The sequence below is a fragment of the Brevibacillus sp. B_LB10_24 genome (assembly GCF_046036945.1).
Lineage (GTDB): Bacteria > Bacillota > Bacilli > Brevibacillales > Brevibacillaceae > Brevibacillus_C.
Map to the genome: position 1 here is coordinate 1 of NZ_JBJQOQ010000037.1, position 49,962 is coordinate 49,962.

56 protein-coding genes are annotated in these 49,962 nt (G+C 50.6%); 49 read left to right on the top strand and 7 right to left on the bottom strand.

Going from position 1 to position 49,962, the window contains the following annotated elements:
- Positions 1 to 258: 258 nt before the first annotated feature.
- From spoIIE to ACI7RC_RS23440, 9 genes are all read left to right on the top strand, one after another.
- Positions 259 to 2,658: a stage II sporulation protein E gene (spoIIE, locus tag ACI7RC_RS23400; RefSeq protein ID WP_408110650.1), complete on the top strand. Its 2,400-nt coding sequence runs from the start codon at positions 259 to 261 to the stop codon at positions 2,656 to 2,658.
- A 124-nt stretch (positions 2,659 to 2,782) separates the two neighbouring features.
- Positions 2,783 to 3,526 carry a VWA domain-containing protein gene (locus tag ACI7RC_RS23405; RefSeq protein WP_408110651.1) on the top strand — a complete coding sequence of 248 codons (744 nt, stop codon included), beginning with the start codon at positions 2,783 to 2,785 and terminating at the stop codon, positions 3,524 to 3,526.
- A complete protein-coding gene (locus ACI7RC_RS23410; protein ID WP_408110652.1) occupies positions 3,516 to 4,433 on the top strand; it encodes a protein kinase domain-containing protein in 918 nt (305 codons plus the stop codon). The genes ACI7RC_RS23405 and ACI7RC_RS23410 overlap by 11 nt, the downstream gene beginning before the upstream one ends.
- Positions 4,434 to 4,445: 12 nt before the next feature.
- Positions 4,446 to 5,198, top strand: a complete 753-nt coding sequence (locus ACI7RC_RS23415; RefSeq protein WP_408110653.1) for a threonine/serine exporter family protein — start codon at positions 4,446 to 4,448, stop codon at positions 5,196 to 5,198.
- A 4-nt stretch (positions 5,199 to 5,202) separates the two neighbouring features.
- Entirely contained in the window at positions 5,203 to 5,667 is a 465-nt protein-coding gene (locus ACI7RC_RS23420; RefSeq protein ID WP_408110600.1) for a threonine/serine exporter family protein, read from the top strand.
- Positions 5,639 to 7,078 (top strand): tRNA lysidine(34) synthetase TilS, encoded by a 1,440-nt coding sequence (tilS, locus tag ACI7RC_RS23425; RefSeq protein WP_408110601.1) that lies wholly within the window; start codon positions 5,639 to 5,641, stop codon positions 7,076 to 7,078. Before ACI7RC_RS23420 ends, tilS begins: the two co-directional genes overlap by 29 nt.
- Positions 7,068 to 7,607 (top strand): hypoxanthine phosphoribosyltransferase, encoded by a 540-nt coding sequence (gene hpt / locus ACI7RC_RS23430; RefSeq protein WP_408110602.1) that lies wholly within the window; start codon positions 7,068 to 7,070, stop codon positions 7,605 to 7,607. The genes tilS and hpt overlap by 11 nt, the downstream gene beginning before the upstream one ends.
- Before the next feature lie 71 nt (positions 7,608 to 7,678).
- Positions 7,679 to 9,637, top strand: a complete 1,959-nt coding sequence (ftsH, locus tag ACI7RC_RS23435) for an ATP-dependent zinc metalloprotease FtsH (RefSeq protein WP_408110603.1) — start codon at positions 7,679 to 7,681, stop codon at positions 9,635 to 9,637.
- Between the two features lie 49 nt (positions 9,638 to 9,686).
- Entirely contained in the window at positions 9,687 to 10,547 is an 861-nt protein-coding gene (locus tag ACI7RC_RS23440) for a Cof-type HAD-IIB family hydrolase (RefSeq protein ID WP_408110604.1), read from the top strand.
- Positions 10,548 to 10,614: 67 nt separating this feature from the next.
- Here the strand turns inward: ACI7RC_RS23440 and ACI7RC_RS23445 are convergent, their stop codons facing one another.
- Complete coding sequence (locus ACI7RC_RS23445) at positions 10,615 to 11,106, bottom strand: PCYCGC motif-containing (lipo)protein (protein WP_408110605.1); 492 nt, start codon at positions 11,104 to 11,106, stop codon at positions 10,615 to 10,617.
- A 232-nt stretch (positions 11,107 to 11,338) separates the two neighbouring features.
- Between ACI7RC_RS23445 and ACI7RC_RS23450 the strand changes: the two genes are divergently transcribed.
- The 4 genes from ACI7RC_RS23450 (at position 11,339) to ACI7RC_RS23465 (ending at position 14,371) form a co-directional block, all read left to right on the top strand.
- Positions 11,339 to 12,115 carry a metal ABC transporter ATP-binding protein gene (locus ACI7RC_RS23450; RefSeq protein ID WP_408110606.1) on the top strand — a complete coding sequence of 259 codons (777 nt, stop codon included), beginning with the start codon at positions 11,339 to 11,341 and terminating at the stop codon, positions 12,113 to 12,115.
- Positions 12,116 to 12,159: 44 nt separating this feature from the next.
- The gene (locus ACI7RC_RS23455; RefSeq protein ID WP_408110607.1) at positions 12,160 to 12,999 is read left to right on the top strand and encodes a metal ABC transporter permease; all 840 of its coding nucleotides are present in this window, start codon (positions 12,160 to 12,162) and stop codon (positions 12,997 to 12,999) included.
- 9 nt (positions 13,000 to 13,008) lie between these two features.
- Entirely contained in the window at positions 13,009 to 13,428 is a 420-nt protein-coding gene (locus ACI7RC_RS23460) for a Fur family transcriptional regulator (RefSeq protein ID WP_408110608.1), read from the top strand.
- Positions 13,429 to 13,600: 172 nt separating this feature from the next.
- Positions 13,601 to 14,371, top strand: a complete 771-nt coding sequence (locus ACI7RC_RS23465; protein ID WP_408110609.1) for a type III pantothenate kinase — start codon at positions 13,601 to 13,603, stop codon at positions 14,369 to 14,371.
- A gap of 58 nt (positions 14,372 to 14,429) precedes the next feature.
- Here ACI7RC_RS23465 and ACI7RC_RS23470 read toward each other — a convergent pair whose 3' ends face one another.
- Both ACI7RC_RS23470 and ACI7RC_RS23475 read right to left on the bottom strand, forming a co-directional pair.
- Complete coding sequence (locus ACI7RC_RS23470) at positions 14,430 to 14,654, bottom strand: hypothetical protein (protein ID WP_408110610.1); 225 nt, start codon at positions 14,652 to 14,654, stop codon at positions 14,430 to 14,432.
- A complete protein-coding gene (locus ACI7RC_RS23475; protein WP_408110611.1) occupies positions 14,651 to 15,433 on the bottom strand; it encodes a GAF domain-containing protein in 783 nt (260 codons plus the stop codon). Before ACI7RC_RS23475 ends, ACI7RC_RS23470 begins: the two co-directional genes overlap by 4 nt.
- A 180-nt stretch (positions 15,434 to 15,613) precedes the next feature.
- On the opposite strand from ACI7RC_RS23475, the gene ACI7RC_RS23480 reads away from it, so the two are divergent.
- The 25 genes from ACI7RC_RS23480 (at position 15,614) to ACI7RC_RS23600 (ending at position 34,097) form a co-directional block, all read left to right on the top strand.
- On the top strand, positions 15,614 to 16,357 hold the full coding sequence (locus ACI7RC_RS23480; RefSeq protein WP_408110612.1) for a CpaB family protein: 744 nt from the start codon (positions 15,614 to 15,616) through the stop codon (positions 16,355 to 16,357).
- Positions 16,354 to 17,730 (top strand): CpaE/TadZ family protein, encoded by a 1,377-nt coding sequence (locus ACI7RC_RS23485; protein WP_408110613.1) that lies wholly within the window; start codon positions 16,354 to 16,356, stop codon positions 17,728 to 17,730. The genes ACI7RC_RS23480 and ACI7RC_RS23485 overlap by 4 nt, the downstream gene beginning before the upstream one ends.
- A complete protein-coding gene (locus ACI7RC_RS23490; protein WP_408110614.1) occupies positions 17,727 to 19,214 on the top strand; it encodes a TadA family conjugal transfer-associated ATPase in 1,488 nt (495 codons plus the stop codon). Before ACI7RC_RS23485 ends, ACI7RC_RS23490 begins: the two co-directional genes overlap by 4 nt.
- Before the next feature lie 11 nt (positions 19,215 to 19,225).
- A complete protein-coding gene (locus ACI7RC_RS23495; protein WP_408110615.1) occupies positions 19,226 to 20,134 on the top strand; it encodes a type II secretion system F family protein in 909 nt (302 codons plus the stop codon).
- On the top strand, positions 20,131 to 21,042 hold the full coding sequence (locus ACI7RC_RS23500) for a type II secretion system F family protein (protein WP_408110616.1): 912 nt from the start codon (positions 20,131 to 20,133) through the stop codon (positions 21,040 to 21,042). The genes ACI7RC_RS23495 and ACI7RC_RS23500 overlap by 4 nt, the downstream gene beginning before the upstream one ends.
- 92 nt (positions 21,043 to 21,134) lie before the next feature.
- Positions 21,135 to 21,311 (top strand): pilus assembly protein, encoded by a 177-nt coding sequence (locus tag ACI7RC_RS23505; RefSeq protein ID WP_408110617.1) that lies wholly within the window; start codon positions 21,135 to 21,137, stop codon positions 21,309 to 21,311.
- Positions 21,308 to 21,817 (top strand): A24 family peptidase, encoded by a 510-nt coding sequence (locus tag ACI7RC_RS23510; RefSeq protein ID WP_408110618.1) that lies wholly within the window; start codon positions 21,308 to 21,310, stop codon positions 21,815 to 21,817. Before ACI7RC_RS23505 ends, ACI7RC_RS23510 begins: the two co-directional genes overlap by 4 nt.
- The gene (locus ACI7RC_RS23515) at positions 21,798 to 22,214 is read left to right on the top strand and encodes a TadE/TadG family type IV pilus assembly protein (RefSeq protein WP_408110619.1); all 417 of its coding nucleotides are present in this window, start codon (positions 21,798 to 21,800) and stop codon (positions 22,212 to 22,214) included. Before ACI7RC_RS23510 ends, ACI7RC_RS23515 begins: the two co-directional genes overlap by 20 nt.
- Before the next feature lies 1 nt (position 22,215).
- The gene (locus ACI7RC_RS23520) at positions 22,216 to 22,716 is read left to right on the top strand and encodes a hypothetical protein (protein ID WP_408110620.1); all 501 of its coding nucleotides are present in this window, start codon (positions 22,216 to 22,218) and stop codon (positions 22,714 to 22,716) included.
- A gap of 179 nt (positions 22,717 to 22,895) precedes the next feature.
- Entirely contained in the window at positions 22,896 to 23,543 is a 648-nt protein-coding gene (locus tag ACI7RC_RS23525) for a DUF4046 domain-containing protein (protein WP_408110621.1), read from the top strand.
- Positions 23,544 to 23,654: 111 nt separating this feature from the next.
- On the top strand, positions 23,655 to 23,933 hold the full coding sequence (locus tag ACI7RC_RS23530) for a hypothetical protein (protein WP_408110622.1): 279 nt from the start codon (positions 23,655 to 23,657) through the stop codon (positions 23,931 to 23,933).
- A gap of 188 nt (positions 23,934 to 24,121) precedes the next feature.
- Positions 24,122 to 24,883 (top strand): hypothetical protein, encoded by a 762-nt coding sequence (locus ACI7RC_RS23535; protein WP_408110623.1) that lies wholly within the window; start codon positions 24,122 to 24,124, stop codon positions 24,881 to 24,883.
- Between the two features lie 3 nt (positions 24,884 to 24,886).
- Complete coding sequence (locus tag ACI7RC_RS23540) at positions 24,887 to 25,762, top strand: P-loop NTPase family protein (protein ID WP_408110624.1); 876 nt, start codon at positions 24,887 to 24,889, stop codon at positions 25,760 to 25,762.
- Between the two features lie 11 nt (positions 25,763 to 25,773).
- Entirely contained in the window at positions 25,774 to 26,559 is a 786-nt protein-coding gene (locus tag ACI7RC_RS23545) for an SAF domain-containing protein (protein WP_408110625.1), read from the top strand.
- Between the two features lie 2 nt (positions 26,560 to 26,561).
- Positions 26,562 to 27,707 (top strand): CpaE/TadZ family protein, encoded by a 1,146-nt coding sequence (locus tag ACI7RC_RS23550; protein WP_408110626.1) that lies wholly within the window; start codon positions 26,562 to 26,564, stop codon positions 27,705 to 27,707.
- Entirely contained in the window at positions 27,704 to 29,053 is a 1,350-nt protein-coding gene (locus ACI7RC_RS23555; protein WP_408110627.1) for an ATPase, T2SS/T4P/T4SS family, read from the top strand. Before ACI7RC_RS23550 ends, ACI7RC_RS23555 begins: the two co-directional genes overlap by 4 nt.
- Positions 29,050 to 29,955: a type II secretion system F family protein gene (locus tag ACI7RC_RS23560; RefSeq protein WP_408110628.1), complete on the top strand. Its 906-nt coding sequence runs from the start codon at positions 29,050 to 29,052 to the stop codon at positions 29,953 to 29,955. Before ACI7RC_RS23555 ends, ACI7RC_RS23560 begins: the two co-directional genes overlap by 4 nt.
- Positions 29,956 to 30,801, top strand: a complete 846-nt coding sequence (locus ACI7RC_RS23565; protein WP_408110629.1) for a hypothetical protein — start codon at positions 29,956 to 29,958, stop codon at positions 30,799 to 30,801.
- Between the two features lie 15 nt (positions 30,802 to 30,816).
- A complete protein-coding gene (locus tag ACI7RC_RS23570) occupies positions 30,817 to 30,978 on the top strand; it encodes a hypothetical protein (protein WP_408110630.1) in 162 nt (53 codons plus the stop codon).
- A gap of 14 nt (positions 30,979 to 30,992) precedes the next feature.
- Positions 30,993 to 31,193, top strand: coding sequence for a hypothetical protein (locus tag ACI7RC_RS23575; RefSeq protein WP_408110631.1), 201 nt, complete (start codon positions 30,993 to 30,995; stop codon positions 31,191 to 31,193).
- A 153-nt stretch (positions 31,194 to 31,346) separates the two neighbouring features.
- Positions 31,347 to 31,757 carry a hypothetical protein gene (locus ACI7RC_RS23580; RefSeq protein ID WP_408110632.1) on the top strand — a complete coding sequence of 137 codons (411 nt, stop codon included), beginning with the start codon at positions 31,347 to 31,349 and terminating at the stop codon, positions 31,755 to 31,757.
- 3 nt (positions 31,758 to 31,760) lie between these two features.
- Positions 31,761 to 31,913 carry a hypothetical protein gene (locus ACI7RC_RS23585; RefSeq protein ID WP_408110633.1) on the top strand — a complete coding sequence of 51 codons (153 nt, stop codon included), beginning with the start codon at positions 31,761 to 31,763 and terminating at the stop codon, positions 31,911 to 31,913.
- Positions 31,913 to 32,353, top strand: coding sequence for a hypothetical protein (locus ACI7RC_RS23590; RefSeq protein WP_408110634.1), 441 nt, complete (start codon positions 31,913 to 31,915; stop codon positions 32,351 to 32,353). Before ACI7RC_RS23585 ends, ACI7RC_RS23590 begins: the two co-directional genes overlap by 1 nt.
- A 7-nt stretch (positions 32,354 to 32,360) precedes the next feature.
- Positions 32,361 to 32,939 (top strand): hypothetical protein, encoded by a 579-nt coding sequence (locus ACI7RC_RS23595; RefSeq protein WP_408110635.1) that lies wholly within the window; start codon positions 32,361 to 32,363, stop codon positions 32,937 to 32,939.
- A gap of 213 nt (positions 32,940 to 33,152) precedes the next feature.
- On the top strand, positions 33,153 to 34,097 hold the full coding sequence (locus ACI7RC_RS23600) for a sigma-70 family RNA polymerase sigma factor (RefSeq protein ID WP_408110636.1): 945 nt from the start codon (positions 33,153 to 33,155) through the stop codon (positions 34,095 to 34,097).
- A gap of 40 nt (positions 34,098 to 34,137) precedes the next feature.
- On the opposite strand, the gene ACI7RC_RS23605 is transcribed toward ACI7RC_RS23600, so the two are convergent.
- The 4 genes from ACI7RC_RS23605 to panD form a co-directional block, all read right to left on the bottom strand.
- Positions 34,138 to 35,256 carry an FUSC family protein gene (locus ACI7RC_RS23605; RefSeq protein WP_408110637.1) on the bottom strand — a complete coding sequence of 373 codons (1,119 nt, stop codon included), beginning with the start codon at positions 35,254 to 35,256 and terminating at the stop codon, positions 34,138 to 34,140.
- 172 nt (positions 35,257 to 35,428) lie between these two features.
- Positions 35,429 to 38,326: a D-alanyl-D-alanine carboxypeptidase/D-alanyl-D-alanine endopeptidase gene (dacB, locus tag ACI7RC_RS23610; RefSeq protein ID WP_408110638.1), complete on the bottom strand. Its 2,898-nt coding sequence runs from the start codon at positions 38,324 to 38,326 to the stop codon at positions 35,429 to 35,431.
- 146 nt (positions 38,327 to 38,472) lie between these two features.
- On the bottom strand, positions 38,473 to 39,246 hold the full coding sequence (locus tag ACI7RC_RS23615) for a YheC/YheD family protein (RefSeq protein ID WP_408110654.1): 774 nt from the start codon (positions 39,244 to 39,246) through the stop codon (positions 38,473 to 38,475).
- Complete coding sequence (panD, locus tag ACI7RC_RS23620; RefSeq protein ID WP_408110639.1) at positions 39,210 to 39,611, bottom strand: aspartate 1-decarboxylase; 402 nt, start codon at positions 39,609 to 39,611, stop codon at positions 39,210 to 39,212. Before panD ends, ACI7RC_RS23615 begins: the two co-directional genes overlap by 37 nt.
- Before the next feature lie 231 nt (positions 39,612 to 39,842).
- On the opposite strand from panD, the gene ACI7RC_RS23625 reads away from it, so the two are divergent.
- The 11 genes from ACI7RC_RS23625 (at position 39,843) to lysS (ending at position 49,734) form a co-directional block, all read left to right on the top strand.
- Positions 39,843 to 41,072: a threonine synthase gene (locus ACI7RC_RS23625; protein WP_408110640.1), complete on the top strand. Its 1,230-nt coding sequence runs from the start codon at positions 39,843 to 39,845 to the stop codon at positions 41,070 to 41,072.
- An 81-nt stretch (positions 41,073 to 41,153) separates the two neighbouring features.
- Positions 41,154 to 41,714: an NADPH-dependent FMN reductase gene (locus ACI7RC_RS23630; protein ID WP_408110641.1), complete on the top strand. Its 561-nt coding sequence runs from the start codon at positions 41,154 to 41,156 to the stop codon at positions 41,712 to 41,714.
- A 92-nt stretch (positions 41,715 to 41,806) separates the two neighbouring features.
- Positions 41,807 to 42,682, top strand: coding sequence for an Hsp33 family molecular chaperone HslO (hslO, locus tag ACI7RC_RS23635; RefSeq protein WP_408110642.1), 876 nt, complete (start codon positions 41,807 to 41,809; stop codon positions 42,680 to 42,682).
- Between the two features lie 88 nt (positions 42,683 to 42,770).
- Entirely contained in the window at positions 42,771 to 43,703 is a 933-nt protein-coding gene (cysK, locus tag ACI7RC_RS23640) for a cysteine synthase A (RefSeq protein WP_408110643.1), read from the top strand.
- 386 nt (positions 43,704 to 44,089) lie between these two features.
- Complete coding sequence (folP, locus tag ACI7RC_RS23645) at positions 44,090 to 45,292, top strand: dihydropteroate synthase (RefSeq protein ID WP_408110655.1); 1,203 nt, start codon at positions 44,090 to 44,092, stop codon at positions 45,290 to 45,292.
- Entirely contained in the window at positions 45,285 to 45,659 is a 375-nt protein-coding gene (gene folB, locus ACI7RC_RS23650; protein ID WP_408110644.1) for a dihydroneopterin aldolase, read from the top strand. The genes folP and folB overlap by 8 nt, the downstream gene beginning before the upstream one ends.
- Positions 45,656 to 46,183 (top strand): 2-amino-4-hydroxy-6-hydroxymethyldihydropteridine diphosphokinase, encoded by a 528-nt coding sequence (gene folK, locus ACI7RC_RS23655; protein WP_408110645.1) that lies wholly within the window; start codon positions 45,656 to 45,658, stop codon positions 46,181 to 46,183. The genes folB and folK overlap by 4 nt, the downstream gene beginning before the upstream one ends.
- Positions 46,135 to 46,347 (top strand): helix-turn-helix domain-containing protein, encoded by a 213-nt coding sequence (locus ACI7RC_RS23660; protein ID WP_408110646.1) that lies wholly within the window; start codon positions 46,135 to 46,137, stop codon positions 46,345 to 46,347. The genes folK and ACI7RC_RS23660 overlap by 49 nt, the downstream gene beginning before the upstream one ends.
- Before the next feature lie 97 nt (positions 46,348 to 46,444).
- Positions 46,445 to 47,458: a tRNA dihydrouridine synthase DusB gene (gene dusB, locus ACI7RC_RS23665; protein ID WP_408110647.1), complete on the top strand. Its 1,014-nt coding sequence runs from the start codon at positions 46,445 to 46,447 to the stop codon at positions 47,456 to 47,458.
- 178 nt (positions 47,459 to 47,636) lie between these two features.
- Entirely contained in the window at positions 47,637 to 48,113 is a 477-nt protein-coding gene (greA, locus tag ACI7RC_RS23670) for a transcription elongation factor GreA (RefSeq protein ID WP_408110648.1), read from the top strand.
- Between the two features lie 94 nt (positions 48,114 to 48,207).
- The gene (gene lysS / locus ACI7RC_RS23675; protein ID WP_408110649.1) at positions 48,208 to 49,734 is read left to right on the top strand and encodes a lysine--tRNA ligase; all 1,527 of its coding nucleotides are present in this window, start codon (positions 48,208 to 48,210) and stop codon (positions 49,732 to 49,734) included.
- The last annotated feature ends 228 nt before the right edge of the window (positions 49,735 to 49,962 follow it).

Here is a 49,962-nt window from a genome sequence, read left to right on the forward strand (position 1 = left end):
TTGGAAATCCTTGTTAGATAATTGGTCAGTCGTAGTTTTTTTTTGCCAAAAACGGCTGTTTTTTTTTCAGGATAATTTGTCGTACGATTCTTGGAATACTGATCTAAGGTTTGACAAATTTTATAAAGCCGCCTCCGTATAATGAAGGTCACAAGATCACAGAACGGGTGGTGCAAAGATATGATGAACAAAGGTCAAGTTATTTCACAGTTGAATCATTCCTGGTCGCAAAGAGTAATGAATCACTGGACAGAGGCAATGTCATCATTAGGGGAACGGGTTGCCGAGTTTGTACGCAGGTGGAACCTGCTGCCGATCGCCATGGCGTTTCTGTTGGGACGAGCCTCTATCCTTGATGAACTCTCCCCGTTTATAGTGCCTTATTTTATGGTGATGTACTACATTAGAAGAGATTGCCTGACGGTAAGCGGATTGGCGCTGCTTGCCGGGGCGTTTACCTTATCTGTCCCGATCGGGATTGAAGCAGCCATCAGCCTGGCAGTGGCATTTGCCGCTTGCAAGCTGTCGGAGCGGTTTCGCCGGAAGGACTTTTCCTTTACGCCGCTGATCGTGCTGGTCACGGTCTTTGTCAGTCACCTGCTGTTTGAAGTGATGACCAATCAGATTACGACGTACGGCGTCGTCATGGTAGGCGTGGAATCGGTTCTCAGCTTCGTGCTCACCTTGATCTTTATCCAATCGCTCTCCATTATCCACCTGGCCAAGCCCTACGAACCGTTGAAAAACGAGGAAATCGTCTGTCTGGTCATCCTGCTTGCCTCGCTGATGACGGGGACCGTCGGCTGGATGATTCAGGGGATCTCGATGGAGCATGTTCTCTCACGTTATCTGCTGGTGCTGTTCGCCTTTGTCGGGGGCGGTACGGTAGGGGCAGCGGTAGGAGTCGTCACCGGACTCATCCTGAGCTTGGCTGACGTCAGCGCTTTGCAGCAAATTAACTTGCTGGCCTTTTCCGGGCTGCTCGCCGGTTTGTTGAAAGAAGGCGGAAAACTTGGGGTTTCTGCCGGCCTCCTAATCGGCACTTCCATTATTGCGATTTACGCCGGTGCGGATAACACGCTTTATCCCTCGTTGATTGAAACATCATTGGCAGTCGCTCTCTTCATCGCTACACCCGCCTCTTTATGGAAAAAGGTTTCCCGTTTTATTCCAGGGACCCATGAGAATCTTCAATCTCATCAAGAGTACATGCGGCGGGTACGCGATGTAACAGCGAGCAAGATACAAAAATTTTCCGAGTTGTTTACCCAGCTCTCCCGCAGTTTTGCCCAGACGGCTGAAACGCCGGGCGGGGAGGAACAAGTGGAGGCGTTCCTTGGCGGGGTGACGGAATCAACCTGCCAGCGCTGCTGGAAAAGAGCGCAGTGCTGGGAACGGGACGCTCCGCTTACCTATGAGGCGATGCGGTCAATGATGGAGACTGTACATGAGCAGGGCAGTTTGAAGGGGACACCGCTGCCTAAGGAGTGGGAGAGAAAGTGTGTAAAGACAAGCAAAGTAGTAGCCGCCGTGGAGCGGGAATACGAGCGCCATGTGACGTTCGACCAGCTGAAAAAACAGATTCGCGAGAGCCGCAAGTTGGTGGCTGACCAGCTTTCCGGCGTTTCCCGGGTAATGAGTGATTTTGCCAGAGAAATTAAAAGGGAGGGAATTGAGCTTAGCTTTCAGGAAAAACAGGTATCCCGGGCGCTGGAAGGGCTGGGGCTGTCGATCCGCAGAGTAGATATACACAGTTTGGAGGAGGGGAAGGTTGATATTGAGATCAGCCAGCCTACCTGCTATGGACGGGATGAGTGTGCAAAGGTAGTGGCGCCGATGCTGACGGAGATTTTAGGCGAAAATATCGTTGTGAAAGAACGCCACTGTGACGCATTTCGTGACGGCACCTGCAAAATGTGCCTCAGTTCCGCCAGGACTTTTGAAATCGACATAGGGGTTGCCGGGGCGGCCAAAGGGGGGAAACTGCTGTCCGGCGACAGTTTTAAGACCATGGATCTCGGCAACGGGCAAATGGCTTTGGCGATCAGCGACGGGATGGGCAACGGAGAGCGTGCATTCATGGAGAGCCAGTCGGCTTTGGACATGCTGCAGCAGCTGCTGCAGTCCGGAATTGATGAGAAGCTGGCGATCAAAACGGTCAACGCGGTATTGTCGCTGCGGTCAACAGACGAGATTTTTGCGACCGTCGACCTGGCATTGGTTGATCTGCAAACTGCCCGGACCCGATTTGTCAAAATAGGCTCAACACCCAGTTTTATCAAGCGGGGAAACGAGGTGATTACCGTCACGGCAAGCAATTTGCCGGCAGGCATCCTCGACGACATCGATGTGGATGTCGTGACCCGCACCTTGAAGCCTGGCGATCTGTTGATCATGATGACAGACGGGATCTATGAGGCTCCGCGCCACATCGAAAACCGGCAGATGTGGATGAAGCGGCTCATCTCCGAATTGGAGACGGACAATCCCCAGGATGTGGCAGACCTGCTGTTGGAAAAAGTGATCCGCCATCACTACGGAGAGATCGTCGATGATATGACTGTTTTGGTGGCGAAGGTAGAGCGGTTTGTCCCGGAGTGGTCGGCAATCCAGGTAATGGGGGTGGAAAAAGTAGAGCGTCCGCGAATCGTAAGCTGAGCATGTAGATTGGAAGCGCTTCAAGCAAAGGAGGGGTTCATCAGGTATGATTCTCTATCTCCCGGTCGATAATGATAGATAACTTAGTAGATTGGGGAGATGGATAGTGAAAAAACTGGCAACGATGCGTCAAATCCTCGTCGTGACAGACGGCTGCTCGAATGCTGGTATCAGCCCCATTGCCGCGGCGGCTCTGGCCAGAGAACAGGGAATTACTGTAAACGTGATTGGTGTCATAGATCGGGAAGAGATAGAAGCGCAGGGCGAGCGGGAAATCCGCGAATTGGCCCAAGCGGGGGGCGGATTGAGCGATATTGTCTATGCTTCGCAGCTGGCCCAAACCGTTCAAATGCTGACCCGCAAGGCGATGACCAAAACGATTCAGCATGTTGTAAACCAAGAGTTAAAAGAGATTTTGGGTAATTCCGACATTGAAGGATTATCTCCGGAAAAACGCATGCAAGTGGCAGAAATGATGGATGACCTGGGTGAGCGGTCAAACCTGGACGTCGTCATGCTCGTCGACACATCCGGCAGCATGAAGCCAAAGCTGTTTGCTGTCCAGCAGGCCATCCATGACTGCAGTGTCAGCCTTCGTTCACGGAGCGGAAAAAGCCGGATGGCCGTCTGTTCATTTCCTGGGAAATATAGTCACATGGAAGTCCGCATACCGTGGACAGATCAGGTGGAGAAGGTCTACCAATTGACCGACGGACTGACGATGAGCGGCATCACGCCAACTGGTCCGGCGATTGTTGAAGCGATGGCTTTGTTTGAACAAAAAGAGCTTTCCTCTGGCTTGCCTGACGAATACGGTTCTCGGAGGCCAAATGACGATGAGGGTTTGCTCAGTGACCATGTCTTCTAACCAGGGACAGCCGTTTGTGCCAAGGGAATTTCGCGGCAAATGGAACCGGAGTGCCTATTGCATTCAAGGTGAATTGGGCCGAGGGGCCAACGGTCGTGTCTTTCTAGCTTACAACGCCGGAAAAAAAGTGGCGGTGAAGGTTGGTTCAGAAGCATTTGACATACTAATGGAAGTGAATATGTTAAAAAATGTAAAGCCTTTATCGGGCATGCCCATCGGCCCCAGGCTCTATGAAGTTGACGATATCGTGGTGCAAGGGAAGCCGCTTACCTTTTACGCTATGGAGTACGTGGAGGGGGAAATGCTCGATGTCTTTGTAGAGCGGGAGGGACGCGACTGGATCCCTATCTTGATCATTCAATTGCTCTCCCGTTTACATATCCTGCACATTCAGGGCTGGGTATTTGGCGATGTAAAACCGGAAAATGTGATGATCTCCGGGAAAGACAGACAGATGCGGCTGATCGATTTTGGCGGGGTGAGCAAGATCGGCCATGCTGTGCGCCAGTTTACAGAAGAGTATGATCGCGGTGCCTGGAAGGCGGGGGACCGCCGGGCGGAACCCGGGTACGATCTCTTTGCCGTTGCCGTCTTGATGGTGAGGCTGGCGATCGGCAAAGAAGCCTGGCGAAGAATCAGTCAACAGGAGCGCACTACCCAGACGCTTTGTGATATAATACGAAGCGATGGAAACCTTTACCCTTTTCGCCAGCCGTTAATGAATGCTCTCTGTGGAAAGCAGGCATCTGCGCAGGCGATGAAAAATGAAATGGTAGCCGCTCTGCAGGGGCGGATGGAAAATAGACCAAAAGGGAAGAGGCGGGACACGCTTGGTACGTGGATTGGCGGGATGTTTGTGGCGTCCTTGCTGCTCTCGGCCGGGTTATTGTATCTCGCTTGGATGTGAGGGATGGGGAGAATGCTGCCTGATGATCTCGTGATGGAGACCTGTTTGCTGGCAGGTGAAATTATGCTCAGAAGCGGCGGGGAAACCTACCGTGTAGAGACGACGATGGCGCTGATCGCACAGTCGGCCGGTATGGAAAGCGTCCACAGCTTTGTCACGCCGACCAGCATTATCTTTTCGTATCGGAGCGGCGAAAGAAGCTTGACCCGCATGATACGGATACCCGAGCGAACCATAGACCTGAACAAGGTAACGCTGGTAAATCAGGTCTCCCGTTCTGTTGTATCGGGCAGCATGTTGATAACGGAGGCGTACCTCCGGCTGCAGGAAATCGATAAGGAAAAGCGGCAGTACCCGAACTGGCTGCAAAATTTGGCGGCTGGCGTTGCCAGCGGCTCTTTTGCTGTTTTGCAGGGAGGATCCGGCTATGACCTGCTGCCGACCGCGATCGCAGGATTATGTGTCAACATCAGCTCCGGCTATTTTCAGCAAATCCTGCGGATCAAGTTTTTTGCCGAATTCATGTCAGCTTTTCTCGGCGGCTTGATTGTTTACTGCTTTTGTCTGCTGTTTCCTGTCCTGCATTTGAATCTGATGATTATCGGAGCGATGATCCCTCTGTTTCCGGGGCTGGCTGTAACCAATTCACTGCGGGACTTGATGGCAGGAGACTTGATCGCAGGAATCTCGCGCGGAGTCGAAGCGCTTTTGACGGCCTTGGCTGTCGCCGTCGCGACCGCCCTTATTCTTTCATTTGGCAGGTGATAAGATGTTCTGGCTGACCGGTTTGGGTTTAAGTCTCGTCTCCAGCCTCGCGTACGGCATGTTGTTCAACATTCCGGTAAGGACCTTGCTTGCCGGAGGATTTATCGGCATGTCCGGCTGGGCAACGCTGCGTCTGGTGGCGGCTATTGGGGATTTTCAAAGCCAGTATACGATATTTATCGCTGCCTCAGTGGTGTCGCTGCTCAGCCAACTATTATCGATTTGGCTGCGGGTTCCGTCGACTGTCTTTAGCGTTGCCGGGATCCTGCCGCTGGTCCCCGGTTCGACCGCATACAAAGCGATGCTGACATTTGTAAATGGCGATCTGCTCGGGGGGCTGGCACTAGGGGTGAAGACATCCATGGAGGCCGGAGCGATCGCAGCCGGACTCATTCTCGGATTATCCGTGTTTACCCTGTGGAAAGGATTTGTGGTCCGTTATGCTCGCTCGCATCAGAGAGATCATTGAGAGACAGCAGCTTTTGCTCCCCAATGAAACGATTGTGGTCGGTGTCTCCGGCGGGGTGGACTCCACTGTTTTGTTGCATATCCTCTGTAGATTAAATCAACAATATCAATACAACTGGGTGCTGCACGCCGTTCATCTGAATCACGGATTTCGCGGCGAAGAGTCGGATGGGGATGAACGATATGTCGAATCGCTCTGCCAGGAACTGGGTGTCCACTGCCACCTGTTTGCCCGCGATGTTTCCTTATATATGGAGGAAACCGGGCAGGGCGTTCAGGAAGCAAGCCGCGAGGTCAGGTATCAATTGTATGAGCGGGTGGCGAAGCAGGTGGGAGCGGCAAAAGTGGCGCTCGCCCACCATGCGGACGACCAAGTCGAAACCATCCTTTTTCGCATATTGCGGGGGACCGGAATACACGGATTGGCCGGGATGCCTGTTCGCCGCTGGCTGGTAGATGGCCAGATCGAGGTCGTACGGCCGTTTTTATCCATTTACAGGTTGGAGCTGGAGGAGTATTGCCAAAGGCACGGATTGGAGCCGCGTGAGGACAGCAGCAACCGCTCGCGCAAGTACAAGCGAAACAAATTGCGGTTGGATGTATTGCCGCAGTTTGAATCGATCAACCATCGCTATCGGGAACACCTGCTTCAGCTTGCCGAGGCTGCACGAATCGACGATCAATACCTGAATCGCCTCAGTAGGGATTATTTGGAAGAGGTTATAGAGACCCGCTTGGAGAATAAGATAGTAATTGCCAGAAAGAAGTTGCAAACTTGTGACCTTGCTTTACAAAGGAGAATGATTACACTAATATTAAGTTATCTGTCAAGAAAAATCGAATGGTCTGCGCAGCATGTGGAGGCCGTTTTGCACATCGCAGACGGAGAAAATCCATCTGCTGTCCTTCACCTGCCAAAACAGGTAGTCGTCAGGCGAGTGTACGACTCGATTCGATTTGAAAAAGAAACTGGGCCTAAGCAGCACACTGCTTATTGTTACAATATAGAGGTTCCGGGAATGACGTGGCTTTCCGAACAGGGGATCAACATCCGCACTGCTGTTGCTGACGCTCCTTTTGATTGGAAGTCCATATCGCTCTATTCTGCAGTGTTTGATGTGGAAAGGCTGCCTTCAGGAACGTTAGCAGTCCGAAATCGGCGGCCGGGAGACCGGATGAGCCTGCTGGGGTTGGCCGGCACCAAAAAGCTCAAGGAACTGTTGATCGACGCCAAGGTCCCGAAAGAATGGCGGGAAAGGTGGCCAATACTGGTTTCGGACAGCGAAATCCTTTGGGTGCCGGGGGTAAAAAGGTCTGCCGCAGCAGCTGTAACGCCGCGGACCCGAAAGTATCTATTCATTCAAGTGGAGTATGGAGAAGACTGGTGGGAGGTTCCTGGCAATGGACAATGACATCAAAGAGATATTGCTGACAGAAAGACAAATCGCGGATAAGGTACAAGAATTAGGAAAGCAGCTCAGTGATGAGTATCGTGGCAAAAACCCATTAGTCATCTGCGTACTGAAAGGCGCAGTTGTATTTATGGCTGATTTGATCCGTCAGCTTGACATTCCTTGTGAAATGGATTTCATGGCTGTCTCCAGTTACGGCAATAGTACCGAATCGACTGGAGTTGTTCGCATTCTCAAGGACCTGGATACGCCTGTACAGAACCGTCACGTCCTGATTGTAGAGGACATCATGGACAGCGGTCTGACGCTGAGCAGATTGGTGGAGCAGCTGAAACATCGGGAAGCGGCCTCTGTCAAGGTAGTCACCCTGCTAAACAAACCGGAAAGGCGCAAAGTAGACATTTCCCCTGATTACAGCGGATTTACGATTCCAGACGAGTTTGTCGTCGGTTTTGGACTGGATTATGGCGAAAAATATCGTAATCTGCCGTATATTGGAATCCTCAAGCCGGAAGTATATTCCAAGTAACCTTGTTGTGATTCCTGGATACCATGTGATAAAATGAGGGAAGTGTCTTTTTTCGCGAGAGGAGGTAAGCAATGAATCGTTTTTTTCGTAATACTGGGTTCTATTTACTGATTTTCCTTGTCACGGTTGGGATCGTGAACTTTGTCCTCTCCGGGACCGAAAAAACAACGCAAATGTCTTACCAAGAATTTCGTACCGAATTGCAAAACGATAATGTATTGCAACTAACGCTTCGCCCTGACGGGGGTACATATCGGGTTGACGGGAAATTAAAGAAGGCCCAAACCGGCCATGAGTCATTTACAACCAATGTTCCGCTGTCTGATTCAGTAGTACAACTGATTAATGATAAGATTGATTCTGGACAAATAAACGGGGCGGATTTTAAACCCGCGGAAGGCAATAACATTTGGTTGACGTTCCTTACTTCCATCATTCCGTTTGTCATCATCTTCATTCTGTTCTTCTTCCTGTTGAATCAGGCTCAAGGCGGCGGCAGCCGGGTTATGAACTTCGGGAAGAGCCGCGCCAAGCTCTACAATGACGAGAAGAAGCGCGTTACGTTTGACGATGTAGCTGGAGCAGATGAGGAAAAAGCAGAGCTCGTTGAAGTAGTCGAGTTTCTGAAGGATCCGCGCAAGTTTGCGGCAGTTGGGGCCCGCATACCAAAAGGGGTCTTGCTGGTTGGACCGCCGGGTACAGGGAAAACCCTGCTGGCCCGGGCAGTCGCCGGGGAAGCCGGTGTCCCGTTCTTCAGCATCTCCGGTTCCGACTTCGTAGAGATGTTTGTCGGGGTCGGCGCCTCCCGCGTTCGCGACCTGTTTGAAAACGCGAAGAAAAACGCACCCTGCATCATCTTTATCGACGAGATTGACGCAGTGGGACGCCAGCGCGGCGCCGGTCTGGGCGGCGGTCACGACGAACGCGAGCAGACGTTGAATCAATTGCTGGTTGAGATGGACGGCTTTGGAGCGAACGAAGGGATCATTATCGTCGCGGCGACGAACCGCCCGGATATCCTCGACCCTGCGCTTCTGCGTCCGGGACGTTTTGACCGTCAAATCACGGTTGACCGGCCGGATGTGAGAGGACGGGAAGCCGTCTTGAAAGTCCACGCCCGCAACAAGCCGCTGGGCGACGACATCAATCTGGACATTATCGCCCGCCGCACCCCTGGCTTTACCGGGGCTGATCTGGAAAACCTCTTGAACGAGGCCGCGCTGCTTACAGCCCGGAAGAACAAAAAACAGATCAATATGGATGAAGTTGACGACGCAATCGACCGCGTCATCGCCGGTCCGGCTAAAAAGTCCCGCGTGATCAGCGATGATGAAAAGCGCTTGGTTGCGTATCACGAAGCCGGCCACACGATCGTTGGCTACCACTTGAAAAACGCCGACATGGTACACAAGGTGACGATTATCCCGCGTGGCCAGGCTGGCGGTTACACCGTAATGCTGCCGAAGGAAGACCGCTATTTTGCGACCAAAGGCGATTTGCTCGACAAGATTGTCGGGCTGCTCGGCGGACGGGTCGCAGAGGAATTGGTGCTTGGCGACATCAGTACCGGGGCTCATAACGACTTCCAGCGCGCAACCGCGATTGCCCGCAGCATGATTACGGAATACGGAATGAGCCGTCTTGGACCGATGCAGTTCGGCCGCACGCAGGGCCAGGTCTTCCTGGGACGCGATATTGGCCACGAACGGAATTACTCGGAACAGATTGCCTACGAAATCGATCAGGAGATGCAGCGTATCATCAACGAGCAGTATCAACGCTGTAAGGATCTTCTGACCAAATATCGCGACCAGTTGGAGCTGATCGCGCAAACCCTGCTGAAAGTGGAAACATTGGACGCAGACCAAATCAAGCAATTGATTGAGACAGGCAAAATGGATGAGTCCCCGAGTGAAAACTCCGGCGTACAGTTAAACATCATGACGAAGATTGATCCGATTATTACGGACCTCGACCAGGTGAGTAATAAGGAGGATCAGGACGACAAGGATAACAAAGACCCACAATAGGAGCGCCCATCAGGTGCTCCTTTTTTCACAAGGAAGGAGGAGGTTGAATGTGCCTTGCGTAAAGCTGGCTGCATTTGATATGGACGGTACCTTGCTCACACGCGATTCCCGGATGACGGAGGTGACGAAGGAGGCATGCCGCAGGCTGCAGCAGGAGGGCTGCAAGCTGCTGCTCTCCACCGGGAGAACACTTTTCTCAGCGCGCATGCCGATCGACAACTTTCCTTTTGATGGATATGTATGCAGCAATGGCGCGGCTATTTTTGAACGGGACGGAACGCTTGTTCAGTCCAGTCTTCTGCCGGGCAGAATGGTTGTGGAACTGGTCGAGCAAATCCGACAGCGCCCAATATACTACGAGCTGCATGACACAAAGAGCAACCGCTGGCTTATTCGGGAGGATCGGGAGCAAATCGAGGAAATGCAAAAGACCGAGACAGGAGAGACGGGAGTTCTGCTGTCGCAGACAACGTTTTATCATCTGTCAAAAGGAATCGAGAAAGCCGAACTTTTTGACAGCATTCTATCCGGGCAGATGAGCGTGGTAAAAATCTTTATCTGGAGCGGGAATCCGGCCATGCTGGAATGGGTTCGCGAGGTAGCGGCACCTTGGAACGAGGAAGCAGATATTACGTCATCGGGGATCAAGAATGTGGAGATCATGAAAAAAGGCGTCAACAAATGGGAAGGGCTGCAGTACTTTTTAAGAAAATGGGGGATCGATGCCGCCGATGTGGCTGCATTTGGCGACGCCGATAACGATCGGGACATTTTGTCCCAAGTTGGCCACTCGGTCGCCATGGGGAACGCTTCGCAGTCGATCAAAGAACTGGCCCGCTATATCACCAAGCCTAATGTGGAAGACGGCGTCGCGCATTTTATCCAGGAACACCTGCTGCAATCCAGATAATCAAACAGGCTGCTTTTTCCTCTTGGAAGAAGCAGCCTGTGTCATTCAAAAAGCTCCGCTAAAAGAGTTAAGCTGGAGGCATAGGGGTTGGGGTAGGTTTGGCGTAACCCTCTTTGTAGTGATCGTCGATAATTTGGCGAATTTCCGTCAGGGATTTTCCCTGGTCCTTCAGACCGCTTGCCACGTATGCGATCTCGAGACACGTGCCGCAGCGAGTACCGTGGTCATCCCAGACAACAGTGCCGTCCTCTTTCACCTCGTTGATAAAGCAGTGCTGGTTATTCAAGTGGCCGGCACTCTCGCCGCAACCACAATAGCAGGGCATGTATTCCAACACGTCAGTGTGTTTGGCGGCGATTTGGTATACTTCTTTTATCTGCGGATCGACTGATTCCAGGAATTTTGGCGTTTCATCCAGGGAAGCTGTCGTTTCTTGCAGATCGCCGTTGGCGGCGTGGTGTTGATTTCCGCTTGTCTCTGGCGCGGATTGCGAAGAAGCGCATCCTGTGAGGAGTGAAAAGGCAAGTACGCTTACCAATGCAAAGCGGGGGGGTCTCATCGACTGTAACCTCCTTTTACCAATTGGGTTTTATTTACAAAAAAACGGCTTTACAGGCAAAGCCGGAATCCCATCAGAATTGTCCACGCTCATTATATCACATGCAAAAAAAGTTTCTGTAACCAGAAATGAATAGATTGTAACAGATTCAAATCGGAATAGGTCTTATTTACATCGGTCTGACATATGGGTATAATAAAACAGGAACAACTTAAATCGGAATGATTATGAAATGGTGATGAATATGGAACAGAATGAAGATACGATAGTCAGATTATCTTCTGTGTCGTTTCAATATGAGGGAAAGCCGGTATTGGAAGGAATTGATTTTTCGCTGCACAGAGGAGACTTTGTAGGAATAGTCGGACCGAATGGTTCAGGAAAATCCACCTTGATGAAGCTGATATTAGGGCTGCTGACTCCGACGGAAGGGACTGTCGAATTGTTTGGCAAGCCTTTGTCTTCTTTTCGGGATTGGAGCAAGATTGGCTACGTGGCGCAGCAGGCGGCCCATGGGACGGGCGGCTTTCCAGCTACGGTAAAAGAAGTCGTCAGTTCCGGACTGGTCGGCAAGCTGGGATTGTTTCGCCGCTTTCGTGCCGAACATCATGCGAAGGTAGCGGAAGTCATCCGGCGTGTCGGTCTTGAAGCAAAAGCAGAAGAGCGGATCGGCAACTTGTCCGGGGGGCAGCTGCAGCGGGTTTTTATCGCCAGAGCACTTGTGTCGGAGCCGGAATTGTTAGTGTTAGACGAGCCAACGGTGGGAGTAGATCAAGACTCCATCGAACAATTTTACGAGCTGCTTCGTTCCTTAAAGGAAGAAAAAGGCATGACGATGATGATCATCAGCCACGATGTCGGCGTGATGACGCAGTGGGTCAATAAAGTAGCCTGTCTGCAGCGTCGCCTGCATTTTCACGGTTCACCAGATGACTTTGCCCACAACCAGGACCGCATTCTGCAGTCGATGTACGGCGAAGGCATTCGCCTTTTGGCCCATAGCCATTGACAGCCAGTTGAGATGGCAAAGGATCCAAGGAGAAGGAGACGGTTATGTTAGCGGACTTTTGGCATTATGATTTTTTGCGTTATACGTTGTTTTGCGGTATTTTAATCGGCTTGATCTGCCCGGTGCTGGGGACGTTTCTCGTCGTCCGGCGGTTGTCGATGATGGCAGATGGCTTGTCGCACGTCACGCTGTCCGGGGTGGCGGCGGGAATGCTGCTGTCTAAAAAAGTGGCGATATTGGGTGCCGTCAACCCGCTGTTCTTCGGTATGGCGTTCTCGGTAGTCGGCTCGCTGTTTATCGAGCGGCTGCGGAAAGTGTACCGAGCGTATCAGGATTTGGCGATCCCGATCATCATCTCGGCCGGATTGGGCCTGTTTACGGTGCTGGTCAGTATCGCAAAAGGGTTTAACACGGATCTCTACTCATATTTGTTCGGCAAGATCGTTACCGTTTCGGCCAGTGATTTGTGGGCTTTGGTCGGCGTAAGCATCGCCGTGGGGGGGACGGTTCTTTTGATTTACAAAGAACTTTTCGTCGTTTCCTTTGACGAGGAGTTCGCCCGTGTCTCCGGTGTCGCCCGGAATGTGATCAATCTCTGGTTTATGGTTCTCGTTGCGCTGACGATAGCCGCTTCCATGCGGATCGTTGGGGTGCTATTGATCTCCGCTTTGATTACGATTCCCGTGGCCGCCAGCCTGCAGATCGCCCGGAGTTTTCGGCAGGCGATCTGGATTGCGATCTTGATTGCAGAGACGTCGGTGCTCTCAGGCTTGTACTTTTCCTATTTACTTGACTGGGCGTCAGGCGGTACGATTGTATTGATGGCCGTCTTGTTACTGATCGGAGTGCTTGGCGTAAAACGGATAAAGACGAGAAGGGGGTAATAAGACATCATGACTGTGGAGGAAGCATTGCAAATGCTTAAGGATAATGGCTTTAAGTACACGGGAAAGCGGGAGGAAATCATTCGCATCTGTGCTGAGCAAAAACGTTACCTCTCCGCAAAAGATATCTTGGAACTAATGAAAGAAGAGTATCCAACCCTGAGTTTTGATACGGTTTACCGCAATCTGTCCACGTTTGTACAATTGGGCATCCTGGAGGAGACGGAGTTGGATGGAGAGGGCAAATACCGCCTGGCGTGCTCACTGCATGGCCACCATCACCACCATGTCATCTGCACGGTGTGCGGCAGAACTTCTTCGCTGTCCGACTGTCCGATGAACATCATGTCTCATCTGCCTGACGACTTTCAGGTAACCGGACATAAGTTTGAAGTGTACGGAACGTGTAAAGAGTGTTCAACGGTTTAATGTAAAAACGTAGATTCGAGTATGCAAGAGCCGGCAGAGCTTTCCTTTTTTCAGGGGCATTCCGGCTTTTTTTGTTGGGAGCAGCGACCTGGCGTGCGACAAAATCAGCGATATATTCCAGCCTTTTTGTTATAATAAGTGGAGCAATGATGAAGTAGAGGGGTTTTTGGCGATGTTATTGGTGATCGACATAGGGAATACCAACATCGTACTTGGCATGTATCAGGGCGAGGAGCTCATCCACCACTGGCGCATTTCCAGCGACCGCAACAAGACAGAGGACGAATACGGCATGTTGGTGGGGAGTTTGTTTCAGAATGCGGGTTTGACGTTTACGCAGATTGACGGCGTGATCGTATCCTCTGTCGTTCCTCCGCTGAATTTCTCCATTGAGAGCATGTGCTGGAAGTACTTTCGGAAAAAACCGCTGGTCGTCGGGCCAGGAGTGAAGACAGGGTTAAACATCAAATCCGAGTATCCGCGTGAAGTGGGAGCAGACCGAATCGTCAACGCGGTGGCGGCTATCCATTATTACGGCACTCCGCTGGTGATCGTCGACTTCGGGACGGCTTCGACGTTTTGCTATGTCGATGAACAGGCACGTTACTGGGGTGGTGCGATCGCGCCGGGGATCGGCATTTCGACCGAGGCGTTATTCAGCCGGGCGGCCAAATTGCCCAGGATCGAGATTGCCAAACCGGCGAGTGTTGTCGGGCGCAATACGATAGCATCCATGCAGTCAGGGGTATTCTACGGCTTTATCGGCCAAGTCGAGGGCATCGTCAAGAGAATGAAGGCGGAGACCAGGTCCAATCCAAAAGTGATCGCAACAGGGGGCTTGGCGGCGTTGATTGCCGATGAGACCGATAGTATCGATATCGTCGATCCGAATTTGACGCTAAAGGGACTGCGGTTGATCTACGAACGAAATATAGAAAAATGAAGCCACAGTGCATGAGCGCTGTGGCTTCATTTTTTTCCGGTACATACGAATCAGGTACCTACACGATCTGCTTGTCCTCCAGTATCTTGGACTTGGTGATGCGCAGCAGCCGTTCGTTGACCTTTTGCTGTTCGGCTTCTATCTGTTCGATGTCCCGAATCATCTCATCGTAACGCTCCTGGGAGATCACTCCCTTTTCCAGGGCCAACCTGGCCGCGATTCGCACGAAAGGGGCTTGTTCGCAGGTAATCATCTGAATCACTCCCTCATCGAGTGTTGTCAAGCTTGCTTCTGCTCTGGCTTGAATGCTGCTATCTCCGCGACGGAAAGCAATCTCATATACTCTTCCATGGCACCTTCTATCATGCAGCCGTAAAGCTCGCAAATCATTTTTACATGTTCTTTCATGGGGTGAAGCGCGTCAACCGTAAGGACGCCCCATCGGCCAATCGGAATGCAGATGAGCGCCAGGTACGGACTGCTGGATTCGGGATTGGGTTCCCAGTCGTCATTTTCCCTGACGTTGTCGAGCACGATGGTCTGTCCTCTCCGGAACGATTTTCCGGCAATGGACCTCTCGATGTCGAGCCTTCTGTTTCTCAGATAGTGGTCGGGAAAACCGGCACTGGCGTGCAGCAGGATCAGTTCGCCGCTCGATTCGATCCAGAGGCCGCATCTGTGCCGTTCGCCGGGACGGTATTTTACATCGGATGCCAATGCCTCCACCAAGCGCTGAAATAAATTGTGCACCTCTGCGAGCAGCTCGTGTTCCTGAACTTTTTTCAGGCGGTTCAACTGATTCAGATACACTTGGGCATTCTCCAACGCCCGGCTTATTTGCGAGGCGATTTCCGAACTCTCCCTGCTCTTATCCCGCTCTTTGCTGATCTCGTCCTGCAGGCTGGCCAGTCTGTTTTCGCGCCCCATCGCATCGGAAAAACGTTTGGCGCCGAGGATAAACCAGATCAACACAACTGCCAAGGTCAAGAGGATCAGTCCTGCGGTAACGGAAAAAAACCAATCTGGAAGGCGATTAAACAACTCTTTCCAAAAATCGCTCATAACCGTTGTTACCTTTCTGCAGTATCGGACACAACATAAGCGCAAAGTCGAAACTATTAATTGTCATGTCTATTATACCGCAAGTAACTAGTTTTTTGAATTTTCTATTTTGGTTATTTTTTTTGTCCTATAAGGGCGGGTTACGATAGTGGCCAGGGAAAGCGGAGGGGAGGATGGCGGATGGCGCACAAGTGGCAGGCAATACACCCTGTCCGGTTGGCAGCGGTACTTCTGCTTGCCGGGACGCTGGCGTACGGTACGTATCACCTGATGAAACCAGAGATGTTTTCCTACATAAAAGTTCGCGAAGGTGTAGTCGCGGAGGGCGGAACGCCGCTTAAGGCAGACCAGATCGAAAAAGCGGTCCTGCCGATCAACCGGTTCTTTTCTGACGATCGTTTACCGGTACCGGGTCTGCTGCCTTGGACGGATGCGGAGTATTACCTGGGCACGCCGCTGGCACACCGGGTTACTGGCGGTGAACCGCTGTTGTCGGGCGATCTGGATCGGCAAGGGGAAGGCGGCAGCAACGGCATACTGCAGGCGAATATGACCGGGATGAGTATCCCGGTCGACAATATCGTCGGTATTACTCCGTATTTGCCGGTGGGCAGCAAGGTTCACATCTACGCTTCTTTTGAGGATCAGGACGGGGCGCATTCCGGGCTGTTGCTGCGGGAAATGCCGATCCTTTCGATTCAGCGGGAAATGGATGGGCAAATTCCCCAACTGGCAGCCGTGACAATCGGCCTTACGCTGGATCAGGCCGTGCTTTTGACGCATGCCCTGCACTACGGGAAAATTCACCTGGCAGAAGCATCGCGTTTGGAGGAGAAGGGACCGGGTATCGGCGATCACGCATTTGCGTCCGCTCTGCTGAAGACGAAGAAGCGATGGAGTGACACGGGGGAGGAGAGAAGATGAATGTGGTAAAAAAGCGTCTGATCATTGTGGAGGAGGACGCGGCAGTGGTTCAAGAGGTAAAGCAAAAGTTGGCTGACAGCCCGTACATCCAGTTATGCGGTGATACATGCCGGGCAGCGGAGGTTCTGCAGCTAGTCCAGGCCCTTCAACCGGATGCAGTTGTCGTTGGATACACGAGGGATTCGGAGCCTGGCATGATCTGTCAGCAGATTCGCTTTTACTTTCCACAGGTTGTCTGTATTGCCGTCTGCCCGGAAAGGGAATGGCAGTGGGAGCCGTTTTTACGGAGTCTGGGTGTGTTGGTTTTGGCAAAACCCCTGCAGGTTTCCCAGCTCGAGGTGTTGGTGACACAGTTTCCGATGAATAGTCCGACTCCTGCTGAACTGACCCTTCCTCGGCAAAGCGGGCAGGGTCCGGTTCAACCTGCCAAAGCAAATCGAACAAAGCATTTTATCACCGTGTACGGACCGAAAGGCGGAGTAGGAAAAACGTTCGTATCCAGGGAATTGGCCGTCTATTGGCAGAGCCAAACAGTGGATGGGCAGCCATTAAAGGTACTCGCCGTCGACTTCAATCTGGACTTGGGCACGATCGCCACTTCCCTGAACCTGCCCCGTACGCCCAACCTGTTTACGTGGGTCGAGGCGATTGACGAGCAGCTGTCCGGGTTAGCCCAGAGAGAGGGATGTGACCCGGCAGCGGTCAGCCATGCCCAGTGGCAGGAATACAGCATGTCATTGGCTCTCCCTGCCGATGAGATACAAAAATACGTCGTCGTCCATCAGGCGACAGGCCTGCATGTGCTGACCTCACCGCGGGAGATCCGGCAGAGCTTTGACATCAAGGATTATCACCTGTATCTCATTTTGCAGGCTTTGAAGCAGAGCGAGTACGATGTGATTTTGCTGGATACAGCCCCGGATACGACCGATGCCACGATCCAGGCGCTGTTCTTTGCCGAACAGGTGGTCATGGTGGGCAATCCTGTCATCGATGCGATCGAAAACATTCAGCGCATGCTCAAGCTGCTGCGGGAGGCGGAATACCCGGAAGAGCGGATACAGATTTGCATCAACCGCCTGTCGCGACGCGAAATGTTTACATTGGAAGAGATGCGGGCCTACTTTCAGCTCCATCCAAGCAAGACAATCTTCTCTGTTCCTGATGATGACCTGGTGAAGCGGTCGATTAATTCCGGGGTGCCGCTCATGCTCAGCAACGGCCGATCTGCAGCCAAAGAAGCCTTGATCAGCCTGGCCCAGTCGCTGGTACCGGTCACTCCATCAGGAGAGGAGCATCGCTCAGGTGAACAGAACAAAAAAACCGGTTCACTTTTGTCCAGACTATTTCGGAAAAGGAGCGGGGTCACATGAATTTTGACCGCAAAAGGCTGCTCGGTTTAAATCTGCCGGCCAATCATATGCACATCAGTGATATTCGTCAATCCAATTACACGCGTGCCCAGCAAAAATCGGCCGAATGGCTGCAAGATGCTCCACAAAGCCAGACAGCCCCTCAGTTGGCGCCAGGTTTGCTTGCCGAAGTAAAGATGAACATCGTGGAAAAGCATGGCCAAAGGCTGTGGGAAGATAAGGACAACAAGGAGTATATGGACGAATTGATCAGAGATATCCGCCTGCTTCTGGAGATGAAGACGCCTTTAACAAGCAGCCAAATGGACATGGAGGTGCAGAAGTTAGTCCAGGATTTGACCGGCTGGGGGCCGCTTGATCCCTTGCTCAACGATCCCGATATTACGGAAATCCTTGTACATCGGCATGATTGGGTGGTGGTGGAAAGAAAGAGCACCGGGAAGCTGGATCCGCTTCAGACGAGGATTTTTCGAGACGAGGAACACTTGCTGCGGTTGATTGAGCAAATCGCTGCTACTATGGGCCGCGAGTTTAATGAAACCAGAGCAGAGCTGAACACCCAGTTGCCGGAGGGATCGCGGATCGCCGCCACTCATCGCTCCATCTCGCCGGACGGGCACATGCTGACGATCCGCAAACATCGCGACCTGCTGTCCGAAGAAGAGTATTTACGCTTTGGCTCTATTTGCGAGCCGATGCTGCAGTTTTTAAAATGGTCGATTGGACTCTCCCGGACTTCCGGGATCGTGAGCGGCGGAACTGGTTCTGGCAAAACACATCTGCTTAATCTGCTCTCCAATTACATTCCTGACCTTTTGAGCATCATTACGATTGAAGATGTATTGGAAATGAATTTTCGTCATCCCTACGTCCGGCGCTTTCTTGCCAAACCTCCCAATCACGAGGGGAAGGGGGGATTTTCCATCCAGGATTGTGTCCGTCTGTCACTGAGAAAACGGCCCGATGTAATCGTCGTCGGGGAGACGAGGGGCGGGGAGATCGTGGACATATTGTGGGCGATGAATACCGATCACCCGGGGAGCTGGAGTACGGCCCACGCCAATTCCCCCCGCGGCTTAATCGATTCTACTCTGCCTATCTTGTTCGGGAAAGCGAACGAATCTTACAGTTCTGCAGAACGCAATCTGATGATTGGATCGGCGCTTGATTTGATCGTCCAGGTAAAGCGGTTTGAGGAGGACGGGAGCCGTAAAGTCGTCGCCATTACAGAAGTAGTGGGAACAGGGGAATCGCATGAGGAATGGATTCGCCGGGCCTGCAATGTAAAACAGGTCATCCCGGGTCGGGTTTACCTGCAGGATATATACGTCTATGAGCCAACCGGATTGGTCAACGGGAAGGTGGTAGGCCAATTTAAATGGACGGGCTACAAACCGGAGCGGATAATTCGCAAGTGGTTGGCGAAAGGGTTGACGAAGGAAGAGATTGATCAAGTCTTTTTTTCCACTCCTGTAAACAGGTAAGGGAGGAAGTTATGGCATTGGCCCTCTGCATGTCAGTCGCAGCCGGTTTTTTTGTCGTTGTGTTGTTTTATCCGTTTGTGAGAGCCGGAATACCGTTTAACGGGGAAAGCCATATCGTTGGCCGTCAATTTATGAAAGGGAAGAAGAATCTGCTGGACAAGCTGCAGGAAAGGTTGGAGCGGGCGAAAATTCGCTTTAGCGCTGTACAGTATATAGCACTTTCAGGGATTACTGGAGGAATAAGCTATTTCCTTTGCAGCTTTGTCCTGCACTCGTGGTGGCTGGGGTTGCCGGCACTGCTCGTGGGTATTTTATTTAGCGAGCGCTTTTTGCGGGTGAAGATGGCGAATCGAAGCAGCCGGTTTGAGGAGGGGAACGTTCGGGCTCTGCGGATCATGGCCGGAGCGCTGCGGGCAAACCCATCCTATCTGCATGCGTTTGAGCAGGTAGCCGACAGTCCGTTTGTGGGAGAGGTGGTCCGCGCCGAATACAGACGGGCTGTCGAACTGCTGAGAGGAGGAATTCCGCTGGAAACCGCCTTGCAGATGCTGTATCGACAGACTGGTTCGGCTGACGTCCTGCACTTGGCCTCGATCGTGCTCATCCAGCGGGATTTGGGGGGGAATCTGGCGAAAACCGTGGATTCGGCTGCCTCTTCTATTTTACGGAGACGGCAAATTCTGAGAAGGCAGCGTGCGGCCATGTCCCAAATTCTCGCCCAAGTCAATCTGCTTAGCGTTATGCCGTTCGTCTTCGTGATCAGCTTGTTGGTGAACAACCCTCATCACTTTGATCCGCTTACGGCTGATTTTGAAGGGCGGGCCTTGATGCTGGGGGCATTTCTGGCGATTCTTACAGGCGGCGAAATCATCCGTTATGTCGCCCTTCGCCCTCTGCTCGGAGGAGGTAAGGAATTATGATCTTCGGATTAGGAATCGGCCTGGCTGTTTTCCTGCTGCTTCTCCCCTATTGTCTTCTTCCCCTTGGTGAAAAGCCGACAGATATCTACGCAAGAATTGATTCCGAGCAAAATCATCGCTTCCAAGCAGCTTTTCAATCTAGAAAAAGGAGCTTTTCCTTACCTGGGCTAAGGCGCCTTATGGTGAATCGGCAGTTGGCCGGGCAGTTAGCCGGTATCGTCGGGCTGGACCAGGAAAAACTGTCGAGAAGTCTGGCTCGCCTGCGCTGGCCGGTATCGATTGAAGAAATTCTCTACGTCCGGTTGATTGGGGCTGCCTGTCTGCTGGCTAGTTTACTGATGATAGCCGGCCCCGGTTTTGGAGGCAGCGTATCCGGGGAAATCCAGCTTGTCTCACTCATACCTGCATTGTTGTTGTTTTTTCTTCCGACCTGGATCATCGATCATTATGACAAACGTGCACAGCAAGAGATACGGGAACAGATTCCCGTCTTTTTTGGAATTGTCCAAGCCTTGGTTGAGGCAGGTATGCCGATTCACTCAGCCATTCGGGCAACGGCAAGGCGGTCGACCGGGAGACTAGGCAGGGAGTTTGCTTTACTGGAAGTACAGGAAAAACGCTTCGGCAATTGGCGCAAAGCACTAGAGGAGATGGCATATCTTTGGGATGTAGACAGCTTGATGGCAGTCATCTCAGACATCAATGACGCTCTGACCAAAGGTTCCGGCATATCCAGCCTGCTTACCCACCACATTGAGGAGCAATTGCGTTTCCAGGAGGATGAAGCGACCACTTTTGCCAACCGTCTAAATATCCGGCTGCTGCCTTTTTTGATCGTATTTATGGGGATCCCGCTGCTGTTCCTGGTAATGGGGCCGTCGTTTATCGGAATCAGGCAGCATTTATAGCGGTGAATGGTTATCAAGTCGGCAAATAATTTTGCGCGAGGTACTGTCTTTTGTCAGAGTAGAGATAAGCAAAAGAAAAGGAGATGGTGCTGATGAAAGCGGTACAAGCTTACGCCGGGAGGTTTGTGAAGGAAGAGGACGGTGTGACGATTGTTGAGATGGTGATTATCATCGCCGTCATATTAATTCTCATTATTCCAACCTTAGGGGAGTTGGGTTCTGCGGAAGACGATAAGCTGAAAGAGCTAAAAGACAAGATCAGCAAATGAAAATGACGGCTGTTGCCGTATTTACGCTGCTTGGGCTGGCTGCTATTTGGGACATTAGTTATCGGAAGATTCCGAACGTTATTCTGGTGACTTTTTTTATCATCGGATTAGCCTACCAGCTGCTTTGCGGAGAAATATGGATGGCTGTCGGCGGGTTGAGCTGCGGGTTTGCCCTTACTCTGCTGCCAGTTCTCTGCCGTGGAATGGGGATGGGTGACCAAAAGCTGTTAATGGCCGTAGGTGTTTGGATTGGGGCTGCCGGGACGTACAAGCTGTTCACCTACTCCATCTTCGTTTGTTTAACGGCTTTGGTGGTTAATCCGAGGAAATGTGCTGCCGCCTTTCGGAATTTGCGGGTGTTGGCGGCCGGGTGGACAGGTCATCGGGAAGTCTGGCTGCCGACCCGCAAGACCACTGCTCTGGCTTTGCCCTTTGCTATTTATCTGTTTGCGTCTTACGTTGTTTATTTGTTGGAGGAGCAGGCAAATGCGATTTGGCAAGGTTAGAAGTTTCTGGAAGGAAGAAAGCGGAAGTCAGCTTCTGGAGTTTATCTTTGTCTTTCCGTTACTTTGGGTCTTGCTGATGTTTTCTTTTGATCAATTTGCCATCATGTTCAACAAGCAAAAAGCGTTGGCGGCGGCCTACGAGGCTGGACGAATTGCTTGTGTTCAGCCCAACGCAGGACTAGCCAGCTACCACGGCCAGCTGCGCGGTATGGAGGAGCTGGATCAAGCGATTGGGGCTGAACTAAGGGAGATTCGTATCTCACCCGAGGGCAGATGGCGCAAGGGCAGCCATTTTGAGGCGAGGGCGACTCTCCATTTCACTCTCCCAGCCTCTGGCGGAAAATACGAAGTAACAGAATCCTATCACATGATGATAGAAAATGCGGAGGGGGACTGAGTTGAACAGAACGTTACGTGACGTAATGAAAGAAGAGCGCGGTTCAGCTTTGCTTTCCTCGCTCTTCTTCTTTTTATGTATCGCCGGGTTTCTATCACTGCTGTTGTTTATCGAACAGGTAGATCTGGCGAAAATGAAAACGCAGCAAACAGCTGACTTGATTAGCAAAGGGGCAAGAGCAGCCGGAGAGTGGACAACAGTGGATGAAAAGGGGAGAGAGAAAAAGCTGTTGATCGCCACTACAGAAGAGGCCCAGTCCCTGCAGGCCGATATTGTACGAGGGGCGCGTGAAGAGGCGGAACTGTTGTACCGTCTGAATCTGGCTGGTTTACAGTCAGGATCCGGAGAAGTTGCAGTAGTCCATCAGAAAGGGGAGGTTCGTTCTCTGTATCGTCAAGGCATCTATCATGTTGCAATCGAGACAACGAAACAAGTCCAGTTGTTCTGGGACTCCTTCAGGCTGTCATTTCGCCGGGTCTCTCAATCAGGTCTGTACGATTAGGTGCCAGCCGAATAGTAGCCATTGCAAGATCTTTTTTCTGCTTTCAAAAGATCTGCCCGCCTACGGGGAACCCAGCTTTCACGGAGTAAACATCAAACCATGTCTTTTTTACTATTATTTTTGTCCTAATTCGGCGTGGTACTTTAAGGTAAAACAGCCGAATGACAGGAGTGAAAGCTATGCCTACTTCGATCATCGAGCGATATAAACGCATCTTGGGCGGGGATCAAAAGCGCTTTTCACCATATGAATTTGAGAACATTCAGTTTCGAAAGAAAAAAATCCAGTTAGTCTTGCGGTATGCGATCGAAACGGTCAAACAGTGGACGCCGGAACAGGCGAGGGAACAGCTCAGCATGAAAGACGTGAAGGAATTGAAGCTGCACTTGGTCAGCGAATTCATAGAGCCTCCAATTGAAGCGAAGGCTGATGACGTCTACTATCTCGTCGAGTATGCCTACCCGTATTTGCCTAGGCCGACAGAAGCACAAAAGGTTTTATGGGTGTACCAGGAGGTGCTGGCAGGGAAGCGAAAGCATTTTCCTCTCCACTATTTTCAGAGTGTAAAGGGGGAGGAAAGGGCAAAAATTTGTTTTGAGCACATGTGGAAAGAACTGCTGCAAGTGAAAGATTACAAGGACTTGCCAAGGCTGTTTTACAAAACGGAAGATGCATATAGCATTCTGCGAAAGTTTAAACTAAAGATCCTGGTGGACTCACTCTATTTTTCCCCATTTGATTTGGTGACAGAAATGTATCCTGAGCTGGCAGATCCTCTTCTCTGGGAAGAAGAAACCGTAAAGGAGATCCTCCTACAAAAAAAGTAAAGAAATAAATTTGCGGAGGGCGTTATCATTTTTTACGGTATAAGTAGTTTCATCTGCTTATAAGCGAATGAAACGGCCGTAAATTTTTGGTGAGAGAAGGAGGAGTTGCGTATGGCAACAATGGAAGCTCACCAGGTACATTCCACTGCGGTGGAAATGCTTTTGGGGCGACAGGTTCGTTACCAGAAGCACAAGCCGGGTAAAAGTCTCTTGTTGAAGGGAATACCCGAAGGATTTTTCCAAATCGATTCGATCAGTCGATTTGGAGACAGGATTGTAATGAATGACGGTGCAATCGTGATGGAGAGTGCTCCTACCGTCATCCAACGCAAGGGAAGAATTGTTCTTTTCTTGCCGACGGGAGAAGAATTGTACTTCTTTACAGAGTAGTTTCTCCCAAAAGCCGCCTTGTACCAATGGGTTGCAAGGCGGGCTTCTCCTGTATTGCAGGGCGGTTATATCGAAGGCCCGAAAGAGAAGTCGAAATAAAAAACGGTTTTAATATATGTAATATTATGTCAAAATAGAAAAAACAAAATATTTAAATAAAATGCTAGGAAGTTAGGAGGTATTTTGAAATGTTGGCTAAAAATGCTTGTGAGTTGGTAGGACGCTTTTTTGAACAGTGCAATGGTGTGCTTGAAAAAGAGCAGTTAAAGCAGGGGTTTATCCACTATGTGTTTTCCACATATCAGGAGCAGGTTGTTGCAGCATACGACTTGGATTTTTTCCATGACCATTTGGTTGAACTGCGGTTATCCAACTGCCGGAAGGATTTCGATCTGGCCGTTGAGGAATGGTATGCAACCTATTGCGAATGTGACATAGAGGGAGAAGATTACCACGATCTTTTATTTCAACTGGTAAAGGAAATCGTCATACATTACAAACCTCAATCACGTGATGAATTAGTAAAAGACATGTCCTTGTACCTTACTTCACCGGATCAATACATGGAGCGGTGGAGAGGGAAGGAGCGCACCGCATCCATGTACTTTCAATACCTTTACAAGTTAGGGATCCGAACGTATCTCGACATAGAAGCCGTAGTGGATGCCTGGCTGATCGAGCATCCTGATGCATTCGACGAACATCATCAAAATCTGCTTGCCCAACCGCCGAGAAGGGGACGGCCGAACAATTTGGAGTTGGCTGTTTTAATGGAAAAAGCACAGGAGATGAAGCCAGGGCTGACCGAGCGGGAAAAAGAGAGAATGCGGAAAATCTACTACTACCATCGGAATACGCTGACCACCCTGGGTATGATTGAGAAATTCAAGAATTACATCGACAAATCCGACGATGATATCGCAAACAGTGGCTCGATTCAGGTAATGTAATCCATGTTTCGGGACGTGCAGCATTTTCTTCATCATTTTCGCGAGCTGGAAAAGAAACAGTTTACACAAACCAAAGAAGAAGAACGGCAGTGGATTGAGTTAAAGAATAAATTATCCGTTACCGGCAGTCCCGCGTCTTCGTCAGCCGAGCAGAAGTTCCGGCGGGTCATCGCGGTTTGCAGTCTGTTTCCACAAGCAGGTGCGAGTTTTCTGGCCGCAAACTATGCTTTTTATCAGGCAAGTCGAGGGGTTTGCACCACTCTTTGCGAGCATCCCGAACGTATCTCTTACTACTATTTCGCCCTTGATTGTGAAAGAAGAGGCAAGACGAATCCAAGTACAGCTTCAGATCAAATAGAAAAATTGGTTGAGCTTAAAGATGGGCTCTTGCGAGTAAAGATGAAACCCCCTTACGTTCGGACTGAGTCCATGGGGCAGGCGGAAGTAGCCAGTTGGTATCTGGCCAACAGCAAGGAATCTGATCTTCTGATCATTGATCTGTCTTCATACTGGCATTCGGAGATTGCCATACTGATCGCGGAGTGGGCAGATGAATTGTGGTTCGTCTTGGATACCGATTTACCGCGGATTACATGTTTGATCGCAACTCAGGAAATTCCGCCCTTGTCGAAAAAATACAGCGATAAAATTCATCTGATCGCCAATAAATGGAATGCCGGGTTGGATAGGGCCAGTATCATAAAAAGATTAGAAGGTACCCTTTCACTTTGGACAGGGTCGAAGCAATCCAGAATAGCGGCATTTATTCCATTCATTGATCCGGCCAAGGTCAGTACTGTGCAGTCGTCTGGGAAGCTGCTGCTTGAGCAGTTCCCTGAATACAGCGAGTTGTTTCAACCGTTACTTGTGCTTAAGTAAGGATGGGGTATATGAAAAAACAAACTTTACTTGTTATTGGCATTGTCTCTTTTATTCTGGCAAGCATTTGTTTTTTTGCGGCGACCAGATACGTTCATGTGCTGGCAGAGGAACAGTTGTTCACACCTATTGTAAAAGTGGCCCAAGGCAAGAAAATAGAGCCGTTTGAACCTATTACAAGGGCCGATCTCGTGCTGGAGAAGGTGGCAGCTACCGAGGTAATGCCCGGATCCTTGCAATCGATTGACCATGTGGTTGGAAAACGAAGTACCCAGCCCATATACCCGGGGGAGCAAGTCATCGAGCAGAAACTGCTGGATGGGCATTTGCTTCCGGATCAGGGAAAAGCGCGCTATGAATTTCCCCTGACTTGGATGATCCCGATTACCGAACTCCGCAAAGGAGATTTTGTCAAAGTCTGGGTGAGATACAAACCGAGCCAAGAGTTGGAGTTGCTTCCTCCGCCAACCTATTTTCAAAAGAGCAATCCCGCCGCGGAACTGCTGTTTGAAAGCCAGCTCGTTACCGTCAAAGACAGTAATGGGATTGAGATTTATACGCTGCAGCCGCAAATACTGCCTAACGCAACAGAGATGGACGATGTTTTCTTCAATCGGACCAAAACGGGACAGTTTGTTGACGGAGAACGCCGCTACCACGATTATCGGGCGCAACCCTCATCCGTACCCGCCTATATCGGGTTAAATTTAACCGACCAGCAATACTTGCGTCTGACAGAAGCGATGCATTACGGCGCCCTGCAGATTGGCCATATTCTTCTTAAGGAGGGAGAGTAGAGTTGAAGGCGGTTGTCTGTTACCCAATGAGATCTCTCGTCAAAGCGTTTATGCCGAGCGAGTGCAGCACAGTAGTCGCAGAGGATTTGACTGAGTGCCTGCTATACGCCGCTGTCTATAAACCTGAGGTGTGCGTCATTTTTACCGAGTCGGTAAATCAGCCCGTTTGGGAATGGCTTCCAACACTTTCGGAAGCTTTTCCGCCGGAAATGATAAAAGTTATTATACCTGTCTATAAAGACGAACAACTGGTAAACAGAATTGTTGAGGCTAAGGGTTTGCCCCATACGTATGTTCTTCCGGCAAGCTTGTCGTATGAAGAGATTGGCAGCAGACTCTGCAGTATTCTCGGTTTTGCCGATAAGAAGGTGAATGTCTTGGCAAATGAAGCTTGGAAGGAAAATAGAGGGTTGGTATTCACCTTGACCAGCTATGGTTCGGCGGGAGTGACTACATTTTGCATTAACCTGCCGGTTCTATTGGCCAAGCAGCATCCGGGGATGAGCGTTGCAGTTGTCGATATGAATATAGAAAAACCAGACTTAACCGGCTTTTTCGGCCTTTCGGGACACCAGCTTTCCCTGTACCGGCCCGATCTGGTTACACTCCAGGCAGCTGATCAGCGCAATTGGCTTGCCGCATTTAAACGGAGCCCGACGCTGAATAACTTGTATTATACCTGCGGGGCCAGTCGATGGGAAAGCTATGAGATTTCGACACTTCTAGCTGTTTTTCGAAAACGTTTTGACTTCGTGTTTATCGATTGGGGATACTGCTTTCCTGAGACGGAGGCCATGCAGCGACTACAGAGCGAATGTGACTTCCATCTCATGTTTGTACGATCAGACCCTTTTAGTCTGAGCAATGCGGCCAGGTGGTTTGGAAAACAGCAAAAGAAGGGTGTGTCCCATCAGCTGGTCATTAGTCACTTTGCAAAAGAAGGCATCAGCTTGCAGCGGATTAAAGAGGTTACGGGCGCGCCCGTATTTGGCAAGGTCAGTCGCCTGCAGGAGAGCAGAGCTGCTTATTCGCTGCAATCGAACAGTATCCTGGTAGAAGAAATCTTTCCGCCAAAAGATTACATCAGCAGCCTGCAGACGTTTGTTGAAGAAATAACAGGTTGGAAAGGAGCAGCGATATGTAAATGAGAATCGAGGCTCGAACATGGAACGCTAATCAGTTAAAAACAATGGAAGATATCAAACAAGCAGCTCGCGACTACCTGAATTACTACGGCAACTCCAAACAAGAACGCATAGAGATGCAGCGCTATTTGACTTTGGCGGAAAGCGGCGACAGGGACAGTCAGCGGCATATTATCCTACGCCTTAAGCACTACTTCGAAGAAATATTGCAGCATCCGATCACAGCCGAAATTTATCCGCGGGCCAACAGTTACGAGAGTATTGCTTACGCTACCTACGGCTGGGGCATTCTCGACGTCGTTCTGCAATTATCACCGTGGGTGGAGGAGGTTCGCCTCTCAGCAGGCAAACAAGTCGCGTATCTGGAAAGAGGGGTAAAGAAGTTTTTCCCCTATAAACCGAGTTGGCAGGAGATTGAAATTCTCCAACAAAAATTGGCAAACGCTTCAGGTTTGACGTTCAACGAAAAAAAACCGAGACTGAGCGGATATCTGGACAAGATCAAAGCCAGACTTACCATGTTCACTCATCCGTATTCACGTGTGCCTACGGTGATCGTCAGAAGGTTTACTACCGTTTCTTTCTCGCTTGAGCAGCTGCGAACGCAAGATCTGCCAGCTTTTGACGAGAAGGTTCAATTATTGATCGAACAACAGGTGTTCGGCCGGGGGAACGTACTGGTGATCGGTCCGATGGCATCCGGTAAGACAACATTGATGATCTGCATGTTGAAATTAAAAGATCCACAGAAGGATTTCATCACCATCTTTGAAAGTGAACATGAAATACGATTGGGAGATGTATGGCCAGGAGAAGTTCTGGAGTTGCAAAACGTCGAAGAGATCGGAATTGACCTGGAGAACTCTTTTAAAGACGTCTATCGTTCTACGGCAAACACAGTGTTGATTGGTGAAATTCGCGAGCCGATTGAGGCACATCATTTCATTAATGCCGGGATTCGCGGAACAGATGCTACAATTGCCGCTTTGCATGAGCGGTTTCCGCATCAGGCCTTGAACGATCTGACCGATCTGGTATATCAGTACGGCGGGCGAAGCATCGAATTGACCCAAGAACGCATCAGCCGCGCTGTTAATTTTATCAATTCCTTGAAGTATCGAAATAACGGACACCGTTATATCGATGCCATACATACTACCAAGTGGAATCAGCTCATGCAGCGGGTAGAATCACTACCTTTGGTTTATCGAAATGTAGTCACCGGCGAGTACGAGTGGACCGGAGAGCAACTGGCCGGTGACACGGTAGAGTACATGTGCTACATGGGACAGGCAAACCTGGATATCCTCCGCGGTCTTGGCCTTACTGAAAACAGGAGACACATATGAATCACCTGCTGTTATTGCCCATGGCCCTCTGTCTGCTGGTTGGATTCATGGTGGCAGCGACATTCCTTGTTCGCTTTTGGACGTTTCCCAAGGTGTTTTATCCAACGACCGTGTCTTTACTTCGCGACAAGATGGTAGCGGATAAAAACGGCAGGTATTTGTACCGGCAGTATTCAATCTGGTGCAGTGTCACCGAAAGCCGGTATACGCCCGATGACTATTTTCTGTGTTCATTGGTCGGCGCTGGACTGGGGTTCATCGTTGGTTTGGTTGCAGGCAATGTCGTCGTTTCCCTCTCACTGTTTTTTCTTTTTCTCCTGCTTCCGACACTCGTTTTATATGCCCGCTATACGATGAAAGTCAATCGAATGATCGCTTCGTTTAGCCGGTTTGTCGATTTGTTTGCCCGACATTACAGCAGTCATAAAAGTATCGTTATTGCCTTTCGTGAAATGATGGAGGAGTGTCCGAAAGAACTCCAATCCGAACTCATCCTGCTCAATAATAAATTGACAGATGGCGGAAGCTCGATAAAGGCGATGGAAGAGTTTGCGGAAAGGTTGAATCACGACTGGGCACACGACTTTGCCACTTATATTATCAGCGGGTTCGAGGGGGAGACAAAAGATATTCAAAGTGCACTCAACCGGCTGACAAATGAGATGTTTATCCAGCAGGATGAAAAGGAGGAGAGGAATAGCGAGATCCACAGTATCTGGATCAGCCTCTTAATCGTTATCTTTATTTGCGTACTGCTGATTCCTTATAATCATCTACTGTTAAAGGATGCGTATCGCCTCTATTTTTTCACTGCAGACGGACAAGCATTGCTCTCACTCGCTGTTACCGTTTGGTGCCTGTCCATTTTGCTGGCATTTATATGGGGAAGGAGGAATCGCTAAGTGGGGCCGGATTTTTTGCTTCTGTTGATCATTTGCGGTGTGATTGGCGTATTCGCAGCAGTATTTCTGCTAGGAATGTTTCTATCATTATCCAGAGACGCAAGAAACCGACGGCGTTTCCCGACAACCCTCTGGAATACCTGGAGACAAGCAGTTAACAAGCAAGAAGACAGCAAATGGGATCATCTGCTGAAAACGGCAGGACAACCTTTTGGTTGGGGCAAGGCCGAGTGGTTGGCGATCCAGTGGATGTTGGGAGCAGGACTCCTGGTCCTGACGCTTTGCTGGGCGCTGTTCCACCCGAAAAGCGCCGCTTCCCTCCTGGCTATCGGTTTGATTCCTGCAGCGGGATTTCTCCTTCCCCTACTCGTGCTGAAGTGGTGGGCTGGTTACCGCGAGGAAGTCCTTAGTGTTGATATCGCCCGTTTTATCAACCGCTATGTCAACCTGATCGAAAACAGTGTGCCGCCCTATTCGGCTATGGTCAAAGCAGCTCGAGCTACCCGCAAGCTAAAAGATCACCTTCCGTCTTTGTCGCAGTGGAATGAAGACCGATTTGCGGCTCTGGAGCGCTTTAAGGCAGATCTGGGTACGGACGACGCTGCCTTGCTCGTATCCAATATGCGTACAGTTGAAAAGCTTACTACAGAAGTGGTCGCCGTGACGATGCAGCGGCTGGAGTGGGCAGTAGACCATCGAAGGCATTTTCGTCACCGGAAAAAGATCAAATCGCTAGGAATCGGCTACAGCATCATTGTCTACCCGGCCTTTTACATCGGCCTGATCGTCGCTATGTTCCCGTGGTATAAGCTGCTGATTGAAATACTGGAAAAGTATCTTGTCTAAAAGAGAGGGATTGGCATGACCAAATTTTTTGCCATCTTGATGGCCCTCGTATTTACACTTGGTATTATCGTCTCTGCGATGGGCACTGTGAATGAAGCCATTGTCAAGGAAGACGGGCTTCGCGACAGGGCAGTTTCATGGATTCATCACGCAGTTCCATCAACCAATGATCATTAAGGAGTGAAGTTGTTATGTCAAAAATGTTTTTCATCTTTCTTGCCTGTGTCATGGTATTGGGAATCGGAGTCAGTGTTTATGGCAACCAGTTGAGCCCGTCTGCCAATGAATCGGCAGAAAGCATTAAAAGATCAGTTACATCCCTCGATTACGACGCCAATAACGCGAGAATTACCTTTACCACCCAAAGGGGTTCTTCCTACAGCAGCCGATGACACATCTGATTTGTCTCTTAATCGTCGTTGCCATGGCCGGCCTATTGTGCGCCTCTATATGGACACTGGAGCCTGTGGAAATGGTCAAAGAGGCACAGCAGCTGCGCGTCCAAAAAGCGTTAACTCTTACATTTAAATGAAGAGTGGTGCCTCATGCTGAAATTACCTGTTTTTTTGACCTGTCTGAGTGTCATCATCTTCCTCTTTGCTGCTGTTGTGTGCGTCGAGATGTATACGCTTGAAAGAGCCATCGCCAGGGGATTCTACACCGATCTTCTGGATGATATGCAGGACATCGGCTATCTCGATGCCGAGCTGGAGAGCTACTACAAGGAGAAAATGAACGAATTGGAGTGGGAGGCGGCCCAAGGGGATTACTTTGCCGGTACTTGGCCGCGCGAAGAGTCCTTGCGTTCCCGAAAACAGCTACATGATCTGGTACATCTCTCCCTTGGCATACGTCCGACCAGGTTGTCACAATGGATGCATTACTTGTTTAAAGGAGAGCGGGTCTTTACGTTTACGGGCAGCCGTCCTTCAGAATATTTCGATCCGGAGTGGTAAGGTATGAGCAATTTGATTTCCGTACTTGCTTTGCTGGTGATCGTCGTCCCCTTGGCCGTATCGGTCCTGATCAGCGGACCTGACAATCTGCTTACGGCCTGCAGTCACTTTTTTCATCAGCTGCTGGATCAGGCGACCCGTTTTGGTACAAGCTGATGGGGCAGCTGATCACAACCATAGTCAGTATATTGGTGCTGTTGTGCGTCCCTGCCGGCATTTTACAGGTACATACTGTCATGCAGATGAAAAGCGAGCTGGTTGATCTCAGCTTTGCGGCGGCCAAATTTGTCAGCAATCACGGCGGGATGAGCGACATAGATGTCCTCCGGAACGTCCGCAGCTTTGTGCAGACGGAGCTGGACGGAAAAACGTACAAACTGACAGGCAGCGATATTACGATAGAGATCGTCCGGACAAAGGGGGCCGATCCGACTTTGTGGAGTCATGCCGACGAATTTCGTCTCTCCCTGGAAATGCCGTATCCCAAGGTAATCAACCTATTTGCCGGTTTTGAAAAACCGCTCCGAATTGAGCGTCTAGGGACGATCAACGCGATGGACTACGACCTTGTAGGGGGACAAGCATACGGGTATTAAAATCCTTGTGATCAGTTCAACGCTGTTGTTTTTGCTTTTCGGGATGACAGTGATCGATGCTGATCTGGCCATGCAGAAAAAGCTTGAGGTGAAAGCGCTGCTCGAGCTGGCAAATCATAACGCTACTTTCGCAGTCGATCCTGTGCTTAAGACCGAGGGCATTATTGAGTTAATCGAAGAGGAAGCTTTGGAGCGGTTTGCACTCAGGATGAGGGAAAACGGCGGCTACCGGCAGGAGGGGGGATTCTTCTTGCCATCTCCCGCCAGTATTACTACGGATCCCGTCGCATTTACTGCCAAGTACGTCGATTTTTGGCATTGGCAGCGGGATTTGCATTTGTCACTAAAATATACAGGTGATTCCTTGCGAATCGAACAGGCTGAATGGGGCGAGGAAACCCATCCAAGCGGCGGTCATATCACCTTCCATCTTACCGATGAAAAAGGAAAGGAGCTGACGATCGCTCCTAAAAAGATGATCGGCCCTTCCCTGATTGCCGTTGCCTATGTACGCGACCGTCCGTTCAGTCCGCTTTTGCCTGACCACGCTTTTCCGGTCGTCAGCATAGAAGAGGTGAAACATTAACTTTCGACAAATTTCAGCTATTCACTACTATTGTGAATAGCTTTTATGTTTAACCAATTGGATAACCGGGAATTGGAAGTCTAGCCAGTAAAAAGCGCTGCCCTCAATTGTTAATTTTAGTAGACAGGGAGGAATTGCGTTCGTAAATGTCGAAATACGTTACATAAATTGAAAACTGAATATTTTTATTTTCTGATGAAATGAGGGTTGCACATGACTGTCAGCTACTCCTCGATCCAAGGTAGCTCCCGTCGTTGGCGGGAAGTAGAAAAACAATTAGGGATTGTCGTACCTAAATCGCTCTGGACAGACACCTCCGCCTTGTTGTTTTTGGAAAACGTCGCTGCAACGCCCATGTTAGACAAAGAAGAAGAACTCGAATGCATAGTCCGGTACCAACAGTACAAGGACTTGCAGGCTCGTGATCGCTTGGTTCAAGCGTACTTGCGGTATGTAGTAAATACGGCTTTACGCCACTTGAAGAAAGGGATGCCGTTTCTCGATTTGATTCAGGAGGGAACGATCGGGCTGTTCACCGCCATTGATAAATTTGATGTGCGCCGCGGAGTCCGGCTGTATCACTACTCCCATTGGTGGATTTCTCAATCCATCACCAGGGCCATTAGTGACAAAGGCAGACTGATCCGCATCCCGGTCCATATGCACGAGCAGATCCGTCAGTATCAAAAACAGGTCCACCATCTGGCCCATCAGCTTGGCCGTTCCCCTGATCGGCATGAGGTGGCGGAAGCGCTTGAACTCCCATTGGAAAAAGTAGATGCCATTGAGTATACCTTGACGATAAAGATGGAATCGTTTGACGAACAGCCCTATGAAGATGCCTGGGAAACAGAAAATGCGGAAGAGCTGCTCAGCTATGCGGAGATTGTCGACGATGGGGAGTCCTCTTTGGAAGATTTGATCGAAAAGATCGATCTTCGCATGCTGGTTCAGGAGGCGTTAGCAAGATTGAATCCCCGTGCACAGGAAATCATTGCGATGAGGTACGGGTTGTACGATGATCAGGTTCACACATTGGAGGAGGTCGGCAAGATGTTTGGCCTTACCCGGGAGCGGATTCGCCAGATTGAAGCGACGACGATCGAACGTCTGCGCAAACAAAAGGGCTCCCGCGCTTTACTGGAATACCTGATGTAAATGATACGAAATCCACACGGGGAAGCACTCGTGTGGTTTTTTATTTTGCACCAGGTACGGCACGTTTCCAATACAAGAGTGCAGCAGCGGCGCCGATCGCACAGCCCAGCAGCGTATCAAGCAGCCTGGACCCAATGAGCGTAGAGATGGCCAAATCGGCACGGCCAGTCTCCACGATGATTAAGGCCAGCGGCGTGATGAATATAACCGCAAAGGCATAGTTGCGCACAATAATCAATTCCGTCACAAATTGCAAGATCATCACGTACAACCCCAGCATCCAAATCGAAGGCTGCATGATAAAAATACCGCCGGCCAAGATCACGCCCACAGCCGTTCCGACCGAACGCTGGATGGTTCTGTGTACAACGTCAAGCATCGTCGCTCCCCGCAGAACACTGGCACAGGAGAGGGGGACCCAATACGGCCGCTCTATCCCGAAAGCAAAGGCAAGCAGGGTGGCGAACAGAACGGCGATCCCGTTCCGAAGCGATACGGTTACTATCGGGGAATGCAGATCAAAGGCGCTGCGAAATTCATGGCGGATACTTCGAACCGTCACTTGGTTTTTATCCGCCCCACGGCAACCGGGATCCAGCAGCCAGCCCAACATGGCAATGACCCATGCCAAACACCCACCTAGAAATGCGATAGCCATTCGCAGCGGAGCTGCTGACAGATCGACAGGCAGGCCGGTCCCAACAGCGCAGACGAGGACAAAGAAAAAACCGGCAGGAGGCGGAATTCGGAACACGCCGCAAAGAAAAGTAGCAGCGGCGCTAACTCCGCCGATAGCCAGCACCATCGCCCACGGGGAGGCTGCAGAGACCAATCCCAGACCAAAGGAAACGGTCAACCCAAGATTCACCCAAAGCAGCTTGACAGCCCGCTGCTTGTAAGTTTCATTGTGTACATATAGCGAGGTGTATCCTCCGATGGCGGCAAGAAGCGCCCAATGTATTTGACCCAATAAACCGCCTATCACAAACGGAATTCCAATGGATAACGACGCGATTGTCGCTTTGCTCCATGGAGACTGGGGTTTGCGATTGATATGAAAGATCCCGTGCCATCTGTTTTGGCTAAGTAGGGAAAACATCCTCCCGGCGACATGCATTTCTTTGACATTTCCTCGATTAGACTCTTCTCTTTTTTGCAAGTAAATCTCTCCTGCCGGCATAGAACCAGGATGTTCCGTGATATCCATGCGCTCTCCGAGATGTCATATCACATATGTTGCCTTATACACAGCATTTCATGTAACAATGGCTAACGAACAAAAAGGGCCGTCCCGCGATCGTAAAACGCCAGACCGCGGGACAGCCGTATACCTATTCCTCGTATGCGGCGAGCGCTGCGACGATTTGATCCTGAATGGCAGTCAGATCGCCGGCGCTGCCGATGTTTCCGTTCATGACGATGGAGAAGCAGAGCTTTTCCCCGTCTTTCGTCGTGACGTAGCCGGATAAGCTGTTCACACCGGTAAGGCTTCCCGTCTTGGCGCGGGCATTCCCTGCTGCCGGTGTATCCTTCATCCTGTTTTTCAATGAACCATCTACGCCGGCGATCGGCAGGGCATCATAGAAGCTCTCAAACTCCGCTTCCTGCGTAAAGGCTTCCAGCAAATCGACAATCTGGTTGGACGAAATCTGGTTGTACCGGGTGAGACCCGAGCCGTCCACCATATCGAATGTGGTGTTCACCCCAAGTTGGGCCATATCGTCAAGGATGACCTCAATCCCTGCTTCCGTACTGCCTTCTTCGTTCAGCTCGGCTCCCAGGGTCTTCGTCAACAATTCCGCGTAGAAGTTGTCGCTTACCTTCAGCAGGTATTGAACGATCTTGGCCAACGGTTCTGATTCCAACTCGCCTATTTTCACGCTGTTCTCCGGTACCGTTCCCGCTCTCACCACGCTGTTTTTTTGCAGCTTGATGCCGGCCTCCGCCAGCTTTTCCTTCAGGACGGTCCCGGTGTAAAGCGCTGGTTCTTCCACGGTTATCCGCTCATAGTCGGGGGATGCATCGATGGGCAGATTCCCCTTGACATGGATAATGTTCTTGGCCCGTTCGCGTTCTATCACAAAGGTGTTGTCCGCTCCTTTGTCAACGGTTGCCGCCTCATTGATCACCTGGACGTAATCCGTTTTGGGCAGCAGTTCGATGGCGACAGGTTTGCCCGGTGTTGATGCCGGTTTGTAATCGAGCCGCACCGTTCCGCGATTGAGGGCAAGCGCGCTGATTTGAGCATTGTAGTAATAGCTCTCGTCATCCCAGGCCCAGCCCAGCCCGAGTCGATCGCTGTCAAAATAACTGTCGTCGACAACAATATCCCCGTGAATTTGCTTGATTCCCTCAGCCTGTAGAAGCTTGACGATTTGTTCGACAGATACGCCGTCCTGCACCTGCAAGCTATCCTGTGTATGCAGTGTCGGATCGCCGTAGCCTTTGACGAATACATCGCCTTTCAGTATGCCGCCGTTGTTTACCGGAGCAGAGAGGTAAACCTCTGTTTTAAAGCGATACGCTTCTCCCAATTGCTGCAGTGCTGTCGCGCTGGTCAACAGTTTCAGATTGGAGGCAGGAGTGAGCAGCTTGTCGGCGTCCCTCTGATAGAGAACGGCTTCGCCTGCGCCGCGCTCCAGGGATTTTACCACAATCCCGGTGGTGACCCCGTCCAGTTTGGCGTCTTCCAGGATCGGATCGATCAGGTGGGAAAGCTTGTAATCCTTGTCTTCCGCTTCATGATCACCCGGGTCAGGCAGGTCCGGATACTGAGCCAGGAGCACTCCCAGATGGTCCTGAAACTCATTGGCGTACCTGGACTTATACACGCCGTTCAGCAAAATCGAAAAGAGCAATTCGTCTCCATTTCCCGCAGTTACCATTCCGCTCAAGGCAGAGACGCCGGACATGGAACCGGTCTTTGCCATCAGGTTGTTTTCGGCAGGGGTCCCTTTCATCCGAGAGCCCAAGGTGCCATCCACTCCGGCAATCGGCAAGGAGGAGATGAAAATATCACTATACTCCTGCTGCACGACATGGCGGAGCAGCTTGATCATGTCATCTGGAGTGATCAAGTCGAAGCGGGACAAGCCCGACCCGTCTACCAGTTTAAACCCGCTGGCTCCCGTTTCGAGCAGAAACTCGCTGACGATCCGTGCTCCCGCTTGGGAACTGCCTTCGTCTTCCCACAACGCCCCCATGGTTTTCAACAACATTTCGGCGTAGAAATTGTCACTTTCCTTATTCAAGTGAAGAATCAATTCTCGCAGCGGTTTTGAATAATGGGTCAACAGCGGGCTTCCCGTCTGCAGCGTGACTTTGTCTATACGCGACTTTTTGTTGAGTGGAATTCCATTTTCTAGCAAAATCTGCTTGAAGACATCGCCAACAAACAGAGCAGGATCTTCCAAGCCCAAATCTTCTTTGACGGATGCTGCTTGCTTGCCGATCGTTCCGCTGATGGTAATCGTATTTTGGCCGCGCGGACGGTTAAAGACGATATCGCTGGCATTGCCGTCAACCGTGGTCGCCTCGTTTTTGATCTGCACATAGCTGTTGGCCGGGACGACGGTAACGACAGGCGCTTTTCCGGCGGCGCTGCCCGGGGCGACTTCAACGGTCACTGCATTTTCGTTTACAGCCAGAGCGCTAAGCTGGGCGCTGTAGCTGTACAGTTCATCGTCCCACATCCAGCCGTAGCCTAGTCTGACATCGTCGAAGTAACTCTCGTCGAGCAGCAGGTTGCCATTTATTTGGGTGATCCCCTGTTCCTTGATCTTTTGTGCGATAGCGGTCAAATCTTCGATCGAGAGGGAAGGATCCCCGTATCCCTTTACGATCAGGTTGCCGTTCAGAATGCCGCTTTTGTTCACGCTGCCGTCGGCATACACCTCGGTTTTGAACTGGAAGTCGGGACCCAATTTTTCCAAAGCAGCTGCTGTGGTGAACAGCTTGAGATTGGATGCCGGCACGAATGCCCTTTTAAGGTTGCGGGTGTAGAGATACTCGTCCTTTGTCAGGTTGTAGACGGCAATCCCAGCGTTGATGCCGCGGCTGTTTTCCTCCTTTTCCAGGTTTATCAAAAGCTGACCGATGCTGGCCTCGAGAGTTTCAGTCCTGGTGGCTTCTCCCTCGGCGTAAGCAGGCAAAGAAGCTATCTGCATGATCAAGATAAACGCCAGTAGGCAACGCATTGCTATAGTGTTCATTTTCTTTCCTCTACTCATGCGCCTCCTCCTTGGATATGGATTTTTAAATATTCCAACTATTACTATTTAACCATAGTCGCCCTTTTTCGAGCAACGTCGAAGAAACGCGAATAAATAGATCCAAATCGAAAAAACCCCTTTTTTGTCAAAGGGGTTTTTTCGATTTAGGGGGCGTACCTGCGCCTGTACGTGATAATGTTTCGGTACATTTGCTTGTTTTTCAGCTTCAGAAAGAGCGATGCAGCAGGGCGGAAGTTGGCTTCAATAATCCAGATCTGCCCGTTCGTGTCGACTCCCATATCGATACCGATCGTCCGCTCGGTGGGGTAAACCTCGCTTAAACGCTTTGCCGTTCTAATGGCCAGCCAGCTCAATTTGATCAGAGAAAATTCGTTCCCCAGCTGTTTCAGGGTGGACTGGTTAATTGCAGTTTGCAAGGGCAGCACACGGCCGCCGCTATGCTTGACATTGGTAACGACATAGCCGGGACCAGCCACTTTGGCCAGTCCGCCTGTCACCCTCCAGGGAGAGTTGGGCCTGCGCTGAACCATGATGCGAATGTCAAAGGGTCGATTATTCACTCTAGCCAGGGGAATGTACTGCTGTATCAGGTACACCTTTTCCTTCTTTTTCAGCCTTTGAATATACGAATGCAGGGCGTGGAGGCCATTCGCGGTAAAAGCGGTGTTGTCAACGTGGATGATGAAGCGGCCGTTTGCACCAGTACTGACTTTGATCAGATTGGTCCCGCCGCTGCCGCCGGACGGCTTGATTACGACCGTCTTGTATTTATTTAAAAAATCAGCGAGGGACTCTTTGTGAAACAGATTCGTATCCGGCAAATGCGGGGCAAGCAATTTATCCTGCAAAAGGATATTGTACTTTGCCCACTTCCCGGTGTTTAACCTTCCGATAGCACATCCATCCCTTCGTAAGATGTGCTATGCTCCTCTACTCTGATGAGGTTGTTTTGTTTATCGACAAATAACACCCGGGGTTTCAGCGAGGCAAGCTCTTCTTCTCCGAACAAGCCCATGCTGAGGATAATGACGGTGTCACCGGGTTGAAACAGGTGTGCCGGCGGTCCGTTTAGACAAATTTCGCCCGATCCGGCAATCGCTGGTATGGCATATGTCTTCCATCTTGTAGCATTGCGCAAACTGGTGATCTGAACCATTTCATACGGGAGGATGTTGGCTTCTCTCATCAGCCGTTCATCAATGGTAATACTCCCGACGTAGTCCAGTTCTGCTTTTGTGACCGTAGCCCTGTGTATCTTGCCTTTGCACATCAGACGCTGCATGGAGGTGTTTCTCTCCCTTCTCTGGTGTTAGGAAAGCACGTTGTTATTTCGACACTTACTACAATATGTGCATTTGTGATATGGGGTCACATTGGGCAAAGGGCTAAATTTTGTTTTTGCGCCGGAGACCGGGCAAACATACCATGCCGCCAATCGCTTATGTTCATATCGTAAAAAGGATAAGGCGTTGGACGGTTGGCAAAAAAGGAAAGAAGAACGAGGAGGAGAATAATGGAACGACCTTTGCTTCGGTGTATGGCCTGTGACAAAATACGTTTGCTGGATGATCTGGCGGGTCTGTGTGAATGCGGCGGGCTTCTTTTGGTTGAGTACGACTTGGAGAGGATTGGCAATTCCTTGTCGCCAGATGACCTAAAATCACGTTCTTTTACAATGTGGCGCTATCATGAACTGCTGCCAGTCAGGGACCGGAATGCCATTGTTTCTTTAGGGGAAGGAGGTACCCCGCTCGTACGTCTTCAGTCGCTGGAAAAATCGCTTCCCCTGGCCGAATTGTGGGTAAAGCGGGAGGAACAAAATCCGACAGGAAGTTTTAAAGCACGCGGTTTTTCTGCGGCGGTGTCGCTTCTGCAGGAGAGAGGAATCCACCGGGTGGCTGTCCCTTCCAACGGCAATGCCGCGTCCGCGCTTGCGGCCTACGCAGCCCGGGCGAAAATGGAGGCATATGTTTTTGTGCCGAGAGACTGTCCGGGATTGATCGTTGAGGAGTGCCGGTATTACGGTGCCCGTACCTATCAGGTAGACGGATTGATTCATGATGCCGGAGCGATAGCAGAGGCCGGGAAAAACGAACAGAGATGGTTTAACGTTGCAACCTTGCGGGAGCCTGGCAGGGTGGAAGGGAAGAAAACAATGGGATTGGAGTTGGCCGAACAGCTTGGCTGGCAGCTTCCCGATGTAGTCGTCTACCCGACGGGGGGAGGTTCCGGGGTAATCGGAATGTGGAAGGCATTTCATGAACTGCGTCAGCTGGGTTGGGTGCAAAATGAATTGCCGCGATTTGTCAGTGTCCAGGAAACAGGCTGCCAACCGCTTGTCGATGCGATAGCTGCAGGCGCCAAAGAGCCGCCGGGAGTAAAAGAAGTGACGTCCAGCCCGACCGGAATGCGAGTGCCGCATCCGCCTGCAGGAGGTCTGTTACTGTCGATTTTACGGGAGACAAATGGGACGGCCATCGCTGTAAGTGCAGATGAGATCGGCGATGCGCAGCGAATGTTCGGAGCCTGTGGCATATCGGCATCTCCGGAAGGGGCGGCTGTACTGGCAGGACTCGTCCGGCTGTGTGACCAGGGATTTGTTCGTCCGGCAGACAAAGTCGTTTTGTTCAATACGGCCCACGCGCTAAAGTACCTTCCCTGGACAGTTGAGCCTCCGCTGCAGATCATAAAAACCTACGAGGAATGGTGCCAAATTGCCGAAAAGGAAGCGGATGAGCAATGAAATGGCGCGGGCTGTTAACGTGATCAGAATAAGTATGGTACTATGAATTTTGTAAACAATGGTTGCTAGGAGGATACGAACTTGAAAATATTGCTTATTTGCGGCAGCGCTACCCGTACGTCGCGGACCCGAGGCTTGATTCAGGCAGTGGAGCGGGAACTGAGAAAAAGAAGTGATGTTGAGCTGATGAACTTTGATGTCGGCACGGATGTTCTTCCCTTATATAATGGAAGCGAAGCCCAAGCCGAAGATGAAGCCGTAAAGCGGCTGCGAAGCTGCGCCGAACAGGCAGACGGCTTTTACATATGCTCTCCGGAATACCATGCCGGCATGAGCGGAGCACTAAAGAACACATTCGATTTTTTGAGCGGCAGCCACTTTCGCGGGAAGCCGGTCGCCATTTCAGCAGCTTCGGGGGGAAGCAAGGGCGGCGTTAATGCACTGAACAATATGCGAACGGTTCTGCGCGGCGTCTACGCACTGGTCCTGCCAGATCAGATCGTTGTCGATCCAGATCACTTTAATGAGCAAAGGGAACTGGTAAATGAGGAAATGCAAAAACGCATTCAAGGAATAGTCGACGAACTCTGCCAGTATGTCCGATCGCTAGCGGCAGGCAGACAGCAGCAGGTTCAAGCGTAAGGACTGTTTATGTGCGATAGGGCTCCCGGCGGAATCACTGCCGGGGGTTTTTTTGTGGTACACTAACGGCAAGCTGCGAAGGAGGACATGATATGAGCGATTATTTGATTCGGGCAACCGGATTTGGCGGACATGTTCGTGCGTTTGCCGCACGGACGACGGAGGTAGTTGAAGAAATCCGGCGCCGCCATGACATGTGGAATACTGCAAGTGCTGCAATGGGGCGAACCCTGACTGTCTCTGCGATGATGGGAGCAATGTTGAAGGGGGAAGAACACCTTTCTATTAAAATAAAAGGGGGCGGCCCGATCGGCCAAATTGTAGCGGAAGCGAATGCCAAAGGAGAGGTTCGGGCATACGTCACGAATCCTCACGTTCACTTTGAGTTAAATGATAAAGGGAAACTGGATGTGTCACGGGCTGTTGGCACAGAGGGGTTTCTTTATGTAGTAAAGGATTTGGGACTGCGTGAGCCCTATCAGGGAAGCTCTCCGATTGTTTCGGGTGAGATCGGAGAAGATTTTACCTATTACTTCGCGGTATCGGAGCAGACGCCTTCTGCTGTCGGGGTTGGTGTGCTGGTCAATCCGGAAGATCGCGCAGTCATCGCTGCCGGCGGGTTTATCATCCAGCTGCTGCCGGGAACACCTGATGAGGTGATTGAAAAAATCGAACAGCACGTGGCAAAACTCCCTCAGGTATCCAGGTTGATTGGCGAGGGGCTGTCACCTGAACAGATTTTGGAGCGGGTCTTGGAAGATGTGAAGGTATTAAGCCGGCAGGAGATTGTCTTCAAGTGTACCTGTTCCGAACAGAAAATTAGAGATATCCTGCACGGTTTGGGAAAAGAAGAGCTTACCAGCATGATCGAAGAGCAGGGAGAAGCGGAAGTTCACTGTCATTTTTGCAACCAGCGGTATCATTTCGACAAACCGGCACTGCAAGACATTGCAAGCAAGATAGAGTAACGGAAAAACGATAATTGACGCTGTACCGAAATATTTGGTATAATGCCGATAAAACCAAGTATATTACTCGGTATTGGGAGGGGAAAATATGCGCGTTGCCCAGACGATTACCGACCTGATTGGTCAAACACCTCTGGTAAAGCTGAACCGTGTCGTCAGTGGAGATATGGCAGATATTTATTTGAAATTGGAGTTTTTTAATCCGGGAAGCAGCGTAAAGGACCGGATTGCCCTAGCGATGGTGGAAGCGGCAGAACAGGACGGAACGTTAAAGCCAGGTGATACGATTATCGAACCTACCAGCGGCAACACGGGAATCGGTCTGGCAATGGTAGCAGCCGCTAAAGGCTATCGGGCGATTTTTGTCATGCCGGAGACGATGAGCATGGAGCGCCGCAACCTGCTCCGGGCATATGGAGCAGAGCTGGTTCTGACCCCCGGCTCGGAAGGAATGGGCGGGGCGATTCGCAAGGCGGAGGAAATCGTTAAGGAAAATCCTTCATACTTCATGCCGCAGCAGTTTAACAATCCAGCCAATCCAAAAGTGCATCGCGAGACCACAGGCCGCGAATTGCTGGCACAAGCAAAGGAATTGGGCGGAATCGATGCATTTATCGCCGGCATCGGAACGGGCGGAACGATTACAGGAGCGGGAGAGGTGTTGAAGGAAGCCTATCCGCAGGTTCAAATCGTAGCGGTAGAACCGGCTGCCTCAGCTGTACTCTCTGGAGAAAAGCCTGGTCCGCATAAGCTGCAGGGATTGGGTGCGGGATTTGTGCCGAAGATCTTAAATACCGAGATTTACGATGAAATTATCAAAGTGGAGAATGAACAGGCTTTCGAAACAGCGCGCCAGATTGCAAGAGAAGAAGGGATTCTTGGAGGAATCTCATCGGGTGCCGCGGTTTTTGCGGCCTTGCAGGTTGCCCGTCGGCTCGGGCCGGGTAAAAAAGTGGTAGCCATAGTCCCAAGCAACGGCGAACGCTATCTGTCGACGCCACTCTTTCAGTTTGACGAGTAAAAACAAATGCCGCCTCTCGCAGGCGGCATTTGTCGTCAGGTCCCTTTTACCCATATACTGTTGTTTCCAGATCGCGAATTGAATGCTTACAGCTTAATGGGTTCTATGTTATGTTATATGGAGACTCGTTAGGGATGCTGCTACCAATGAACTAATTGGTTTGACCTATTTCCCGAGAGGTAGAGATGAGCGCTCGCTCGATGAAGCAAAGCCAGCGCTTCTGCCATCCAGTCAGGCCAGGCCCGGAAACCCCTAATAGGGTGCTTTGGGGTTCAAGGACTTTATCCCTGCTGAGAAGGAACTGTGTTCACTTGCATCGTTAAGTAGAATTGTACTGTTGATTATGATATGCTATCGACATTATGCGTGAGGAGTTCGTTGTGATTATGAAGCATAATCCGTACGTGATTCACACTGGCGACCGATCCACAGTCGTCTCTGAATTGAAGCGAATAGGCGCCTACCCAGATGAAATCCCGGCAGCAGCTCGCAAGGGAGAGACGCTGATGATCCATTTGGAGGAGGTCCCATTTGAAACTGCAGACCTGTTTGGGCGAAAGCTCAGGGATTGCGGAGGAGAAGCTGTCGTTCAGGTGACGGAGGCGGTCCCCGGGAGCACAGCAGCAACCGTTTTGCTGGTGGCGACCCGGCAGCAGGTCCAAGATGCAATTGCTGCTGCAGGAGAGCTGCCGTTTGCCGCAGCCCAATTGGGCGCCGAGATCGAGCAATTGCTTGATGAAGAAAGCCAATTGGAGAGACGAACCCAACTGGTTTGCGGTTCACATATACTGCCGCTGGGACAGCGAACACTGATAATGGGTATTCTCAACGTCACCCCCGATTCATTCTCGGACGGCGGCAGATTCAATGATGTGGAACGGGCCATCAGCCATGCCCGCCAACTGGTGGCAGAGGGTGCGGATATGATTGATATTGGCGGAGAGTCTACGCGGCCGGGCCATGAACCGGTTGGTTTGGCAGACGAATTGGACCGGATTTTGCCGGTTGTTCGGGCACTGGCGGCTGAATTGAGCGTCCCGCTTTCGATTGATACGTATAAAGCGGAGGTGGCAGAGCAGGCGATCAAAGCTGGAGCCCATATCATTAATGATATTTGGGGAGCTAAACGCGATCCGCGGATGGCTTCTGTGGCTGCCGACCTGCAGGTGCCGATCATTCTGATGCACAATCGAGAAAATGTCTCATACAGGGACTTTTTTTCTGATCTGATCCGCGATTTGCGGGAATCGGTGCAAATTGTCGAAAAAGCCGGTGTGAAAAGAGAAAATATTATTCTCGATCCCGGTATCGGTTTTGCAAAAAACTTGGATCAAAATCTTGAAACCATGAGGCGCCTCGATGATATCGTCGGGTTGGGATTTCCCGTACTGCTTGGAACCTCGCGAAAATCGATGATCGGGCATGTCCTTGATCTGCCCGTTGAGGAGCGGATGGAGGGCACGGCGGCGACGGTGGCATTAGGAGTGGCAAAGGGCTGCCACATCGTTCGTGTCCACGACGTTCTGGAGATGAAAAGAGTTGCCGGCATGATGGACGCGATGTTAAAAGGGGGCGTCCAAAATGGATAAAATATATTTTAACGGCATGTCGTTTTACGGTTACCATGGCGTTTTTTCGGCTGAAGCGGAGTTGGGCCAGCGTTTTTTTGTTGACCTGGAATTGTCGCTTGATTTGTCGAGAGCGGGCGAGAGTGATCAACTTGACGATACCGTCAATTACGCCGATATTTTCTCGCAGGTTCAGAAAATCGTCGAAGGTGAAAGATACCACCTGGTGGAAGCGCTGACGAATCAAATCGCCGTCCGCTTGCTTCGCCTGTTTCCTTTTGCCGAAGTAAAGGTCAAAGTGACCAAGCCGAATCCGCCGATCAATGGGCATTACGACTCAGTTGCGATCGAGATGGTGCGGACGAGAAGGGATGTATCGGGTACATGAGCGTTCTTGCATATCTGGCCTTGGGGTCCAATCTGGGCCAAAGAGAAGGCTACCTCGCTGAGGCTGTCAGGGCCCTTGAGGAAATGCCAGAGATTACGGTAACAGCGGTATCTGCCGTATACGAAACTGATCCGGTCGGATATCTGGATCAGCCCGCCTTTTTAAACATGGTCTTGGCTGTCAAAACCGTTTTCTCTCCACTTGAACTGCTCGCTGCAGCCATGGAGATTGAAAGGAAACTGGGCCGAGAGCGCCTGATACATAAAGGGCCAAGGACGATCGACATCGACATTTTGCTGTATGGCAGAGAAACCGTCCAACTGCCCGATTTGAAGATTCCCCATCCTGCCATGTTGAGCCGAGCTTTTGTACTCATTCCCCTGCGGGATGTCTTGGAAGAGAATACACCACCGTTTGAACATAAATCAATTGACAAGTGGATTGCCGAAACGGATGATGTTAAGGGGGTGCGAAAATGGGGGATGCTCGACTGGGCAACCGGATACGGGCCTTCCGGAAGTTAAAGGGGTATACACAGCAATCGCTGGCCCAAGAGATGGGGGTATCGCTTGCTCTGGTAGGGTCGTTGGAGCGGGGCACGCGGAAGCCTACGGAATCAGTTTTACGGAAGATCGCCAATACTTTACAAGTAGATTACGAAGAATTGTGTGCTATAACTAAGAGATAACAAAACGCTTATGACGGTTTTTCCCTCTCTATTGGGGGGTAAAAGTGTCGATCGCAAGCGTTTCTGTGTCCTTTTCCTTTCCCGAGGAGGTCGAATTATGAAGATTGCCGATATTGAGTTGAAGAATAATGTCGTTTTGGCTCCGATGGCTGGTGTTTGTAATCCGGCCTTTCGTTTGATTGCAAAAGAATTTGGCACCGGCCTTGTCTGCGCCGAGATGGTCAGTGACAAAGGGATTGTCAACGGCAACAAGAAGACCATAGATATGCTGTTTGTCGATGAGCGGGAGAAACCGCTCAGTCTGCAAATTTTTGGCGGCGACAAAGAGACCCTGGTCGAAGCGGCAAAATACGTAGACAAGCATACCAATGCAGATATCATCGACATCAATATGGGTTGTCCTGTCCCGAAGATCACCAGCTGCGACGCGGGAGCACGTCTGCTGCTTGACCCGAATAAAATCTATGAAGTAGTGTCCGCCGTCGTCGATTCGGTAGAAAAGCCGGTAACAGTAAAAATGAGGATTGGCTGGGACGATGAGCATCTGTATGCGATTGATAACGCCCAGGCGGTCGAACGGGCCGGCGGACAGGCGATTGCCGTTCATGGCCGCACACGGGTGCAGATGTACAAGGGCAAAGCCGACTGGGATTGGATTCGCCGCGTAAAAGAGGCAGTCAGTATCCCGGTTATCGGTAACGGCGACGTCGCTACCCCTGAGGACGCCCGGATGATGCTGGATTCGACCGGATGTGACGGAGTGATGATCGGCAGGGCAGCGCTCGGCAACCCATGGATGCTGTACCGGACCATTCAGTATCTGACAAAAGGCGAGCTGCTTCCCGAACCGACGGCGCGGGAAAAAGTAGAAATTTGTCTGCTTCACGCCGAGCGTCTCGTTGCGCTAAAAGGTCCACGCGTTGGCATTCTCGAGATGCGTAAGCATGCCGCCTGGTATTTAAAAGGGCTAAAAGGAGCTACCCAGACGAAGAACCGCATTAATGAAGTGGAAACGGAAGAGGAACTGCGCCGAATTCTGTTCGAGTATGTCGAATGGGTAGAAAACGCTGATGCCGAAGAATTGGAATTGGTAGCGGCACCCAAACATTGACAACCACAAATTCATATCCTATAATCGTCGTATTATCGAATAAAGCTGCCAGTTTACCTCTGGCAGCTTTCCCTTTGACCCATCGATGACATCCAACCGTATAATATGCAGCGAATTTACATATAATCCTGTGTACTTTTGTACCGGGAGAAATTATTAAATAACGGGGGAATTAAAGATGTCCGAAAAAGAAGTGATCCTCACACCAGAAGGTCTAGCACGATTGGAACAAGAGTTGGAAGAATTGAAAACGGTTAAGCGCAAAGAAGTAGCTGCCCGCATCAAGGAAGCGATCAGCTATGGAGATATTAGTGAGAACTCGGAATACGAAGAGGCCAAAAACGAGCAGGCTTTTATTGAAGGAAGAATCCTCACTCTGGAAAAAATGCTGCGCAACGCACGGATTATCACAAATGAGGACGTCGATACCGGTGTTGTCAGCGTGGGTTCTACCGTTCGACTGAAGGATCTTGAATTTGGCGATATTGTAGAGTACACTATTGTCGGTTCGGCAGAGTCTGATCCGATGAATAATAAGATCTCCAACGAATCGCCGGTCGGCCAAGCGCTTTTGGGCAAGGCAAAAGGGGCGATTGTAGACGTACAAGTGCCTGCAGGCGTGATTCAATACGAAATCTTAGATATCAGTTTGTAAGGTCGACAGGCGTACCGCTTTAACCAGGGGTACGCCCTGTCGTTTATCGCAACCTGGTTTACCCCACACGTTTTTCGAGGAGTGAAGAGATAGCATGGCACGGGAAGATGAAATGCAAATGGAAGGTCAACAACAGGAAGGGTTACACGAGCTGCTGCAGGTCCGGCACGATAAGATGGATCAGCTTCGCGAGTGGGGATTGGACCCGTTCGGGAAAAAGTTTGAACAGACGGACCACGCTGCAGACGTCATTGCCAAATTCGGCGAAAAATCAAAAGATGAGCTGGATGCCGAGCAGCACGTCGTAACGTTGGCTGGGCGGCTGATGGCAAAGCGTGCAATGGGTAAGGCCAGTTTTGCGCAGTTGCTCGATCGTTCCGGGCAAATCCAGATCTACATCCGCCTGGATGCAATCGGGGAAGATTTGTACAAGGTGTTTGATTTAAGCGATATTGGCGATCTCGTAGGAGTTACTGGTGTCGTCTTCAAAACCAAGACTGGCGAATTAAGCGTGAAAGTCCAGGAATTTACCTTCCTTACCAAGTCGCTGCGTCCGCTGCCGGAGAAATTCCATGGATTAAAGGACGTGGAGACGCGATACCGGAAGCGTTATGTCGATTTGATTGTAAATCCGGAGGTCCGGGATACATTTATTGCTCGCAGCCGCATCCTCACCTCGATGCGCCGCTATTTGGATCAACTTGGCTTTTTAGAGGTGGAGACGCCAACTCTTCACGCAATTGCCGGAGGAGCTGCTGCCCGTCCGTTCATTACGCACCACAATGCGTTGGACATGCAGTTGTATATGAGAATTGCCATAGAGCTTCATCTGAAACGATTAATTGTCGGCGGATTGGAAAAGGTCTACGAGATCGGGCGCGTCTATCGCAACGAAGGTATTTCTACGCGACACAATCCAGAGTTTACCATGATCGAGCTGTATCAAGCGTACGCCAATTTCGAAGATATCATGGAGTTGACGGAGTCGTTGATTGCCCATGTGGCACTAGAAGTGCTCGGAACCACAAAGATCCAGTACCAAGGACATACGGTCGACCTGACTCCGAAATGGCGCCGAGTTCATATGGTTGATTTGATCAAGGAGCATGTTGGCGTCGACTTCTGGAAAGAGATGAGCGATGATGAGGCGCGTGCTTTGGCAAAAGAACACGGCATCACTGTCGAGCCTCACCATACGTTTGGGCACGTTGTAAATGAATTCTTTGAACAAAAAATAGAAGAAACACTGATCCAGCCTACATTTGTATACGGGCATCCGGTAGCGATTTCTCCATTGGCGAAGAAAAATGAGCAAGATCCTCGCTTTACCGACCGTTTTGAATTGTTTATCGTTGCTCGCGAACATGCGAATGCATTCACGGAGTTAAACGACCCGATTGACCAGCGGCAAAGGTTTGAAGCTCAATTGCTGGAAAAGGCCGCAGGAAATGATGAAGCACACGAGATGGACGAAGATTTTATCGAAGCGCTTGAATACGGAATGCCTCCTACTGGCGGCTTGGGAATCGGGATTGACCGGCTGGTAATGCTGCTTACAGATTCCCCATCGATTCGCGACGTGCTGCTCTTCCCATTAATGAGGGAGAGAGCGGGAGAATAACCGATAACGGGAAACCAGTCTTGGCTTTGAAAAAGACTGGTTTCCATTTTTTGTGTCTTGCACTTATCGGGTTCAGGGTGATATAGTAGACCATGTTGTCGCTGCAGATTCGATTTGAAAAGAGGAATCAAAAAAATCGTTGACAACAAAACGTTAATTTGATATGATATAAAAGTTGACGTTAATGCTCTTTGAAAACTGAACAGCGAAGCGTTTTAGTGAGTAATC

Bases quoted from the DNA above. Each gene is read 5' to 3' on its own strand.
- spoIIE (WP_408110650.1), top strand. From the start codon at position 259: ATGTCATCATTAGGGGAACGGGTTGCCGAGTTTGTACGCAGGTGGAAC.
- ACI7RC_RS23405 (WP_408110651.1), top strand. From the start codon at position 2,783: ATGCGTCAAATCCTCGTCGTGACAGACGGCTGCTCGAATGCTGGTATC.
- ACI7RC_RS23410 (WP_408110652.1), top strand. From the start codon at position 3,516: ATGTCTTCTAACCAGGGACAGCCGTTTGTGCCAAGGGAATTTCGCGGC.
- ACI7RC_RS23415 (WP_408110653.1), top strand. From the start codon at position 4,446: ATGCTGCCTGATGATCTCGTGATGGAGACCTGTTTGCTGGCAGGTGAA.
- ACI7RC_RS23420 (WP_408110600.1), top strand. From the start codon at position 5,203: ATGTTCTGGCTGACCGGTTTGGGTTTAAGTCTCGTCTCCAGCCTCGCG.
- tilS (WP_408110601.1), top strand. From the start codon at position 5,639: ATGCTCGCTCGCATCAGAGAGATCATTGAGAGACAGCAGCTTTTGCTC.
- hpt (WP_408110602.1), top strand. From the start codon at position 7,068: ATGGACAATGACATCAAAGAGATATTGCTGACAGAAAGACAAATCGCG.
- ftsH (WP_408110603.1), top strand. From the start codon at position 7,679: ATGAATCGTTTTTTTCGTAATACTGGGTTCTATTTACTGATTTTCCTT.
- ACI7RC_RS23445 (WP_408110605.1), bottom strand. From the start codon at position 11,106: ATGAGACCCCCCCGCTTTGCATTGGTAAGCGTACTTGCCTTTTCACTC.
- ACI7RC_RS23450 (WP_408110606.1), top strand. From the start codon at position 11,339: ATGGTGATGAATATGGAACAGAATGAAGATACGATAGTCAGATTATCT.
- ACI7RC_RS23455 (WP_408110607.1), top strand. From the start codon at position 12,160: ATGTTAGCGGACTTTTGGCATTATGATTTTTTGCGTTATACGTTGTTT.
- ACI7RC_RS23460 (WP_408110608.1), top strand. From the start codon at position 13,009: ATGACTGTGGAGGAAGCATTGCAAATGCTTAAGGATAATGGCTTTAAG.
- ACI7RC_RS23465 (WP_408110609.1), top strand. From the start codon at position 13,601: ATGTTATTGGTGATCGACATAGGGAATACCAACATCGTACTTGGCATG.
- ACI7RC_RS23475 (WP_408110611.1), bottom strand. From the start codon at position 15,433: ATGAGCGATTTTTGGAAAGAGTTGTTTAATCGCCTTCCAGATTGGTTT.
- ACI7RC_RS23480 (WP_408110612.1), top strand. From the start codon at position 15,614: ATGGCGCACAAGTGGCAGGCAATACACCCTGTCCGGTTGGCAGCGGTA.
- ACI7RC_RS23485 (WP_408110613.1), top strand. From the start codon at position 16,354: ATGAATGTGGTAAAAAAGCGTCTGATCATTGTGGAGGAGGACGCGGCA.
- ACI7RC_RS23490 (WP_408110614.1), top strand. From the start codon at position 17,727: ATGAATTTTGACCGCAAAAGGCTGCTCGGTTTAAATCTGCCGGCCAAT.
- ACI7RC_RS23495 (WP_408110615.1), top strand. From the start codon at position 19,226: ATGGCATTGGCCCTCTGCATGTCAGTCGCAGCCGGTTTTTTTGTCGTT.
- ACI7RC_RS23500 (WP_408110616.1), top strand. From the start codon at position 20,131: ATGATCTTCGGATTAGGAATCGGCCTGGCTGTTTTCCTGCTGCTTCTC.
- ACI7RC_RS23505 (WP_408110617.1), top strand. From the start codon at position 21,135: ATGAAAGCGGTACAAGCTTACGCCGGGAGGTTTGTGAAGGAAGAGGAC.
- ACI7RC_RS23510 (WP_408110618.1), top strand. From the start codon at position 21,308: ATGAAAATGACGGCTGTTGCCGTATTTACGCTGCTTGGGCTGGCTGCT.
- ACI7RC_RS23515 (WP_408110619.1), top strand. From the start codon at position 21,798: ATGCGATTTGGCAAGGTTAGAAGTTTCTGGAAGGAAGAAAGCGGAAGT.
- ACI7RC_RS23525 (WP_408110621.1), top strand. From the start codon at position 22,896: ATGCCTACTTCGATCATCGAGCGATATAAACGCATCTTGGGCGGGGAT.
- ACI7RC_RS23530 (WP_408110622.1), top strand. From the start codon at position 23,655: ATGGCAACAATGGAAGCTCACCAGGTACATTCCACTGCGGTGGAAATG.
- ACI7RC_RS23535 (WP_408110623.1), top strand. From the start codon at position 24,122: ATGTTGGCTAAAAATGCTTGTGAGTTGGTAGGACGCTTTTTTGAACAG.
- ACI7RC_RS23540 (WP_408110624.1), top strand. From the start codon at position 24,887: ATGTTTCGGGACGTGCAGCATTTTCTTCATCATTTTCGCGAGCTGGAA.
- ACI7RC_RS23545 (WP_408110625.1), top strand. From the start codon at position 25,774: ATGAAAAAACAAACTTTACTTGTTATTGGCATTGTCTCTTTTATTCTG.
- ACI7RC_RS23555 (WP_408110627.1), top strand. From the start codon at position 27,704: ATGAGAATCGAGGCTCGAACATGGAACGCTAATCAGTTAAAAACAATG.
- ACI7RC_RS23560 (WP_408110628.1), top strand. From the start codon at position 29,050: ATGAATCACCTGCTGTTATTGCCCATGGCCCTCTGTCTGCTGGTTGGA.
- ACI7RC_RS23570 (WP_408110630.1), top strand. From the start codon at position 30,817: ATGACCAAATTTTTTGCCATCTTGATGGCCCTCGTATTTACACTTGGT.
- ACI7RC_RS23575 (WP_408110631.1), top strand. From the start codon at position 30,993: ATGTCAAAAATGTTTTTCATCTTTCTTGCCTGTGTCATGGTATTGGGA.
- ACI7RC_RS23580 (WP_408110632.1), top strand. From the start codon at position 31,347: ATGCTGAAATTACCTGTTTTTTTGACCTGTCTGAGTGTCATCATCTTC.
- ACI7RC_RS23585 (WP_408110633.1), top strand. From the start codon at position 31,761: ATGAGCAATTTGATTTCCGTACTTGCTTTGCTGGTGATCGTCGTCCCC.
- ACI7RC_RS23590 (WP_408110634.1), top strand. From the start codon at position 31,913: ATGGGGCAGCTGATCACAACCATAGTCAGTATATTGGTGCTGTTGTGC.
- ACI7RC_RS23600 (WP_408110636.1), top strand. From the start codon at position 33,153: ATGACTGTCAGCTACTCCTCGATCCAAGGTAGCTCCCGTCGTTGGCGG.
- dacB (WP_408110638.1), bottom strand. From the start codon at position 38,326: ATGAGTAGAGGAAAGAAAATGAACACTATAGCAATGCGTTGCCTACTG.
- panD (WP_408110639.1), bottom strand. From the start codon at position 39,611: ATGCAGCGTCTGATGTGCAAAGGCAAGATACACAGGGCTACGGTCACA.
- ACI7RC_RS23625 (WP_408110640.1), top strand. From the start codon at position 39,843: ATGGAACGACCTTTGCTTCGGTGTATGGCCTGTGACAAAATACGTTTG.
- hslO (WP_408110642.1), top strand. From the start codon at position 41,807: ATGAGCGATTATTTGATTCGGGCAACCGGATTTGGCGGACATGTTCGT.
- cysK (WP_408110643.1), top strand. From the start codon at position 42,771: ATGCGCGTTGCCCAGACGATTACCGACCTGATTGGTCAAACACCTCTG.
- folP (WP_408110655.1), top strand. From the start codon at position 44,090: ATGAAGCATAATCCGTACGTGATTCACACTGGCGACCGATCCACAGTC.
- folB (WP_408110644.1), top strand. From the start codon at position 45,285: ATGGATAAAATATATTTTAACGGCATGTCGTTTTACGGTTACCATGGC.
- folK (WP_408110645.1), top strand. From the start codon at position 45,656: ATGAGCGTTCTTGCATATCTGGCCTTGGGGTCCAATCTGGGCCAAAGA.
- ACI7RC_RS23660 (WP_408110646.1), top strand. From the start codon at position 46,135: ATGGGGGATGCTCGACTGGGCAACCGGATACGGGCCTTCCGGAAGTTA.
- dusB (WP_408110647.1), top strand. From the start codon at position 46,445: ATGAAGATTGCCGATATTGAGTTGAAGAATAATGTCGTTTTGGCTCCG.
- greA (WP_408110648.1), top strand. From the start codon at position 47,637: ATGTCCGAAAAAGAAGTGATCCTCACACCAGAAGGTCTAGCACGATTG.
- lysS (WP_408110649.1), top strand. From the start codon at position 48,208: ATGGCACGGGAAGATGAAATGCAAATGGAAGGTCAACAACAGGAAGGG.